General features: G+C 41.1%; 53 protein-coding genes and 1 riboswitch (1 of these 54 running past the window's edge). Of the genes, 31 read left to right on the top strand and 22 right to left on the bottom strand.

Annotated elements, in window-relative coordinates; genetic code table 11:
• From argC to PCIT_RS14760, 6 genes are all read left to right on the top strand, one after another.
• Positions 1-842: the 3' portion of an N-acetyl-gamma-glutamyl-phosphate reductase gene (argC, locus tag PCIT_RS14785; protein WP_010364118.1), read on the top strand. The gene continues 169 nt to the left of window position 1, outside the view; the window shows 842 of its 1011 coding nt (coding positions 170-1011); its start codon lies beyond the left edge, outside the window; its stop codon occupies positions 840-842.
• Entirely contained in the window at positions 836-1615 is a 780-nt protein-coding gene (gene argB, locus PCIT_RS14780) for an acetylglutamate kinase (protein ID WP_157592819.1), read from the top strand. The genes argC and argB overlap by 7 nt, the downstream gene beginning before the upstream one ends.
• Positions 1616-1623: 8 nt before the next feature.
• Entirely contained in the window at positions 1624-2547 is a 924-nt protein-coding gene (locus PCIT_RS14775) for an ornithine carbamoyltransferase (RefSeq protein WP_010364114.1), read from the top strand.
• An 8-nt stretch (positions 2548-2555) separates the two neighbouring features.
• On the top strand, positions 2556-3764 hold the full coding sequence (locus tag PCIT_RS14770; protein WP_010364112.1) for an argininosuccinate synthase: 1209 nt from the start codon (positions 2556-2558) through the stop codon (positions 3762-3764).
• A gap of 33 nt (positions 3765-3797) precedes the next feature.
• Complete coding sequence (gene argH / locus PCIT_RS14765; protein ID WP_010364109.1) at positions 3798-5663, top strand: argininosuccinate lyase; 1866 nt, start codon at positions 3798-3800, stop codon at positions 5661-5663.
• Between the two features lie 180 nt (positions 5664-5843).
• The gene (locus tag PCIT_RS14760) at positions 5844-6005 is read left to right on the top strand and encodes a hypothetical protein (RefSeq protein WP_157592818.1); all 162 of its coding nucleotides are present in this window, start codon (positions 5844-5846) and stop codon (positions 6003-6005) included.
• A 620-nt stretch (positions 6006-6625) separates the two neighbouring features.
• Here PCIT_RS14760 and PCIT_RS14755 read toward each other — a convergent pair.
• Together PCIT_RS14755 and coaD are read right to left on the bottom strand one after the other, a co-directional pair.
• Complete coding sequence (locus tag PCIT_RS14755) at positions 6626-8002, bottom strand: capsule assembly Wzi family protein (protein WP_010364105.1); 1377 nt, start codon at positions 8000-8002, stop codon at positions 6626-6628.
• Positions 7999-8481: a pantetheine-phosphate adenylyltransferase gene (coaD, locus tag PCIT_RS14750; protein WP_010364104.1), complete on the bottom strand. Its 483-nt coding sequence runs from the start codon at positions 8479-8481 to the stop codon at positions 7999-8001. The genes PCIT_RS14755 and coaD overlap by 4 nt, the downstream gene beginning before the upstream one ends.
• Before the next feature lie 190 nt (positions 8482-8671).
• Between coaD and PCIT_RS14745 the strand changes: the two genes are divergently transcribed.
• Both PCIT_RS14745 and thiI read left to right on the top strand, forming a co-directional pair.
• Complete coding sequence (locus PCIT_RS14745; RefSeq protein ID WP_010364103.1) at positions 8672-9328, top strand: TetR/AcrR family transcriptional regulator; 657 nt, start codon at positions 8672-8674, stop codon at positions 9326-9328.
• 106 nt (positions 9329-9434) lie between these two features.
• Positions 9435-10895 (top strand): tRNA uracil 4-sulfurtransferase ThiI, encoded by a 1461-nt coding sequence (thiI, locus tag PCIT_RS14740; protein ID WP_010364101.1) that lies wholly within the window; start codon positions 9435-9437, stop codon positions 10893-10895.
• A gap of 48 nt (positions 10896-10943) precedes the next feature.
• Here the strand turns inward: thiI and PCIT_RS14735 are convergent, their stop codons facing one another.
• Positions 10944-11846, bottom strand: coding sequence for a ketopantoate reductase family protein (locus PCIT_RS14735; RefSeq protein WP_010364099.1), 903 nt, complete (start codon positions 11844-11846; stop codon positions 10944-10946).
• The gene (locus PCIT_RS14730; protein WP_010364097.1) at positions 11839-12189 is read right to left on the bottom strand and encodes a VanZ family protein; all 351 of its coding nucleotides are present in this window, start codon (positions 12187-12189) and stop codon (positions 11839-11841) included. The genes PCIT_RS14735 and PCIT_RS14730 overlap by 8 nt, the downstream gene beginning before the upstream one ends.
• Before the next feature lie 138 nt (positions 12190-12327).
• On the opposite strand from PCIT_RS14730, the gene PCIT_RS14725 reads away from it, so the two are divergent.
• Together PCIT_RS14725 and PCIT_RS14720 are read left to right on the top strand one after the other, a co-directional pair.
• Positions 12328-12810, top strand: a complete 483-nt coding sequence (locus PCIT_RS14725; RefSeq protein ID WP_010364095.1) for a YajQ family cyclic di-GMP-binding protein — start codon at positions 12328-12330, stop codon at positions 12808-12810.
• Between the two features lie 180 nt (positions 12811-12990).
• Positions 12991-13139: riboswitch (cobalamin riboswitch) on the top strand.
• A 38-nt stretch (positions 13140-13177) separates the two neighbouring features.
• Positions 13178-15061 (top strand): TonB-dependent receptor domain-containing protein, encoded by a 1884-nt coding sequence (locus PCIT_RS14720; RefSeq protein WP_010364093.1) that lies wholly within the window; start codon positions 13178-13180, stop codon positions 15059-15061.
• Positions 15062-15168: 107 nt separating this feature from the next.
• On the opposite strand, the gene msrA is transcribed toward PCIT_RS14720, so the two are convergent.
• From msrA to PCIT_RS23350, 4 genes are all read right to left on the bottom strand, one after another.
• Complete coding sequence (gene msrA, locus PCIT_RS14715; protein WP_010364091.1) at positions 15169-15702, bottom strand: peptide-methionine (S)-S-oxide reductase MsrA; 534 nt, start codon at positions 15700-15702, stop codon at positions 15169-15171.
• Positions 15695-18796, bottom strand: coding sequence for an efflux RND transporter permease subunit (locus PCIT_RS14710; protein ID WP_010364089.1), 3102 nt, complete (start codon positions 18794-18796; stop codon positions 15695-15697). Before PCIT_RS14710 ends, msrA begins: the two co-directional genes overlap by 8 nt.
• Before the next feature lie 3 nt (positions 18797-18799).
• A complete protein-coding gene (locus PCIT_RS14705) occupies positions 18800-19855 on the bottom strand; it encodes an efflux RND transporter periplasmic adaptor subunit (RefSeq protein WP_010364087.1) in 1056 nt (351 codons plus the stop codon).
• A gap of 207 nt (positions 19856-20062) precedes the next feature.
• Positions 20063-20218: a hypothetical protein gene (locus PCIT_RS23350; RefSeq protein WP_420492148.1), complete on the bottom strand. Its 156-nt coding sequence runs from the start codon at positions 20216-20218 to the stop codon at positions 20063-20065.
• Here PCIT_RS23350 and PCIT_RS14700 point away from each other — a divergent pair.
• From PCIT_RS14700 to PCIT_RS14680, 5 genes are read left to right on the top strand one after another with little or no spacing between them, the layout of a single operon-like run.
• A complete protein-coding gene (locus PCIT_RS14700; RefSeq protein WP_420492147.1) occupies positions 20160-20822 on the top strand; it encodes a DUF2982 domain-containing protein in 663 nt (220 codons plus the stop codon). The genes PCIT_RS23350 and PCIT_RS14700 overlap by 59 nt on opposite strands.
• A gap of 12 nt (positions 20823-20834) precedes the next feature.
• The gene (locus PCIT_RS14695; RefSeq protein WP_010364082.1) at positions 20835-21167 is read left to right on the top strand and encodes a hypothetical protein; all 333 of its coding nucleotides are present in this window, start codon (positions 20835-20837) and stop codon (positions 21165-21167) included.
• Between the two features lie 20 nt (positions 21168-21187).
• On the top strand, positions 21188-22855 hold the full coding sequence (locus PCIT_RS14690; protein ID WP_010364080.1) for an Lcl C-terminal domain-containing protein: 1668 nt from the start codon (positions 21188-21190) through the stop codon (positions 22853-22855).
• A 9-nt stretch (positions 22856-22864) separates the two neighbouring features.
• The gene (locus PCIT_RS14685) at positions 22865-23374 is read left to right on the top strand and encodes an Lcl C-terminal domain-containing protein (RefSeq protein WP_010364079.1); all 510 of its coding nucleotides are present in this window, start codon (positions 22865-22867) and stop codon (positions 23372-23374) included.
• A 57-nt stretch (positions 23375-23431) separates the two neighbouring features.
• Positions 23432-24205, top strand: coding sequence for a YggN family protein (locus tag PCIT_RS14680; protein ID WP_010364076.1), 774 nt, complete (start codon positions 23432-23434; stop codon positions 24203-24205).
• A gap of 1 nt (position 24206) precedes the next feature.
• Here the strand turns inward: PCIT_RS14680 and PCIT_RS14675 are convergent, their stop codons facing one another.
• The 7 genes from PCIT_RS14675 to zapB form a co-directional block, all read right to left on the bottom strand.
• Positions 24207-25043: an amidohydrolase family protein gene (locus PCIT_RS14675; RefSeq protein ID WP_010364074.1), complete on the bottom strand. Its 837-nt coding sequence runs from the start codon at positions 25041-25043 to the stop codon at positions 24207-24209.
• The gene (locus PCIT_RS14670) at positions 25040-25768 is read right to left on the bottom strand and encodes an SDR family NAD(P)-dependent oxidoreductase (RefSeq protein ID WP_010364071.1); all 729 of its coding nucleotides are present in this window, start codon (positions 25766-25768) and stop codon (positions 25040-25042) included. The genes PCIT_RS14675 and PCIT_RS14670 overlap by 4 nt, the downstream gene beginning before the upstream one ends.
• A 12-nt stretch (positions 25769-25780) precedes the next feature.
• Positions 25781-26269 (bottom strand): FKBP-type peptidyl-prolyl cis-trans isomerase, encoded by a 489-nt coding sequence (locus PCIT_RS14665; protein WP_010364070.1) that lies wholly within the window; start codon positions 26267-26269, stop codon positions 25781-25783.
• 55 nt (positions 26270-26324) lie between these two features.
• Entirely contained in the window at positions 26325-27803 is a 1479-nt protein-coding gene (locus PCIT_RS14660; RefSeq protein ID WP_010364068.1) for a transglycosylase SLT domain-containing protein, read from the bottom strand.
• Positions 27796-28806 (bottom strand): hypothetical protein, encoded by a 1011-nt coding sequence (locus PCIT_RS14655; protein ID WP_157592817.1) that lies wholly within the window; start codon positions 28804-28806, stop codon positions 27796-27798. The genes PCIT_RS14660 and PCIT_RS14655 overlap by 8 nt, the downstream gene beginning before the upstream one ends.
• A 62-nt stretch (positions 28807-28868) precedes the next feature.
• A complete protein-coding gene (gene zapA, locus PCIT_RS14650) occupies positions 28869-29156 on the bottom strand; it encodes a cell division protein ZapA (RefSeq protein ID WP_010364065.1) in 288 nt (95 codons plus the stop codon).
• Entirely contained in the window at positions 29156-29386 is a 231-nt protein-coding gene (gene zapB / locus PCIT_RS14645) for a cell division protein ZapB (RefSeq protein WP_010364064.1), read from the bottom strand. The genes zapA and zapB overlap by 1 nt, the downstream gene beginning before the upstream one ends.
• Positions 29387-29565: 179 nt before the next feature.
• On the opposite strand from zapB, the gene PCIT_RS14640 reads away from it, so the two are divergent.
• On the top strand, positions 29566-30402 hold the full coding sequence (locus tag PCIT_RS14640) for a 23S rRNA (adenine(2030)-N(6))-methyltransferase RlmJ (protein ID WP_010364063.1): 837 nt from the start codon (positions 29566-29568) through the stop codon (positions 30400-30402).
• Between the two features lie 49 nt (positions 30403-30451).
• Here the strand turns inward: PCIT_RS14640 and PCIT_RS14635 are convergent, their stop codons facing one another.
• Positions 30452-31018 carry a PhnA domain-containing protein gene (locus tag PCIT_RS14635; protein WP_010364062.1) on the bottom strand — a complete coding sequence of 189 codons (567 nt, stop codon included), beginning with the start codon at positions 31016-31018 and terminating at the stop codon, positions 30452-30454.
• A gap of 473 nt (positions 31019-31491) precedes the next feature.
• Here PCIT_RS14635 and PCIT_RS14630 point away from each other — a divergent pair, with 473 nt between their 5' ends.
• Positions 31492-32763 (top strand): EAL and HDOD domain-containing protein, encoded by a 1272-nt coding sequence (locus PCIT_RS14630; protein ID WP_010364060.1) that lies wholly within the window; start codon positions 31492-31494, stop codon positions 32761-32763.
• A 24-nt stretch (positions 32764-32787) separates the two neighbouring features.
• Here PCIT_RS14630 and PCIT_RS14625 read toward each other — a convergent pair whose 3' ends face one another.
• The 3 genes from PCIT_RS14625 to PCIT_RS14615 all read right to left on the bottom strand — a co-directional run bounded on the left by PCIT_RS14625 (position 32788) and on the right by PCIT_RS14615 (position 36984).
• Positions 32788-34269, bottom strand: coding sequence for a Ppx/GppA phosphatase family protein (locus tag PCIT_RS14625; RefSeq protein ID WP_010364058.1), 1482 nt, complete (start codon positions 34267-34269; stop codon positions 32788-32790).
• Positions 34266-36350: a polyphosphate kinase 1 gene (gene ppk1 / locus PCIT_RS14620; RefSeq protein ID WP_010364057.1), complete on the bottom strand. Its 2085-nt coding sequence runs from the start codon at positions 36348-36350 to the stop codon at positions 34266-34268. The genes PCIT_RS14625 and ppk1 overlap by 4 nt, the downstream gene beginning before the upstream one ends.
• Before the next feature lie 127 nt (positions 36351-36477).
• On the bottom strand, positions 36478-36984 hold the full coding sequence (locus PCIT_RS14615) for a glycine cleavage system transcriptional repressor (RefSeq protein WP_010364055.1): 507 nt from the start codon (positions 36982-36984) through the stop codon (positions 36478-36480).
• A gap of 334 nt (positions 36985-37318) precedes the next feature.
• On the opposite strand from PCIT_RS14615, the gene PCIT_RS14610 reads away from it, so the two are divergent.
• From PCIT_RS14610 to PCIT_RS14580, 7 genes are all read left to right on the top strand, one after another.
• Entirely contained in the window at positions 37319-39553 is a 2235-nt protein-coding gene (locus PCIT_RS14610) for an ABC transporter permease subunit (RefSeq protein ID WP_010364053.1), read from the top strand.
• 17 nt (positions 39554-39570) lie between these two features.
• Positions 39571-41220 carry a phosphate ABC transporter permease PstA gene (gene pstA / locus PCIT_RS14605; RefSeq protein ID WP_010364051.1) on the top strand — a complete coding sequence of 550 codons (1650 nt, stop codon included), beginning with the start codon at positions 39571-39573 and terminating at the stop codon, positions 41218-41220.
• Positions 41221-41249: 29 nt separating this feature from the next.
• The gene (gene pstB, locus PCIT_RS14600) at positions 41250-42077 is read left to right on the top strand and encodes a phosphate ABC transporter ATP-binding protein PstB (protein ID WP_010364049.1); all 828 of its coding nucleotides are present in this window, start codon (positions 41250-41252) and stop codon (positions 42075-42077) included.
• Positions 42078-42104: 27 nt separating this feature from the next.
• Positions 42105-42806: a phosphate signaling complex protein PhoU gene (gene phoU, locus PCIT_RS14595; RefSeq protein ID WP_010364047.1), complete on the top strand. Its 702-nt coding sequence runs from the start codon at positions 42105-42107 to the stop codon at positions 42804-42806.
• Positions 42807-42947: 141 nt separating this feature from the next.
• The gene (locus tag PCIT_RS14590; protein WP_010364045.1) at positions 42948-43625 is read left to right on the top strand and encodes a TIGR00153 family protein; all 678 of its coding nucleotides are present in this window, start codon (positions 42948-42950) and stop codon (positions 43623-43625) included.
• 37 nt (positions 43626-43662) lie between these two features.
• On the top strand, positions 43663-44931 hold the full coding sequence (locus PCIT_RS14585; RefSeq protein ID WP_010364043.1) for an inorganic phosphate transporter: 1269 nt from the start codon (positions 43663-43665) through the stop codon (positions 44929-44931).
• 263 nt (positions 44932-45194) lie between these two features.
• The gene (locus tag PCIT_RS14580) at positions 45195-46100 is read left to right on the top strand and encodes a hydrogen peroxide-inducible genes activator (protein WP_010364042.1); all 906 of its coding nucleotides are present in this window, start codon (positions 45195-45197) and stop codon (positions 46098-46100) included.
• A gap of 73 nt (positions 46101-46173) precedes the next feature.
• On the opposite strand, the gene PCIT_RS14575 is transcribed toward PCIT_RS14580, so the two are convergent.
• Both PCIT_RS14575 and PCIT_RS14570 read right to left on the bottom strand, forming a co-directional pair.
• A complete protein-coding gene (locus tag PCIT_RS14575; protein WP_010364040.1) occupies positions 46174-46374 on the bottom strand; it encodes a hypothetical protein in 201 nt (66 codons plus the stop codon).
• Positions 46375-46529: 155 nt separating this feature from the next.
• Positions 46530-49037 (bottom strand): two-component system response regulator, encoded by a 2508-nt coding sequence (locus PCIT_RS14570; protein ID WP_040697268.1) that lies wholly within the window; start codon positions 49035-49037, stop codon positions 46530-46532.
• Between the two features lie 253 nt (positions 49038-49290).
• Here PCIT_RS14570 and queA point away from each other — a divergent pair, with 253 nt between their 5' ends.
• The 6 genes from queA (at position 49291) to PCIT_RS14540 (ending at position 55533) form a co-directional block, all read left to right on the top strand.
• Positions 49291-50331: a tRNA preQ1(34) S-adenosylmethionine ribosyltransferase-isomerase QueA gene (queA, locus tag PCIT_RS14565; RefSeq protein WP_010364035.1), complete on the top strand. Its 1041-nt coding sequence runs from the start codon at positions 49291-49293 to the stop codon at positions 50329-50331.
• A 207-nt stretch (positions 50332-50538) separates the two neighbouring features.
• Entirely contained in the window at positions 50539-51666 is a 1128-nt protein-coding gene (tgt, locus tag PCIT_RS14560; protein WP_010364033.1) for a tRNA guanosine(34) transglycosylase Tgt, read from the top strand.
• Positions 51667-51714: 48 nt separating this feature from the next.
• On the top strand, positions 51715-52053 hold the full coding sequence (gene yajC, locus PCIT_RS14555; protein ID WP_010364031.1) for a preprotein translocase subunit YajC: 339 nt from the start codon (positions 51715-51717) through the stop codon (positions 52051-52053).
• Between the two features lie 27 nt (positions 52054-52080).
• Positions 52081-53940, top strand: a complete 1860-nt coding sequence (gene secD, locus PCIT_RS14550; protein WP_010364030.1) for a protein translocase subunit SecD — start codon at positions 52081-52083, stop codon at positions 53938-53940.
• Between the two features lie 9 nt (positions 53941-53949).
• Positions 53950-54894 (top strand): protein translocase subunit SecF, encoded by a 945-nt coding sequence (gene secF / locus PCIT_RS14545; protein WP_010364027.1) that lies wholly within the window; start codon positions 53950-53952, stop codon positions 54892-54894.
• A gap of 111 nt (positions 54895-55005) precedes the next feature.
• Positions 55006-55533, top strand: a complete 528-nt coding sequence (locus PCIT_RS14540; RefSeq protein ID WP_010364026.1) for a hypothetical protein — start codon at positions 55006-55008, stop codon at positions 55531-55533.
• Between the two features lie 57 nt (positions 55534-55590).
• Here PCIT_RS14540 and PCIT_RS14535 read toward each other — a convergent pair whose 3' ends face one another.
• Complete coding sequence (locus tag PCIT_RS14535) at positions 55591-56745, bottom strand: M23 family metallopeptidase (protein WP_010364025.1); 1155 nt, start codon at positions 56743-56745, stop codon at positions 55591-55593.
• Between the two features lie 272 nt (positions 56746-57017).
• Between PCIT_RS14535 and PCIT_RS14530 the strand changes: the two genes are divergently transcribed.
• A complete protein-coding gene (locus PCIT_RS14530; protein WP_169727613.1) occupies positions 57018-57167 on the top strand; it encodes a hypothetical protein in 150 nt (49 codons plus the stop codon).
• Positions 57168-57671: the final 504 nt, after the last annotated feature.

Raw genomic sequence — 57671 nt, 5'->3', positions numbered from 1 at the left:
CCCTTTTATTACCGTTAACTGAAGAGGCTTTTTCAGTTATTGAACAGCAAGCCGATTATGTCTGCTTGTGTACCGACCATAAAGTAAGCGTTGAATTAGCCCCGAAGTTTTTAGCTTTGGGCAAAAAGGTCTTTGATTTGTCAGGTGGATATCGTTTGGCAAAAACCAGTGACTACGATACATATTATGGCTTTGAGCATCCATATGCACAGTGGCTCGAACAGGCGCAGTATGGCTTGGCTGAATGGTATGCTCAAGATATTGCTGATGCACAGTTAATCGCTGTGGCTGGCTGTTATCCTACAGCTGCACTGAATGCACTCAAACCCTTAAAAGATGCCAATTTACTTACCGACGATCAAGTGATCATTAATGCCGTATCGGGTGTTACAGGCGCGGGCAGAAAAGCCAATATTGCGACGCACTTTTGTGAAGTATCGTTGGCCCCCTATGGCTTATTTACACATCGTCATACCCCTGAAATAGCGCAATATTTAGATCACCCTGTTTTATTCACACCTCACTTAGGCAACTTCCCACGCGGGATTTTAGAAACTATTTATCTTACTTTGAAACCAGGCACACGCAGTGAAGATGTAGATAAGGCCTATCAAGTGTTAGCGGATGAGCCGTTAATTCGCTTAAAAGGCAGCACGATCCCGACGATTAAAGGTGTGGTTAAGCAGCCTTATGTTGATATTGGTTGGCAGCAGCAAGGTGAGCAGCTCATTGTGGTTGTTGCGATCGACAATTTACTCAAAGGCGCAGCGGGGCAAGCTTTACAATGTATGAATATTGTCAATAAAAAGCCTAGCTACATTGGCTTAAAAGGAGTGTGTTGATGAAAACCTGGGTTATCAAAGTGGGGGGTGCCGTTTTAAATACCGAGGAAGCTGCAAGCGAGCTATTTTTAAAAATGGCTGAGATCATATCCCATTCGTCAGAAAATCAATTTGTGCTGGTACATGGCGGCGGTGCTTTAGTTGATCGTTGGCTTAGTGATGCCGGTTTTGCGAGTGCAAAACATCAGGGATTACGGATCAGCCCTAAAGAGCAAATGCCTTACATTATTGGTGCACTTGCAGGGTGTGCTAATAAGCAGCTTATGGCGCAAGCGATTGTCGCAAATTTGCAACCTTTCGGTTGTAGTTTGTATGAAGCGGGCATCGTGACCAAGCAAAAACTTAAAGCGTTGGCTCAGGTCGGTGAATGTACTGCAGGTAGTGATGGTGTGCTTCCAGAACTACTGGCAATGGGGAAGTTACCTGTTGTTAGCTCCATTGGTATTGGAAATGACGGGCAGTTGTTTAATGTAAATGCTGATGAAGCAGCAGCAGCCATTGCCAGTGAACTAAACGCTGAACTGATTTTTATGACAGATGTAGAAGCCGTACTAGATGCTGAAAAAAAATCGCTGCATCAATTAGATGAGCATGAAATAGAACAACTTATAGCAACAGGAGTTATCGTGGGCGGAATGGAGGTCAAAGTAAAGACCAGCCTTCGCGCAGCCCAACATTTACGACGAGGGGTGTATATATCAAGTTGGCAAAAACCACAAAACCTAGCAGCCCTAGTTAATGGGGAACATGTTGGAACAAAAATTACACCTTAGGAATAATTATGACGATGACACATTTTTTAACTGGCTTAGAGTTAGATAAACACCAAGCTTTGCAGTTACTTGACTTAGCAATAAATATTAAACAACAACCGCAGGAGTATAGTCATGCTTTGGCTGGTAAGTCGGTTGTGACACTATTTGAAAAACCGAGTTTACGGACCCGATTATCGTTTGATATCGGCATTAATAAACTGGGCGGACATGCTGTTTATTTAGACCAACAAAATGGCGCAATGGGTAATCGTGAGTCGGTGCAAGACTTTGCTTTAAATATATCAACTTGGGCTGATTGCTTGGTTGCACGCGTGAATCAACATAGCACGCTCACTACGTTATCGGCTAACTCTTCAATTCCAATTGTAAATAGCTTATGTGACTTATATCACCCATGCCAGGCGCTGGCTGACTTTTTAACGCTGAAAGAAGTGTATGGTGATGTAAGCCAGCTTAAACTCGCTTTTATTGGTGCAGGTAATAATGTCACACATTCATTGATGTTGTTGGCTGCAACACTTGGAACTGACTTTGTGGTGGTATGTCCTAAAGGCCACTCTCCAGATGCGCAAATTGTAAAACAGGCTGAGCAAATTGCTGCGGTTAATGGCGCATCAGTATTGATCAGTGATCGCGTGGAAGCAGCTGCGGGCTCCAATGTGTTATATGCCGATACGTGGGTGTCTATGGGTGATAGCACACCGCTTGAACAAGTAAAACAGACTTTTATGCCCTATCAAATTAATCAAGCTTTAGTTGAGCAAACTGGCGCGAGCAGTATTTTACATTGCCAACCCGCTCACCGTGAATACGAGATCACGTCTGAAGTGATGGATGGTAAGCATTCAAAAATTATTCAACAAGCTGAAAACCGGATGCATGCACAAAGTGCACTATTGGTATCGCTGTTAAATCCAAATTATGTGTAAGGAAAATCATGAGTAAATTTAAAAAGATCGTATTGGCATATTCTGGCGGGTTAGATACATCGGCTATTGTACCATGGTTGAAAGAAACCTATGGCTGTGAAGTTGTTGCATTTGTTGCTGATGTAGGCCAAGGCGAAGATGAGCTTGCCGGTGTTGAAGAGAAAGCAATCGCATCGGGTGCATCTGAATGTTATGTCGTAGACCTTAAAGACGAAATGGTTAGCGAGTATATTTACCCAACATTAAAAACAGGCGCTATTTATGAAGGGACCTATTTATTAGGTACTTCTATGGCCAGACCTATCATTGCTAAAGCGCAAGTTGAAATTGCGCGTAAAGTGGGTGCCGATGCACTGTCGCATGGCTGTACAGGCAAAGGGAATGATCAAGTTCGTTTTGAAGCTTGCTTTGCCGCTTTAGCACCAGATCTTGAGGTGATTGCGCCATGGCGTGAATGGGATTTGACCAGTCGCGAATCATTACTTGATTACCTTGCTGAGCGTGACATTCCATGTGCTGCATCAGCCACAAAAATTTATAGCCGTGATGCCAATGCATGGCATATCTCTCATGAAGGTGGCGAGCTTGAAGATCCTTGGAATCAACCGAGTGATCAAGTATGGACTATGACAAATTCGCCTGAGGAAGCACCGGATACTCCTGAATTTGTTTCGGTCTCTGTCGAAAAAGGTCAGATAGTAGCTGTAAATGGCGAGCGTTATAGTCCTTATAACTGTTTGGTTCAGCTTAATCATATTGCAGCACCACATGGTGTGGGGCGCGTCGACATTGTAGAAAACCGCTTGGTTGGTATGAAATCCCGTGGTTGTTACGAAACACCGGGCGGCACTGTCATGATGGCTGCACTGCAGGCGATTGATGAACTCATTTTAGATAAATCTAGCCGCAAGTGGAAAGAAACGTTGGGTAGTGAGTTTGCACACTTGGTCTATGACGGTCGTTGGTTTACGCCACTTAAGGCGTCTATTTTGGCTGGTGCTGAAGCGCTTTGCGAATTGGCAACGGGCGAGGTGGTATTGAAGCTTTATAAAGGTCAGGTACAGGCGGTACAAAAGCAATCGATAAATAGTTTATACAGTGAAGATTTTGCCACATTTGGTGATGACGATGTCTATGACCAATCACATGCAGAAGGGTTCATTCGGTTGTTTTCATTATCAAGTAGAATCGCAACCTTAAATAAGACGTCTAAATAGTTGAGTTAATAGTACTGAGTTCGGAGAATAGCAATGGCATTATGGGGTGGCCGGTTTTCAACAGGCCCTGACGCTGCATTTAAACAATTTAATGATTCTCTGCCATTTGATTATCAAATGGCAGAGCAAGATATTATTGGTTCAATTGCATGGGCTGGGGCGCTAAAGCAAGTAAATGTGTTATCAAATACAGAGCATAGTGAGTTAGTGACTGCGTTGCAGCAGCTGCATGTGGAAGTACAGGAAAACCCACAAAGTGTTGCGACTGCGGGGTATGAAGATATTCATTCTTATGTTGAAGCAAAGCTCATTGAAAAAGTAGGAGACTTGGCGAAAAAGTTGCACACGGGGCGTAGCCGTAACGATCAAGTTGCTACTGACTTTAGATTATGGAGCCGTGAAACTGCAGGGCAAATCCTCAGTGCTCTTAGAGAGTTGAAAGCCGAGTTTATTACCACAGCAGAGCGTGAGTTAGGAACCATTTTACCAGGTTACACGCATTTACAGCGAGCTCAACCGGTACTTTTTAGTCATTGGTGCATGGCCTATGTAGAGATGTTGGAGCGTGATGAATCGCGTTTGAGCGATGCAATAAAACGTTTAAATGTTTGCCCTCTCGGAAGCGGTGCATTAGCAGGCACTGCGTACCCCATTAATCGTCATGCGCTTGCGAGTGAGCTTGGCTTTAGTGAAGCATCACGCAATAGCCTGGATGCAGTTTCTGACAGGGATTTTGTGGTTGAGCTGTTAAGCTGCGCCAGTATTTCTATGATCCATTTATCTCGCTTTGCGGAGGATTTAATTTTTTATAATTCCGGTGAAGCTGGGTTCATTGAGCTTGCTGATAATGTTACATCGGGCTCTTCATTAATGCCGCAGAAGAAAAACCCAGATGCCCTTGAATTGATCCGTGGGAAAACAGGGCGTGTGTTTGGTGCATTTAGTGCCATGATGATGACCTTAAAAGCGTTACCTCTTGCTTATAATAAAGATATGCAAGAAGACAAAGAGGGACTGTTTGATGCTATGCCAACGTGGTTAGCATGCATTCATATGGCGCAAGCGTGTTTAAAGGGTTTAAAGGTGAATGCTGATCGCACTTTATCTGCAGCTCAAGGTGGACACGCTAATGCAACCGAGCTTGCTGATTATTTAGTAGCAAAGGGGATCCCTTTTCGAGAAGGGCACCATATTGTAGGGCAGTTAGTACAGGTAGCGATTGAAAAGCAAGTAAATCTAGAGCAACTGGCGCTAGATGAATTTAAAGCTGTATGCAGTGTGATAGAAGAGGATGTGTATCCTGTTTTAGAAATTGACGCCTGTATTGCCGCCCGGCAAGCATTAGGTGGCACATCTTTGCCGCAAGTAAGTGGTGCGATTAAGACAGCGAAAAAAAAACGCCAAATTACGGTAAGGGACGCAACCTTAAATGATGTCGAGGCTATAGCGGGCTTAGTGCAGTATTGGGCCAAAGTGGGTGAGAATTTACCAAGGGCAAAAAGTGATATGGTGCACTCTATAAATGAGTTTGCAGTCACAGAAGTCGACGGCAAAGTCACAGGCTGTGCCTCTTTGTATATTTATGATACTGGATTAGCGGAGATCCGCTCATTAGGGATCAATCCTGAGGTGAGTGCAAAGGGGCAAGGGCAGCAGTTGGTTGATTATTTGTTGAGCAAAGCGAAAAAGTTGGCATTGCATCGGATCATTGTGTTAACCAGAGTGCCTGGCTTTTTTACAAAGCAGGGATTTACTGACTGCACTAAAGAGAGTTTACCTGAAAAGGTAATGAAAGATTGTGAATTGTGTTTAAGAAAAGACAATTGTGATGAAGTGGCAATGGAGTATATGCTAACTTCTAAGGCTACTAATTTTATATCTTGTAAATATGTAGCGTAATTTCCATGGTTGTATTTAATTTATATTATACCAATTAATGGTATTGTTGGCGTATTGTGAGTGCTTTTGTTAATTTATTTAACATTCTGGCTTGATGTTTGCTTAATTTCAATGGTAGAGGTTTTTTGACACTTCGGGCATGGAGTGTCATGAAATAGCCATCGAAACTGAGGGAAAATCATGATAAAAGTAATTAAATCGTTATTAAAAAGTAGAAACTCATCGCAAAAGGCTGGTAATTCAGAAGTACTATCTGATAAGGTTTTGAGTGTTATTTTTTTAGGTACTGTTTCTGGAGGTCGTGGGGGCGGTGCAATTATTCTTCCAAAGAGTAAAATTTAATAGGTACATGCCATTTATACGTTATCGGAACTAGGCTTACATTTTGACACCGTTATTGTTATCGGGATGGTGTTGAGCTTTTTACTTAATTTATTTTTTTATGTATCAGGACTTAGTCAGAAAGCTTCCTTGTTATTAGCTTCCGGAGTTATGGCTACATCATACTTTATAAGTAACCACCTGATTGACTTAACCAATGCAACATCAATATTGTACATAGAGTGGGCTATTTATGATTTGTTGACCATTGCTTTTATTGTAATAATTCATAAGTGTTTTTCATTAACATATAGTTGCGCAGTTAAATATGTATTTGCTGGTTTAACAATCAATATTTTATTATTTTTAAGCCTATATACCGATTTGGTCTTACTCGGAAAGCCTGAGCATTGGTGGTTTTGGGATTTCTTCTCAGTTGGAATCAACACGATCGATATTATAATTGTGTGTGTTTTGATAGTGAATAGAGATTTTTTATGGCTAGTCCGATTGCAACACAAAATATTCAGAACGTCGGCCACACAGTAACTGATAACGCGATGACGAAGAGCAAGTAGGATCTACATTTTAACCTACTTGCTTTATTTATGATCTTAACGATATTGAGTGTTTACTTGAACCTAAAACTGAAACTCCCAGCTGACTTTTACAGCACTTTCTACGTCACTCTCTGTTTGCGTATTATCATCTTGCCAAACCGTCACTCCTAACTTAGCGAGCCCGTTGAATAAGCCTTGTTGATAGCCGCCTTCTAACAATATACGCTTGGTCTGTGTGTGCTCAAAGTCGATATGCTTTAGCTTTGCGTACCCTCCAACACCTGACATTTGATAGTGATCAGCAGCAAGTGTGATGCTTTTAGCTTGAGGGCCCATTGCTGCGCCTAACCAGAGATCTCGTTCAGTATAATCAGAACCGCTATTTATATTGTCAAAATTACATTGAAAGCTGACCTGCTGAGCTTGGCAATTTGTGGTGCTATCACTGTATTCTAGATAGGCTTTAGTGCGGGATTCAACGTCACCAAAAAAAGTCTCTGCACCCAATGTGAAGTTGTTATGCTGTGACGAAATACCATTGTCATTGTTTCCAGCAAGTTCACCATAAACAGAGATGGGTTGGTTTTGCAGGGTGGTTGAATACTTAAAATCGATACTCGTGAGCCGTGTTTTTGTTGTCTGTTCTGGTTTATTAACTGAGTCTAACTGGGTATACACAAAATCACTGTGGGCGCTATTAAATGCCAGCTCTAGGCCTGCAATCGGGGTGCTTGATAAACGGATCCCCCAAAAGTCACCTTCCTCGGTGCGTGTTAGTAATGGTTTTTGTTTAGCGGCTATTGCGGTTACTTGCCAAGGGCCAACAAAAGATAAAAAGTTGGGGCCTTCATAATTGCTATTAGCACGGCTCAAGCGCAGTGCTTTCATTGGGGCCGCATGGTTTGAAAGGAGCAGTGCATTTTCATTGGCAGGCCCCCACCAGTAACTTAATCGCTCAGCACTCAGGGCCCAGTTTCCGTAAAGTATAGCGAGGTGACTGCCATGATGATTCACATGTTTCTTATCTTGTGCGTCATGGGTGTAGTTCACATTCAATTTGGCACTCACATTTGCGCCAGTAATGATACTGTATGTATTTAAACCAGAACGCGCAGCATGGCGCTCTCCAAACCCATTGGGTAAGTCTGACTCACTATTATATTGTGCTTTGACACTTGAATATTGTGCACGTTTTGCTTGTTGTAATGCATGCTTTAAGTGCTGCAATGCAAAGTGGGATTGCGGTGTTAGGCTTGTCTCATCAATAGCGGCAATGTCTTGTACTATACCTTGCCATAGCAAAGGATACTGGTTTACAGGGCGATTTATTATGTTGTGACTTACCAGTAAATCAATAGAGTGCTTTAAAGCCACCTGATCATGGGTTATCCAAGGGCTAGCTTTGACTTGAGTGCTTGCGACTATACAGAATGCAATAGAGAGCGGAGTGTACTTCATCCGTGTAATTTTTCCTTTAAGGCGTTTGATACTATAGGGCTAACAAATTCACTGACATCGCCACCATGTAGTGCGACTTCTTTTACCAACGTAGATGAAATAAACGAGTTCCTTTCAGAAGGGGTCAAGAAAACACTTTCTAAATTGGGGTTTAATCTTCGGTTCATGTTGGCTAATTGAAACTCGTAATCAAAATCAGAGACCGCCCTGATCCCGCGGATCAATACTTCGGCATTTTGCTCTTTAGCTAAATCGACCAGCAATCCTGAGAAACCAATGATTTTCACATTGTTATGCTGAGCAAGTACTTGTGTTGCTAACTCTACGCGTTCATCTAATGTGAAGCATGGCTTTTTATTTGGATTATGCGCAATGGCAAGTATGACTACATCAAACATTTTTGCTGCGCGCTTTATAAGGTCAGCGTGGCCGTTGGTTAATGGATCAAATGTACCAGGATATAAGGCGGTCACTTTCATAAAATCAGTGTGTTCAATGGAATTTTGGTTATGTTAACAGTGTTCCATGAAAATTTCACTGGTCTGCTTAGATGTAATATTGCTTATATCTAAAACTGATTGTGCTATTTTCAGTTATTCTATTTAGCTATACTTAGCGTGTAGTAATTTACCTATATTATAAAAATTTGCGTGTTAGAGAGAACAGGATATGAATACCAAGGAAAAAATTATTCGTACCAGTATTGCTTTGTTTAATTTACATGGGGAACGGGCGATAACAACCAATCACATTGCTTCTAATTTGGGGATAAGCCCAGGAAACTTGTATTATCACTTTAAAAACAAAGAGGACATCATTCGCAATATTTTTACTCTGTATCGTGAACATTTGAGTACGCACTTTAAGCCATTGAATACAGAGTTTGAACCACTAGAACAACTGACTAAATATTTAGATTCTCTATTTGAGTTGATGTGGCGATATCACTTCTTTTACGATAATTTGACTGATATTTTGGCCAAAGATGAGGTGTTGAAAAAAGATTATATTTCATTTCAGGCCGATTTATTTGAACAAGTACGCTCTGTTGTTATTGGTTTACGAACCAGTAAGGTCATTGATATTACAGATGAAGATGCGGTTGAAGTGGCTCACATGTTAAAAATGACGGTCAGCTTTTGGACACCTTATGTTAAAGCGAGGCGATTAACAGGAGTGCTTGAACAACAAGATATCTACAATGGCATTGTTAAAGTGCTCATGTTATTTAAGCCATACTGTACTGATCTGAGTGTGCAGAAAATTAGCGTGTTACAGGCACATTATCAGCAGCTTGCTGATGAGTCGCTGCCAAGCATAGCGTAATAGTCTCGTTTTATTTAAGTGGTTATTTCCTAGTCGGGGAGAAATTTGCTATAATCGCGCGCCAGTTGTCCCGGCGTGCGATCGCCCAGTCTAAAGAGTTGTTTCTATGCTTAAATTTATCGTCAAATTGCATCCTGAAATTGCAATCAAGAGCAAGTCCGTTCGTAAGCGCTTTACACAAGTGCTTGAAAGAAATATCAAAATCATTTTGCGTCGGATTGATGAAAATGTAAAAGTAAAAAATAATTGGGACAATATCTCGGTTGAAAGTCAAAGTGCTAATGCGGATATACGTGAGCAATTTGTTGATAACTTAAAACGAGTGCCGGGTATTGTGCAGTTTATTGAAGTGCAGGAAACAGCATTTGATGGCTTAGATGATATTTATCAGCGCACGCTTGAATTAGCTGGGCATAGTATTGCAAATAAAACGTTTTGTGTACGAGTAAAGCGCAGAGGCGATCACGAATTTACCTCTTCAGATGTTGAGCGTTATGTTGGCGGTGGCTTAAATCAGCATGTTGAAGGCGCGCGCGTTAAGCTAAGTAAGCCTGAAGTGACTGTTAAGATCGAGATAAAAGGCGACTTAGCCTATATTGTGACGCATACACATTATGGTATTGCTGGTTTTCCATTACCAACTCAAGAAGATGTATTATCGCTTATCTCTGGTGGCTTTGACTCTGGTGTTGCTACCTATCAAATGATGAGAAAAGGGGCGCGTACGCATTTCTTATTCTTCAATCTAGGTGGTGCTGCACATGAGATTGGCGTGAAGCAAGTGAGTCATTTTTTATGGAATCGTTTTAGCTCTACCCACAAAGTAAAATTTATTACCGTCGATTTTGAACCTGTGGTTGCTGAGATTTTAGAGAATGTGGAAAACGGCCAAATGGGTGTGGTACTTAAGCGCATGATGATGCGTGCCGGTAGTCAAGTGGCTGAGCGTTTAAACATTCCAGCACTTGTTACAGGTGAGAGCATTGGTCAGGTATCAAGCCAAACATTGGCAAACTTGAACGTGATTGACCGTGTCACTGAGACGCTAATCATTCGTCCTTTGATCCAACATGACAAAGCCGAAATTATCAATATTGCGCGCGAGATAGGCACCATTGAAATGGCTGAAGCAATGCCTGAGTATTGTGGGGTTATTTCGAAAAAACCCACAGTTAAAGCCAAACTTGAAACGATTATCGCCGAAGAGGCTAAATTTGACTTTGATGTGCTAGATACAGTGATTAAAAATGCCACTGTGAAAGACATTAGAGAGATTGAGACAGAAGCAAAAGAAGAAGTAAAAGAGGCTGAGTCAGCCAGTCAATTGCCAGAAAATGGTGTGATCCTTGATATTCGTTCACCTGATGAAGAAGATGCAGACCCATTAGAGGTTGAAGGGGTTGATGTCGAGCATTTACCTTTTTTCCGTTTAAGTACGAAGTTTGCAGATTTACCGCAAGACAAAGAATATTACCTGTACTGTAAAAAGGGTGTGATGAGTCAACTACAAGCGCTTATCCTTCATGAGAATGGCTTTATGAACGTTAAAGTATACAAACCTGAATAAAGCGCAAGTACTTATATAATACTGAGCTGTACGGCTCAGTATTATATGTTAACTATGACTTTTTAATAATTGCTCAAGCATGCTTCGGTTGTACGGAGTGTGAATACCATGATGAACACCTCTGCGTGTGATATAGCCACAAATTGCGTCGATTTCAGTTTCTCTATTATGAAAGACGTCTTGCGCCATAGATGACGAATTATTTTGAGTAAGGGTCATGACTTGATAGGCATTGGCAAGTGCTTCACTAAGTTCTAAATGTACTTTATCTGCACGTGCTACTGCACAGGCTTCATTTAATAACTGTAGAATAGTGCTTGCGTATTTTGGCTGACGAAGTTGACCATTTTTTATCTGATGAATAGCCGATAAAGGATTTATAGCGACGTTCACAAGTAGTTTTTGCCATCTCAGTTGTTCAATATTGTGATGGGTTTTACTGTGTGGTATGTGCGAAGAAAAAAACGTACTGTAATTGTGTGCTAATCGCTCCAGAGCTACTTTATTACAAGCACCAACATAGGTTTCTCCGGCGCCAGTCTCCTGTACGGTTGTATCATTTATTTTTAACCCACCCATTGATGTACTAACGAAGAACAGCCCTTGATCTGCGCCTAAATGCTGCTCAAACTCATTTAGTTCACTCATACCGTTATGACTAATAAAGACATTTGCGTGCGCTGTTAAGTAGGGTAAAACAGACTTAAATGCGCTTTGTAGCTGATATGCTTTTACACAAATAAAACAATTTTGAATGGCAAGTATATCTTTTTGTAACGCATTCATGTTGATGTGTTTGACAGGAATGCTATGGGTTTTTTGACCGTTATAGAATGAAAAAGGTGTGTTATAGCCGCGCCTGACTAGCAAGGTTGTGTGATGGTGATACGCTAAAGCATTGGCAAGCGATAGGCCAATAGCACCGGCGCCCACAATATGCAGATTAGCCATATTTGTTACCACGCCAAGTACGCCATAAAATATAGCTGGCGTAATAGCTAACAGCGCCAAGGACATCAGCGATAAAGTCTGCAAATGAGGCTTGACGGTGTGGCAGCATACCTTGCATTAATTCAATACCCACGCCATAACTTGCGAGCAAGGTTATTTGTAACCACATTGGCCATTTAAAGGCGTGGTGCATAATAAAAGCAAGTATAAAAAATATGCCAAAGTGAGCAATTTTATCAAGGTGTTCTATCCGTATGCCTGAGTGTTGGATTTCTTTCGCAAAAAGCGCAGTACAGATAGCCAAGGTAATAAGCAAAACAAGTTGATAAATACGTCTGGTCACAAAACTTCCTGGGTTGTTCGTGTGTAAAAGAGTGAAGTCAGTATATCACTGAAAACTGGCTGTTGGGTGAATATAAAAAGTTGTCCAAAATTTATTTTAGGTTGATATAATTGCAGCATAAATATTAGGAGATTTACTATGCCATCATTTGACATTGTGTCAGAAATTGAAATTACAGAAGCGCAAAATGCAGTAGATAATGCGAAGCGTGAATTAGAAACTCGTTATGATTTTCGTGGTGTTGATGCCTCTATCGAGCTGACAAATGAAACCATTACTTTGAAAGCAGAAGCTGATCCACAAGTTATGCAATTGTTTGATATTTTAGCAAGTAAAGCATCAAAACGCGGCTTAGACGTAGCTAGCTTAGAGTTAAAAGACATTGAACGTGCTGGTAAGCATGTTTCGCGTAAGGTGGCTTTAAAGCAAGGTATTGAAAAAGAGATGGCGAAAAAAATCGTTAAAGCGATTAAAGATGCCAAAATTAAAGTGCAAGCGGCGATTCAAGGTGAAGAAGTGCGTGTAACAGGTAAAAAGCGCGATGACTTACAAGAAGCGATGCAAGTAGTGCGTACTGCTGATTTAGGGCAGCCTTTCCAGTTTAAAAACTTCCGCGATTAATGACTATTTAGTGGTACCAAGCTGTACCACTTTTATTTACAAAGTTTATGCTTATCCATCAAATTATCGACTCTACGTATGAACTTTTGGTTTTTAGATTTCTAGACGTCCATTGACATTTCCCCTCAAAATTCGCACAATAACGGCTCTTTTCAAGGTGCTTAATAAGTTTCTATGATTTTCATATTACACAGTTAATGTGAATAAACTTGCTAAGATAATCGGGAAGTTGGTGCAAATGCATGTACTGGTTTAAGTCCAACACTGCCCCCGCAACGGTAATGCTTTATAAGCAAAGTCCGGAGACCGGCCTTGATATTCATTTACTAATTATTACTTGTACGGTGGGTATGAGTAAGGGGAAACAATGCTAGCTAAATCCGCACTAAGCGCTGCAATTTTGACTGCGCTCTCTTTTTCTGCGTCAGCACAAAGCTCATCTACCGAAAATATTGAACGTATTACGGTAACAGCAAATAAATTTGAACAATCAATTAATAACACGCTTGCTACGGTCAATGTGATTGAGCGTGCAGAAATAGAAAGCAGCAACATCCGTGATTTGCCTTCTTTATTAAACACGGTAGCTGGCATTGATGTAGTACGTAACGGTGGCTTTGGTCAACAGGCCAGTGTATTTGTTCGAGGCGCAGCGACAAAACATACCTTAGTATTGGTTGATGGGGTACGTATTAGTGACGCGAACTCAGGCAGTGTTTCCTTCTCGAATATACCTGTAAACAGCATCGAGAGAATTGAGGTTGTAAAAGGGGCGCGTGCTGCGATTTATGGTTCTGATGCGATGGCTGGGGTGATCAATATTATTACACGCCAAGCAACTCAGCATGAAATTACGCTAACGAGTGGTAGTCACAACTATGTGAATTATCAGCAAGCGGGTGAATTTAGCCAAGATAATATTACCCTTGGTTATAACTTAGGGTATGAAGATACAAAAGGCTATGACGTCAAAGAAAAAGACCCTGTAGCACCAATTGGTAAAGATCATGATTCAGATGGTTACAATAACCAAAATATTGGTTTTAACTTAACGATAAATACAGATGAATTAGGCCAGTTTAATGCGCTTGTGCAATACAGTGAAGGCGATGCTGAGTATGACAATGCATGGGGTAATGACGCCTATGATTTTGAAAACTATAGCAGCAGAATAGCGTGGCAGAAAAAGTTAGGTCAATTTGAACACTCAGCCTCAGTAGGTGTCTCGCAAGAAGAGAACATTCAAACGGGTACACCTAAGCATGATATTTACAGCACTGAGCGTGCAGAAGCTGAATATCGTACTTTATACAGGCTAAATGAAACAACTCAGTTTAGCGGTGGGTTTAACTATTTGACTGAAGATCTTGGCGGTTCTACAGCCACTTTCAGTGAAACACAGCGAGATAATCAAGCGATATTCTTAGGTGGGTTTTATGATGATAATAAATGGTTAGCAAATGTGGTAGTACGCTCTGATGACTATGATTATCATGGTAGAGCAAATACTTATACTACCGCTTTTGGTGTTAAGCCTCATCGAGATGTGACGTTTAGAGTAAATCATGGCACAGCTTTTAGAGCACCTTCACTGACGAATACCTTTGTAGCGCAAAGCCCATGGTATTTACCGAACGTTAATATTAAACCTGAAGAGGCAACCAATAATGAAATTGGCATGTCATTGTCAACGCGTTGGGGCCGATATGATGTTGCTGTTTTTCAGAACAAAATAGATAACTTGATCAGCAATCAATATGATGCAGATTCTGGGAAATACATTCCTTACAATGTGGATAAAGCCACGATGGAAGGGGTGGAGTTGTCTGCAAACGTGAGTGCTTTCGGTTTTGAACATAGTATCAATGCCACATTTTTAGACGCTAAAGATGGCACAACGGGCGAAAAGCTTGTTCGCCGTCCTTCTGAGTCATTCAATTACACTGTGGCACGTTCATGGGACAAGCTTGATGTGAATCTTGCCATGCAGTATCGCTCATCACGCCCTTCAATTAACTTGTATGATTCGAATTTAGGCCAGTCTAAGGCGACAACCCTTGCAGGGTATACAGTGTTTAACTTAGGCGCTAATTATAAGCTTTTTGATGGGTTAACCTTGAATGCGAGATTAGAAAATATTGCCGGTAAAGATTATATTACTGCAGCCACTGGATATGCGAGTAATGGTAATGTATTGGGGTATACCTCGTTGGGCCGACAAGCTTATGTAGGTGCAACAGTACGTTTTTAACTGGCACAAAACGTACGGGCTTAATATTTTTTAAAAAGGCGAGTAATTACTCGCCTCTTTTATGCACTCAGGTATGTGTGCGTAGCGCTCGAGCACACTTTAATAAATTAGCCGATAATCCAGCTTCTAAATACTTGCTCAAACTTGGCTATTTTGGGTGCAATTAAGATACTGCAATACCCTTGTTGAGGGTTTTCATTGAAGTAGTCTTGATGGTAGTCCTCAGCGGGATAAAACGTTGTTGAGGGGCTCACCTCTGTCACAATCGGTGCGTTATGATGTGTTTGCTGTGCAGAGATCATTGCGTGTGCTTTTAGCTGCTGCGCTTCGTCATGAAAGTAGATGACGCTACGGTACTGCGTACCCACATCATTCCCTTGACGATTTAACTGCGTTGGATCATGCAGCGTAAAAAACATCTCTAGTAATGTTTCGTACTCAATGACTGTTGGATCAAAAGATATTTTGACCACTTCAGCATGACCGCTATCCCCTTGACATATTGCTTGATAAGTTGGCGCATCTAAATGACCACCCGTATAGCCTGAGCTTACTAAGGTTACTCCTTTGACACGGCGAAATGCCGCGTCAATACACCAAAAACAGCCTCCACCGAACGTCGCAATGTGTATATTAGTCATGTTGTATCTCTTTAGTTGTTGAGGCCTGCTGTTCTAGCTTTTGCGCTAAGAACTCAGGCGACTGGGTGTTTTTACAGAATAGATTGTAAGCACACGGGATCACAAATAGCGTTAATAATGTGGCGATACTGACACCTGCAAATACAACCACACCGATCACCATTCGGCTCTCAGAGCCGGGACCGACAGCCATTACTAGCGGGATTGAACTCATTACAGTGGTAAGTGAGGTCATTATAATCGGTCTTAAGCGTTGTACAGATGCATCCACAATTGCTTGTTCGAAGGCAACGCCTTTATCACGTAATTGATTGGCAAATTCAACAATGAGGATGCCATTTTTAGCACTTAAGCCAATTAGCATGACAATCCCGATTTGGCTATAAATATTGAGTGAGCTATCGGTTAGGTACAAGCCGTACATAGCACCCACTAGGCCGAGTGGCACTGTGAGCATGATCACAAGCGGGTGCACAAAGCTTTCAAACTGGGCGGCAAGTACTAAGAACGTGACTGTTAAGGCGAGAATAAACACATAGGTCATTGCTGAAGCGCCTTCATAGAACAGCTGTGACTCGCCCTTATAATCAACGGCTCCATCGATGTCATTTTCTTCTGCTGCGATGGTGTTTAAAAATGCGAGTGCCTCAGCTAGCGTATAGCCATTGGCGAGGTTTGCTGTGATAGTGATAGCACGCATTCTGTTATATCTATTAAGCCTAGACGCGGTCGCCTCTTCTTTAATATTAATAAGACTGTCTAGCGGGATCAGTTGTTCTGTGCGTGATTTAACAAAAATGTTGGCGATATCATTGGGTCCACTAAAATCAGCTTTAGTGCCTTTTAAGATGACGTCATATTCTTCACCACGGTCGATAAAGGTGGTAATGCGGCGTTGTCCTAGCATTGTTTCTAACGTATTCCCTATATCACTTATAGATACACCTAAATCTGCGGCTTTGGTTTTATCTATGTGAATAAGAAACTGTGGAAAGGTTTCTTTGTAATCATGATCAAGGCGCACTAGACCTTTATTTTCTTGCGCGCGTTTTATGATCCGGTCTCTCCATTGGGATAGTTCGGCGTAATCATTGCCCTGAAGTACAAACTCAATAGGACGGGACTGACCACCGCCACCGATACCACGGCGCATTATGGCAAAGGCCCTAATATCCGTGACTTCACGCATTTTTGTACTGATCTCACCCATCACTTCCCAAGTTGAGCGCTTTCGTTCATCCCAGTCAGGCATACCAATGATGGCGACGCCACCTTGACCACCCCAGCCCGGCACACGCACTAATACTCTACTAAGCTCGCCAGCATCAACATAAGGTAACAAGCGCTGCTCAATTTGTGACATGTTTTGTTCGTTATTTTCATAGCTAGCCCCTTCAGGGCCATTCATCATAACAAAGAATGTACCTCGGTCTTCTTTAGGGGTCAGTTCCGAGGGGATCTGTTTATATAGGCTAAAGCTAGTGAAACCTGCCAGTATCAAGACCACAATAAGACTATAGCGACGTTTTAAGTTAGCTAATAAGGTATTGCGATAACCTTGTTCCAAACGCGCAAATTGGCGGTCCATCCATTGACTGAATTTATTATTTGAAGTGCTTGGCTTGAGGACTTTTGAGCATAAAGCGGGCGCAAGCGTTAACGCAGTAATACTAGAAAATAGCACCGCAGCACTGACAGCCATGGCGAACTCTGTAAACAATGCGCCAATTCGACCATCCATAAATACCAATGGCACAAAGACTGAGATGAGTACCAATGTAGTCGCGATAATGGCGAATCCTACCTCTTTTGCGCCACGATAAGCGGCAAGAAGTGGGGGCTCTCCCAGTTCTATGCGTCGATGAATATTCTCTAACATGACGATGGCATCATCAACGACTAATCCTATTGCCAGTACAAGCGCGAGCAGGGTGAGCAAGTTAATGGAATAACCCATCGCCAATAAAAACATAAAGGTGGCAATTAATGCTACAGGCACTGTAATTGCAGGGATTAAAGTGGCGCGAATAGTGCCTAAAAATAAAAATATGACGGCTACAACCAGTGCCATTGCAATTGCCAGTGTACGGTATACTTCCGTAATTGACTCTCTAATAAAAATAGACGAATCGTAGCTGTCTTGTATTGTGGTGCCTTCAGGCAGGTTGCGTTTTATTTTTTCTAATTCTTGGCGTGCGTTATCAACCACATCTAAGGTGTTGGCTTTCGCTTGTTTGACAATACCAAGACCAATCATATTTTTACCATTGCCACGAAAGGTACTTTCATCATCTGCGGCTTCTAAAATGACCTCTGCGACTTCTCCAAGCTTAATTAAGTAGCCCTGTTCACCGCGTTTAATAACGAGGTTTTTAAAATCATTTTGGGTTTTATAGCTACGTGCAATACGCACTGCAAAATCTCTATCAAGTGATTCAATTTCACCAGCAGGTAGTTCTACGTTTTCTCGACGCAATACTTGTTCTATATCGCTAGTGGTAACGCCTCTGGCTGCCATTGCTTGTCGGTTTAGCCATACTTTCATAGCATACTGTCGCTCGCCACCGATCCTAACATTGGAAACGCCGTCTACTACAGCCAGTCTATCGACAATAAAACGCTGAGCGTAGTCAGATAGCTGCAACGTATTCATACTGTCGCTGTTTAGTACAAACCATGCGATTGGACTTTCATCTGAATTTGACTTAGATACCTCTGGTGGTCTTACTTGTTCGGGTAACCTATCTAATGCACGTGATACTCGCTCTCTAACGTCATTTGCCGCCGCATCTATATCCCTATCAATATTAAATTCGATGGTAATATTGGAGCGACCATTTCGACTCGAAGAGTTAATACTTTTAATCCCTTCAATCCCCGAGATTCGATTTTCAAGCACCTGTGTTATTTTTGCTTCAACGACCTCACTTGATGCCCCTGTATAGTCAGTGCTGACACTGACAATGGGAGTTTCGATGTCGGGATACTCGCGCAATGGCAGCATACTGAATGCCACGATACCGAAGGTCAGCAGTAGCAAATTAATAACAATGGCGAAAACGGGTCTTTTAACCGCTGTGTCAGTTATTTTCACCGTCTACCCCTTCTCAGTGACTGCAGAACCAGAGCGTATTTTTGTTGTACCCTCTGTGACAATTTTTTGGCCTGTCGCTAGGCCATTTTTAATGGCGACCCAGCCATTAAATCGAGTATGTAATTCAACCTCTGTCAGCTGTGCTTTTTGTTGCTCATTAATAACAAAGACATAGTGTTGCCCTTTTCTAGGTATAATACTTTTTTCTGGCACCATGATGGCTGTGAGGGAGCGAAGTTCCACAGTAACATGCAGTAACATGCCTGGTTTCAGCTGTGCATTGTTGTTGTCAAAATCAGCGGTCACTTGCACTGTTCTGGTTGTTTCATCAATACGGGGGTCAATGTGAGAGACCATTCCCTGAAATGGTGTTTGTCCGTACGCATCACTCAAGGCTGCTACTGTCATGCCTTTTTTTAGCTGACCTAAATACTTTTCGGGTACTTGAAAGTCGACTTTTATCACGCTGATGTCATCTAAAGTGGTGATCCGAGTATTGTTATCAACAAAGCTACCTACCGAGATAAGTCGTTTTCCGAGTACGCCTTTAAATGGAGCTGTGACAGTCATTTGTGCCAGCTCGACTTTAGCAGTTTGCAGTTGTGTGAATAAGGCGTCAGCCACTGAGCGCTGCTCTTCTAAGGCTGACTGTGCCGCCGATTGTGTCTTAGCCAATTCAGTGAGGCGTGCCAGTTGTCGTTGTTGTTCTTTTAATCGGATAGTTAATTCTTTAACTGCCAGCTTTTCTTCTATATCTTGCAGTTGTATTAATTTATCATTTTGTAAAACCACATCGCCGTCGGTAAAATAGACATCGCTAACATAGTCATTTTGCGAACTCACGATGTCGATAGCTTGGTTTGCTCTGGCGTTGCCTATTGCGGTAATGGTAATGATCCGAGATTGTTCTTGTGCTGCGACTGTTGTAACGGCTGTTGCGCCGCGCTTAGCATTCGTTGCTTTGCCTTGTGATGAGGGGAAATACAAATAGCCTGATATACAAATCAAGACTAAAATAATAAATGGAAAGAGGGCTTTACCCGATTGTTTTGCATACATGTTATTTTACCACTGCGATTGATAACCCTAGTGTACAAAATATGTTGTGAGAAAAGGTGGTTAGATGTCTCGTTAATTTGTGCGTTGACCGAAAAAACGCCTAAATATATTATTTTTGTACCTAAATGTTTGAATTATATAATATGACTAAGCATCAAAAGTGTCACACGTGTAGGAGAATACGGCAATTGCTGGTATGGGCGATCATTATGTTTGTATTTTATTTTGGTTTTTATACGTAAAGGTGGCGTAACAAATGCAGGCAAAATTGAGGGCACAGGCAAATCGGCATAGCATCGAGTTTATGATAGTCGGCGGCATTTCGCTGGCTGTTATTATGATTTTTGTGTCTTTGCGTAGCAGCGCAATTAGCGTCCTTGAAATCGCCCTAGCAAGTAGTGCTATAGTAGCGATACTAATAGGTTTTTTGAAAAGTCAGCAGCCATATTATAGTATATTACTTGACGCACAGCAGGTCATATATGTACATAAGTTTGGCCAATGGCAAATAGGTATACACAATTTGCATTCTAGTGGCATCCCAAAGGCTGGGGAAACGTTGGAATTACTGGAATTAAACGCAGTAGGCATTAAACTTATTAATATCGATGAGTTCTTGCAGGCACTGAGCCCAAGATTAGCGGGGAAATTATTGATTGAACAGCGGCATATATTTTTACAAGCTGTTAAAATGCATTGCAAAAATGGCAACTGCCCATCAGAATGGTTAATTGAACCAGACGAATTTAAATCTGATTCAGGGCAATTATATACAGGCTTAATTGCGATGTTTGCCAACAGAATGCACAACCTGAAAACGCTAACCGGTTACGATTTGTTATTACCAGCAAATGTGTTAGACCGAGATATTTGGCGTTTTTCAACTTTAATAAACCGCTGGAAAATAAGTCCAGAACAGGTGGTTAAAAACTTGCGAGAAGAGCAAGTCACCAATGAACAGATGTAACAGGAATAGTCCATGAGCGATGATAGAGCCTATATTAAAAGCGGTCGTAATACGATCATTCACAAAGAGAAAAAGCTCGATTTGGTTATTGTTAACGGGGAAACTCACCCGAAGATCCAAGTCACAGTGAATGGACTTATACCATTTAAAGATGAGCTTCCTCGTAATCGTAGAGAAGCAAAAGAGCGTTATTTAGAGATTGTGAATATTGGCAGTGCTGATATTTTTGGCGAAGTTAAACGGTTATTGTTTATTCAGTCGCTGGATGGCAGAGAATATAAAGTAGATTACAGTAAAATTGGCACAAAATTATTTGTGAGAATTCATCAAGATAGCTATATGTAATGTAGGCTAGGAGCCGAAGTATGTTGAACCGTTTAGCCTGTATTATCGTTTTGAGTTGTTTTTTATTGGGCTGTGGAGGCGGTTCATCTTCATCTGAACCGACAGAAGTTAACGCCAGTATTAATGTCAGCAATAGTGTTACCGTGGTAGAGAAAGCCAGTGTAACCATAACGGCATCTGCCTCACCAGCCGATGGGACATTTAATTGGCAAGTGATCAGTGGCCCTACACTGGAAGGTTTTCCGCAGCAAACCAACGAAGTCACTATTACTGCACCAGATGTAAAAACGGACAGTGTGATCACCTTACAGGTTGATTACCGAGCACCTAATGATAAAACGGCATCAGATACCGTGATCATCAATGTAACGTCTGAGAATCAATTACCTGTTGCCGTTGTCACGCAAACAGAACCAGCCACATTACCTGCCAAATATCCAGACACGGTTAAACTCAGCGCAAAAGATTCAACTGATCCAGACAGTAATGGTGCTATTGTGTCATATCAATGGCAGCAGCTGTCAGGCCCGACATTAACGCTCAGTGATCTAACGCAAAGTGAAATAAGCTTTACTCATCCACTCCTATTACAAAGTCAAACGGCTCGGTTTAGTTTGACGCTAGTGGACGATGAAGGCGGTGAAGCCGGTACTGAATTTTCAATGACGTTAGAGTCTACCGATACGCCTGTTATTGCTGAAGCGGGAGATGCACAAAGCGTTGTTGAGTTTGATACTGTTACGCTCGATGCATCCAAAAGTGTCAGCGTATCTGGTAACTATACTTGTGTATGGAGCCAAGAAGGCAGTGGTAGCGTAACTCTTTCGATATCTGACCCCACATCCTGTAAAACCACGTTTTTAGCCCCGGATGTCGACAGCAGCATTGAAGCCAAATTTAAAGTGACAGTGAAAGACCCGTTAAATCTGGTGAATGATGATGAGGTGACAATTACCATCAACCCTAAAGCACTCGGTTTGTTAAACGATTCTGGGATGGAAAGCTGTTTTAGTAATACGGCTCTGATCTCTTGTAACGATGATACGTTTGTTGCTCAGGATGGTGATATGGGGCGTGATAGTGTCGCGAGCTACCTAGATAAAACAGGGACTGGCCGTGTTGCTTTTGATTTTACCAAGTTAAATGAATTTGCTGATGAACTACCAGACACTGAAACCACATTTAGTTGTGTACGAGACAATGTTTCTGGGCTGATTTGGGAAGTGAAAGAGGCGAATACGGGCACGCTGCCTAATACGTCCGTACGTGAAGGTAAAAACCATTATACATGGTATCTCACCACCGATGGCACTGCACAGGATGGCTCAATTACGGGATCTGCTAATACAACCTGTCCTAGCAATCTACATTGCGGTATTCAGTCACTTATTGATGACGTAAATGCGAGTAACTTCTGTGGAGGAAGTAATTGGCGTTTACCAACGTATATGGAGCTGCTTAGCATCATTGATTTTGGTCGAAGTGATGGTTCAGCACTGCTCGACCCAGTCTTTTTCCCTAACACCCCCAGTGAATCATTTACAAACCATGTTTATTATTGGACCACTCAAACAAGCGTTGATGGTCGAAGTTTAACTCAGGCGTTTATTTTAGATATGCTAACCGGTAATGATTTAGCGTACCCCAAAAATAATACTGCGTATGTTCGCTTAGTTAGAACACCCTAGGAGCATTAAGTGAAAGCATTAGTGATAGTGTTAAGTTTGGTTTCAACTTCTTTATGGGCTGCACAGACTTGTGTTTCTAGTGTGGTGAGTACAACGCCTACAGCACGTTTTTCGGCGAACGCAGATGACACGGTAACGGATACTGCGACCGGCTTAATGTGGCAGCGCTGTAGTTACGGCCAAACCTTTAGCTCTGCAACCCAAAGCTGCACGGGAACTGCACAACAGCTTAATTGGCAGCAGGCGCTAACAGCTGCAAAAAACGATGAATTCGCTGATTTTAAAGATTGGCATGTGCCGAGTGTAAAAGAGTTGGCAAGTATTATAGAACACCAATGTGTCGAGCCAGCTGCAAACACGAGTGTATTTACAGATGCGCTAGATGAAAACTATTGGAGTAGTACAACCGCGATTAAACAAATCGATCATGCGTGGGCATACCAATTCGCGGATGGAAAAAACAATATTAAGGCAAAGACCTCAGACGTTTTTTTACGGTTGGTAAGGTATAGCAAATAACTTTGGCAATGTATAAAAATTTGCTACTCTTGGCTGATGTACTTTGAGGGGTAGGTTATGTCATTTGTTGCGCGTTGTGGTGTGTCGTTGTTGCTTGTTACCTTGCCTTGGGTAAGTGTGGCCCAAAGCAAATGTGATGTTGAATTAGGACATGGTTTAATTATTACTGATTCGGTGATCCGAATCGTTGATAATGGCCAAACTCGCGTACAAATTAACAACGATAATCAGTTGCTTATTCAAGGTTACTGGATCACCCTATCTGAACAAGAGACACAAGTTTTACATGATTACTCAAAAGGCATAAGAGACACCGTGCCTGAACTGGTGAGCTTGGCGACAGACGGTGTGAATCTAGGCTTGAGTGCCATAGAGCAAGTTGTTGAAGGGATGTCGGACAAAAAACCTGAAGTTTTACAGACTCAATTACAGTATGTTGAACGCGCTCTGATGGATAAGTTTAAACGGGGTGATGACTTCTTTTTTATTGCACCGCAATCGTTATCAAAAATTGATGATTTTTTTACTAAAGAGATCAGTCAAAAAATTCACTCCGCTGTTCATGGCTCTTTAGGGGCTATTTTAATGTCTTTGGGTGATGCCTTTAAATCTAGAGAAGGAAATATTGAAGACCGTATTACTGACATGGGGCAGCGTATGGACATCATTACTAAAGAAATTGACAAATCATTACAGAAAAAAGCGCAACAATTAGAAAGTAAGGCTGATGAATATTGCGAGTGTTTAAATACGCTAGATGAGACCGAGGCACGTCTTCAGGCTATAGTGCCCCGCTTAGCAGCATATGACCTAGTACAAATTCGCTCTTAGTTTATTTTAGTCGATATAATCGCTTTGCATTGTGGTAGCTGAGCTTTTGCCATAACGCGTTATCCTCTACGAGTGCATGATAGCTTAGCCATAAAGCTTCATACTGTTGACGTATCAAACAAACAGGATAGTTTGATGCAAACATAACTCTTTCTTCACCAAAATATGATAATAATAAAGTTAAGCACTCTTTTGGTTCTAGGGGGCTTGCTACATGTTCGCGTCCGGAAAACTTAATAGCAATGTTATGGCACTGTGACAGGGCGCTTAATCCGCTATGATAAGGCGTATCCGTATCGAGTAAACCTGCATGGTTCAGAATTATCTGCAAACTCGGTAATTGGAGGCAGTATTGTGCAACTTGATACGCAATATTGTGCAGATGTAGTTCAAATTGCGCTTCAAAATGTAGTTGATATTGGCTCAGTGTTGCGAGGTTCTTCTGAACATGTTTATGGAGTAATCGTTCTGCATCGTTACCCTCTGTAATATCACGGATCCCACGTAAACATCTACTTTGCGCTAATGCTTTAAGCTGCTGAGAAAATAAGCATGGCTTGAGTGTAATGTCGAGATAGGCGATAGCACCATATTGCAGTGGAGGTACAGTTTGCTCAAGCCATTCAAGCTCTTGATAAGGTTGGTCGTTATTGAATCCAGCTTCAATATGAACAATTGCTTTGACTAAAAAAGTTGGATTATTAAGCTGTGCTTTATGGTGGTTTGCTTTTATCAAGGATAGGTTTGGCCAAGGGGGCGGATTAGTGCCGGTTAGCCAATGGTATTGACCCTTTTCTAGGTCGAAAAAGTGAATGTGCGGGTCAATTATTGGGATCATTGTGCAGTATACCCACCATCAATTGACTGTAAGCTACCCGTTATAAAGCTTGCATCTTCACTGGCTAAAAAAGCCACTAATGCTGCAACTTCTTCGGCTTTACCTAATCGGCCTAGTGGTTGTAAAGCTGCTTCTTCAGCCACTATATCCGCTTTATTTGCTCCACTCTTTTCACAGTATTGGTCGATTGCTGTATGAAAGAGGGGCGTCTCGATTGTGCCTGGGCATACGGCATTTGCTCGGATGTTATCTGCTGCGTAGTCGAGCGCGGTAGTTTTAGCCATGGATGCAAGTGCTGACTTTGTTAAGTTATAAGCAAATGAATTTGGCTTTGCTATCAATGCTTGATCAGATGAAATAAAGATGATTGCCCCGTGTTGTTGTGCTTTCATACACGGTAACACCGCTTTAGTGGCGGCATACGCGCCTTTCACATTAAGTGCGAAGAGCTGATCTAATGTTTCTTCATCCGTTGCCTCAATCGTCGCGCTGAGGTGCTTGCCTGCATTTGATACCAGTACGTCAACACGCCCTGTACGCTGGGTAATAGCTTCAATAGCGTGTGTAACATCAGCCACGTTACTTACATCACATTCTACAAAATGGCCTGTTTCACTGTGTTTTATATCTAAATTAAATACTTGATAACCTTGTGATAGCAGCTTTTCGACAATGGCTAGGCCAATGCCAAAGCTGCCACCTGTTACAATGGCAACTTTTGTCATAATATCTCTCTCTTACTGACCACAGCCACCGGCACCATGGACATGCCCATGGCTAAGTTCTTCTGCGGTTGCTTCGCGCACAGAAACCACTTCTACGTCAAAAGTCAGTGTTTTACCGGCAAATGGGTGGTTAAGGTCGCAATCTACATTAAAACGGCCAACTTTTACCACGGTCACTTGATGTCGACCTTGATTCGACTCAACAATGGCAGACATCCCTTTTTTCCATACTTTGTTATCGCCTAAGCCTTGTAAATGCTTAATAGGGATACGTTGTATGAGGCCTTCTTTAAATTCACCGTATGAGTCTTCAGGGGCAAGCGTTACACTGAATTTGTCACCAGCGGCTTTGTTGTCTAATGCTTTTTCTAGGCCAGGCAACATACTATCATTGCCATGGATATAGCTTAGAGGCTCGTCTGTTTTACTGGTTTCAATGTGTTGCTCGCCTTCACTCAAGGTGTAGTGAAACTCAACAGCGGTGTCTTTAATGATTTGCATAACAGTCTCTTTAATTTAATTACGTGGGTATTTTACGTTAGCAAGTAAGAGTAAGCTAGGGCTTCGGGCCGTTTTCTGGCTTTACCAACAGCTCTAACTCTGACAAGTACTGTTTGGTTTTTTGTGGCTTTGTAGCCTGTTGTGGTTTGGGCAAGTGTAAAACCAGTGTTTTACCTGGGTTGAGTATGCTGTGTGTTTTCAAGCTATTCCAAGTGAGCAAATCTTTAAGTGCCACATCATACAATTGACTGATATCCCATAATGAATCCCCCGTTTTGACAATATGATAGTGTTCAATCGTGGCGGGCTTAGGCCGCTTTTTTTCTACCAAGTATGGGCTTATTTCATAGTTAACTAACAGGCTATCTGTTTTTTGTGCTTTGTTTAAAATTAATGTTTCATTGATGCTTAGTAATGATGATGATTTATTATTGAGGATTTTGATAGTCTTTATTGTGGTGTTAAAACGTTTCGCAATACCGTATAAAGTATCGCCTTTTTTTACAGTATAGGTTTGACTAAAGTGACGTTTGAAAAAGCGACTTTGTAGCAGCTGTTTTTCTGTCATTGGCAACAACACCTTGTGTGGTCCTTGCGGTGAACTTTGGTGACGTAGGTACCCAGGGTTTAGTTGGTGGATCTGCTTTTTTGGAATATTGACTAAGGCAGATAGCACGCCAAAATCAAATTGTTGCCCAACATCTAGCTGAGTGGTGTATGCGTAATTTACTACAGTTGGTAGCGTAAACTCAGGGTGTTTTTTTTGTAGTAAATAACTTAAAGCTAGTAGCTTTGGTACGTATTCAGAGGTTTCTTTTGGCAGTGTTAAATGCCAAAAATGGGTGCTTATTCCAAGTTTTTTATTTCGCTTTATAGCTTTTTTTACGCGGCCTTCACCACTGTTATAAGCCGCAATCGCATGTAGCCAGTTACCATTAAATCGTTTATGTAAATAGCTTAAATAACTCAGCGCTGCATCTGTTGCTGCCAATACATCTTTTCGTCCGTCATACCAAGGGTCGGACGTTACACCAAAATGATAAGCGGTGGCATCAACTAATTGCCAAGCTCCAACAGCCTGTTGCGCAGAGACAACGGTAGGCCTAAAGTCACTTTCAACAAAAGGTAATAGCGCGAGTTCCATAGGCATATTGCGCTGCGATATGCGCTGTATTATATGAAATAAGTACGGTGCCGCACGTTTATTTACCTGAACCAAGTAAGTCGGTTGCGCTAAATACCAATCAATGCGTTTGTGTAATCTGGGTGTGGGTATAACATCAAAAGTTAAGTTGTTAGCAATAACTTGCCATAAGTTTGTCTCAGGAGGGGAAGGAATAGCAACGCTAGGTACTTCTATACGGGGTTGTATTACTAGCATGGAGGAAGCATTAGACGGTTCTTTTTCATGGTCAACGATTAATGCGTTGAGCACGGCACTCGTGTCATTGTCGTTGGGTTGTGTTAGCTGACACCCGACCAATATATGCGAACTGATAACGAGTAAGCATACTTTGTAAATCAGACTATTCATGTTTAGCAAGCGTGTCTCTATCGTCGTGTATATAGGCTGAAATGACATCCTCACTTATTGATTGCATATGTTTTAACGCTAGATTAAAGAGCAGTTGCAGTTTTTGTTGCTCTGCAACATCTTTTTTATACAGTATGCGTAATGATGCTGGCACCGTGGGGGACGGTTTATTATTCAGCGACATAACGACGTGTAAAAAAGAGATAGGCTTATTCAGCTCTCGGAGTTTGTACGGTTTGCCATGACTGGGTAGCAACCATGTAACATCGTTGCGGCGTTTTAGTTGTAAAAGGGTGTTATACCATTGAGGCAAATGTTGATGCGTTACATAAGGAATTGGGTCTAGGCTCGCTCCGCCAAACAGCCCACCGTTACGCCGATTGAATATTAATAAGTCACCCGCACTGGCACCTACTGCAGGCGTTATATCAAGTATATTTTTACCTAATTGCAATGAAGTAAGCATATTTTGGGGAAAGGGGAGGCTTAGAGATTGCCAATACTTGATCCGCTGCTGGGCGGCGTGTAGCTTTTTTTGCCAATGAGCTTGCTCTTCATTGCTTAAGTTTTTTATTCGCTGAGCACTGACCGAATAGCTGCGTGAATAGTCTTTGATTTTATTTACATAAGCATCTTGATATATTTGAATGTTGTCTTTGACATAGTTAGGCGCTACCCATTTAGCTGCAGGGAAAGCATGTTGTAACAGTGCACTACCGAGTACTTCTTCATGTGAACTACCGGTACTTATGAGGTAGCACACGGGCACAGAGAGACGTTTTTTAATTTGATTGATCGTTTGTTCTAATACCGTGAAGTCACCATGTGAATTAATAATAGCTGCGCAGGTCGTTCCCGTAACTATTGCTTGATTTGCTTGTAACTGAGATGCCGTTTTATTGGGGGCTATAATAAATGTGTGTGTGTCGACTTGATGCCATTGTTGCGCAAAACAATAATTTGGTAAAAAGGTTAAAACTAATAAAATTAAAAAACGCATCATCTGAAAAATCATGAAATATTCATGATGATAATTTAACCGAAAATACGTTTTTTATAAAGGGCTCAATCAACTTCCAAATAAAGAGAAAGTTTTTCTACAAGCGTTTGTTGCGCTTGTTGTTGCGAACTTTGCTGGTGCTCCAATGCCTGTAGATCGTGGCATAAATGTAACGCAGCTAGTAACAAAGCATTTTGTTCATTGCGCACTGTTGAGCGTTGTTTCATTTTATCAACACGTTCATTGAGCAAGTTCGCAGCATCAAGGAGCAAATTTTCTTGCCCCTCGGTGCAGGCAAATTGATGAGTTTTGCCTAGTAAAGTTACTTCTACTTGATTGGTCTTTTCAGGCATTAGCTCGCCTGAGTTGCGCTTTGTAATTTATCAAGTAAGCCAGTTAAAGTACTACTTGTTTCTTTTTGCTTTTCTTCACTTTCAAGCACTTCAAGTTGTAAAGTTTCATTTTCATCAATTAGCTTGTTATTTTGCTCTTTAAGGCCTGAAATTTCATTATTTAGTCGTTCATTTTGAGCAATTAATTGATCAATCAGTTGTTCGAGTTGGGGAAGTGTCTCGTTATTCATAAATGCGCTCTTATCACTGTATTTTGTCATGCAAATGTAAAACAAAGTGACTTAGGATGCTAGTAAATACGTGGCTTTATGCTGATTTTTCTCGCGTATTGCGCGATAATAGACATTAAACCCGATTTTATTCACAAGCGGTTCAGCAAAATTGCTCAATTGCCCAGCAAGGCTACCTTATGCTCAGTTACAGACATTCATTCCATGCAGGAAACCCTGCGGATATTATAAAACACCTCGTGCTTGCCAATGTACTTGAGTACATGACGCGAAAGGATAAGCCACTAGATTATATTGATACCCACTCCGGGGCTGGTTTTTTTGAATTGAGCAGCAGTGATGCGCAAAAAACGCAAGAGTACTTAGATGGTATCGCAAAGCTTTGGCAGTACGATGGTGATAATGATGCGATTAAAGCGTTTGTTGATTTGGTTAAGTCTTTCAATGAGGATACATTGGCGTTTTACCCAGGTTCACCTAAAGTGGCCGAACAGTTTCTGAGAAGGCAAGATAAAGGCTGGTTTTTTGAATTGCACCCGAAAGACGCTGTATTATTAGCTGATAATTTAGCGCACAAAAAATCACTTAGAGTGCGCAGTGAAGATGGTTTCAAAGGGTTATTAGGGTTAGTTCCGCCATCATCAAGACGTGCTTGTGTGTTAATGGATCCGCCATATGAGATCAAAACAGATTATCAGCAAGCAGCAAAAATGATTATTAAAGCGCACAAGAAATTTAACTCGGGTACTTATATGATCTGGTATCCAGTTGTCGATAGAGAGCGTATTGACTTGCTTGAGCAAACTTTGATTGAGTCTGGTGTGAGTAATGTTCAACTATTTGAATTAGCAACCAGTGCTGATACGCCAGAACATGGTATGACGGCATCGGGCATGATTGTTATTAATGCACCATGGACATTGAAATCCACAATGGACACGGTATTACCTGAGTTAGTCAAAATAGTGAGTGATGAAAGTGGTTTTTATCGCAGCGAACAGTTAGTAGAAGAGTAACTAAAACGGTGTTTGATATGCCCCGTTAAGGTACGGGGCGTATATAAGATTATTTTTTGACAAATTTAGTCAAAATAACAATACGTTGTCCATCAACTCGACCTTCGATATGTTCAGGGTTTGAGGTAAGGCCAATATTTCGAACCGCTGTGCCACGTTTTGCAACAAGGCTACTACCCTTTACGTCTAAATCTTTTATAAGTACAACTGTATCACCGGCGCTAAGCCTCACTCCATTGCTATCGACATGAATAATATCATCATCTTCAGCAAGCGCTTGTTCTGCCCATGCACGTGTATCATCTTCTAAATACAGCATATCGAGCGCGTCTTGTGCCCACCCATGATCTGTCGCCAGTTGGGTTAATAATCTAAAGGCAACGACTTGTACCACTGGTGTTTGGCTCCACATGCTGTCATTTAAGCAATGCCAGTGGTTTGCCTGTAGTGTTTCTTCGCCTTCAACTTGGCCCTTACAGGTTGAACATAAATAGATGCATTTATCTGAGTGAGCTTCATTGACCGGCGGTACTTCAAATACACTGAGACCTACCTGACTACTACATAATTCACATTGTCCATTACTGCGCTCAGCTAAAGTGGCGGCGATACTCATGATTTTTCCTAAAAGATATGGCTGAAGGTGCGATTATACTTTATCAATTAAGGATATCGCTAGAGGCGCAAAGCAATTAACCATATTTTTTGTGCGGCTAATAGGACCTAGTTGGTTGATTTGGCCCTTGATGTTTTTCTCATGCTAAGTACTATAATTTGGAACGGTACAAGAAAAGTGTCAAAGTATGCATCGAATGATGCCATACTTCATTGCATGTAGAGGGTTTTTCCGTCGCAATTTTGTTGATAGGTGTCATAACCTAATTTCCCCAACGAACCGATGGTTATTTACAGCGTAAAAGTAACTCATGTGTCATTAAGTGAGCTTAGCGTACTTTACTATATGTAAGCTTATGCAATATTTAATAAGAATGATGAACAAGGTCAGGTTTTAATTGCTCAGCATACAGGCATATCGTATTCTGGTTGGCAAACTCGGCTAAGTTTAATTGAGTAAAATAAAGGGTATGAATGTTGATGAGTGGGACAGCTGCGAATGTAAAAAATTCTTCAGTACAATATATTGCACGCCAAGTCATCCTTGATAAAGCGCAGAATATGTATGCGTATGAGTTATTGTATCGAGATTCAGATCATAATGCTTTTCCTTGTGGTGTGACTGATGGACAGGCAACAGGAAGGATGTTTTTTAACTCTTTGATGTTTGTTGGTATAGAGCGCTTAGCAGCTGGACATCGTGCGTTTATTAACTTATCAGATGAATCCTTGCTACAAGAGCTACCCAAGTTACTAAATCCTGAGAACCTGGTTATTGAAATCGTTGAGCGCTCTCAGAATATTCCAGAGTTATTGCAGACCGTGGTGCGTTTGAAACAGCAAGGTTATCATTTTGCACTTGATGATTATGATGGTGATGCACGTTGGCAGCCTTTGCTTGAGCATATGCACTATATTAAGTTAGAAGTTGAACAGCCAATCATTAAAACAACCATGATGCTGAAAAAGCTAAAACGCACATATCCAGATGTAAAAATTGTTGTTGAGCGTATTGAGACTCAAGAAGAATATCACTTCATTCTTGCTGCAGGGGCTGACTACTTTCAAGGATACTTTTTTGCGCGTCCTGAGATGTTGAATCATGGCAATATTGAACCGTCAAAATTTGCTGTGTTTGATTTACTTAGGTGTACGGCTAAGAAAAACTTATGCTTCAAAGAAGTACAGCAGCGAGTTGCAAAAGATTTGAGTTTGACCGCTCGGGTATTAAAGTTGGCAAATGCGAAAGCGGGTGAAAATAAAGTAGAAATGAAGTCGATAGCGCAAGCGGTCGTATACTTGGGAGAAGATGCGATTCGACAGTTTGTCAGAGTGCTAGCCTTAAGTGAATTAGGCTTAGACAAACCTGCTGAATTAACCAAAATGGGCTTAATGCGAGCTCGATTTATTGAGCTTTTTTTGAATCCTGGCGGAAATGAAATGGCCGAACAGGGCTATTTAATTGGCTTGATGTCTATTTTAGATGCGGTATTAGAAATCGAACTTGCGATGGTTATTTCTGAGTTTTCGCTAGATACTTCTTTAAGTAGTGCTTTACTCGATTATCAAGGTCTGTTGGGGGGGGCACTACGTTTAGCACTAGAAGTAGAGCACAATAATTGGATAGAAGCTGAGGCAATTTTAAATGCCATTCGACCAGCGACTAGCAAAGAGCATTTATTTGACTTAGCAATGAAAAGCCGTGCTTATGCTGATGAGATTTTTGCGGTGGTTCATACCGGATAAACTTGCGCCATTGATACTTCGCTTCTAGCGTATCAATAGAATGATGTTCAACGGCTTTAAATAGTGTTGCTCTTGCTGCAAATCGGCCAATAAAATAGTATGTTTATTAAGCCAGGTTTTATTTATCATAAGGCGTAGTTGTTCACCTTGTGCTTGAATCACAATGCTAGGCACCTGCTGATGTTGGCGTTTTTGATTAAACATAATGGCTAAGCGAAGCAAAGGTAATAGCTTATTTAACTTCTGTGGTTGTTCATGATTGAATAGGTCTAGGTCAGCAAGCTTAATTTTCTTACGTGAAAATCGGATCAAACCACTTAACATTAATTGCTGTTCTTGGGTAAACCCTGGCAGTTGGCTATGCATGACAATATAAGCACTATGCTTATGTAACCCTGATGAATTAATCGTTAAGCCCACTTCATGCAACTGCGCGGCCCAACGTAACATTTGCAGGTCAAAAGGTGAAAGTTGCCATGCATCTTGTACGGATGAAAAAAGGTGTTCTAACGTTTTGCATATGTTGTCGCTATGCACAGTATCAACAGTATAGTGCTCAGTTAAAGTTTGAATAGTTCTGGTACGGATATCCAATACTTCATTTCGCTGCATTTCATTAAGCAGCCCTTCACGTAAAGAGTAATCACAATAATTAAGCGACGTGATATGAAGCTGTTTAAAAACGGCAATAAGAATGATTAAACCACCAACAATATTTGCGTGGCGCTCTTCTGGTAGTCCCTTGATATCTAATTTATCAATATGACCTTGCGCTAAAATGTAGGCTTTGATCTTTTCTAAAGATGACAGTGTTAATGCGCATTGATCAAAGTAGGCCTGATTGATGGCAACCAATGTTTTAATTGTCCCAGATGTACCTAAACATGTTTTCCAACCTTCATTTAGATAATTAGCTGTTATGGGCTCGAGATCTTGCTCTGCTTTTGTTTGCGCATTGTTAAAGCGCTGCTCATTGAGTTGACCATCAGGGAAAAACTGTTTTGAAATCGTGACGCAGCCCATATTACGACTGGCTAAGTGCTTATGTTCAAAATGCTGGCCAATAATGAGCTCAGTACTTCCCCCGCCAATATCGATGATTAAGCGATTGTGGTCACTGTGCATATAATTGGCGACCCCTTGATAGATAAGCCGTGCCTCTTCTTGACCTGAAATAACGTTAATTTTGAAGGGGAAGTTGCGCTGTGCCAAGCGTAGGAAATCCTGAATATTTTTACTATTACGCAGCGTATAGGTTGCGACGACTTGAACATGACTATGGGGAAAGCTTTCTAGTGTGGTCGCAAATTGTTGCAATGCGTGTAATGCACGTGCAATGGCTTCTTGAGAGAGGTTAAAGTCCTCATCTAACCCAGCAGCTAAATAGACACGCTGTTTTTCTTTGTGTAACACCTGAAAGCGTCCATCTACGTGCCGGGCAACCAGTAAGTGAAAACTATTTGAGCCTAAATCAACGGCGGCAATTGAAGGGTGATCTGTTTTCATACTGTCTTGTTATTTTCATATTTTTTTAGGTAATCGTATATGGCTATTTGCGAGCGAATTTTTTTCCTATTCCCTCTTCGCACATATAGATTTTTTTGCTCCGCATCAATCAGTCGAGCTTTACTTCGATCACGAAACTGCAGCTCTAGAATATCTAAAATTACGCGTTTGAGCGATTCATCATAGATAGGTACTGCCACTTCAACACGATCATCTAGGTTACGTGTCATCCAATCTGCAGAAGAGATGAAAACTTGTGGGTCACCGCTGTTTTCAAAGACCATAACTCTTGGGTGTTCTAAAAACCGGTCAACAATGCTGATCACCTTTATATTGTCACTAAAGCGCGGTAAGCCCGGGACCAATGCACACATACCCCGAAGTATGATCCGGATCTTTACACCATGACGCGCTGCAAAGTAGAGTTTATCAATTAATTGCTTATCAACTAGGTTGTTGACCTTAATGGTGATTCTAGCAATTTTTCCTTGTTCTGCATTGCGTACTTCTTTATCAATGAGGTCTAAAATACGATCTCGTGCGTTAACAGGAGAGATCATTAGGTGTTCAAAATGAAAAGGTCGATAACTACTTTCTATGAATTTGAATACACTGTCACATTCATTACAGATGTCATTATGTTTTGTGAACAGGCTAAAATCCGTATAGATCCGAGCTGTTTTTTCGTGAAAGTTACCGGTACCGATATGTACATATTTGACGATTTTGCCTTTTTCTTTTCGGTGGATCACACACAGCTTACTATGCACTTTTAACGCAGGGATCCCAACCATTACTTTAATGCCGGCCTCTGAAAGTAATTTAGCCCATTCGATGTTATTTTGTTCGTCAAAGCGGGCTTTTAATTCAACCATGACGGTAATTTTTTTCCCGTTCTTTGCTGCACTTAATAACGAAGAAATGAGTCGAGACCGATTGGCCACTCGGTATATATTAATTTTGATCTGTGTAACTTTCGGATCAAAGGCGGCTTGGCGAACATACTCCAGCATGTGGTTGAAAGTGTGGTAAGGGTAGTAAAGCAGGATATCCTTCTCAGTTATGGCTTTGAATACGCTTGCATGAGTATTAAACGCGCTGCTTTGTAGTGGCTGCAATGGTGGGTTTTCTAAGTTTTTTCTACCGACATTAGGGAATGAAATAAAATCTCTAAAGTTACGATAGCGCCCTCCAGGGATCAATGCATCTTGATGCGTTACTCCAAGGCGCTTTTTCATCACTTTTAACATTTCTTCTGGCATGGTTTCATCGTAAACGAGCCGCACGGGTTCAGCATAGAGCCGTTGTTTTAAGCCTTTAGACATTTTATCGAGTAAGCCTTCTTCGATTTCATTGTCTAGATTGTACTCGGCATCTCGAGTCAGTTTGATCGCGTAACCTTCAATAGTGTCAAATTTGAAAAAGCTCTTAAATACATCCGCTAAGAAGTATTGAACTACATCATCAAGCATGACGATGGTTTTATGCCGTTTGGTTTTTTCCGGGGGCATTTGGACAAAACGTTCAACACGATCCGTTGGGATCTCAAGGAGAGCATGATACTGCTTTTCACCAAGCATCTGCACAAAGAAATAGGTCATCGTGTCATTGATATTGTCTGAGTAATCTTTGTTTTCAGTTAATAATATAGGTGACATCTGAGGGAGCACTTGATCTTGGAAAAACTGTTGCAGCCAGGTTAAGTGGAAATCGGATAACTCACTTGGTTGTGCGACATAAATATTATGCTGTGCGAGATCTTTTAAGATATGTTGATGTACAGCATTAAACTTTTTGCCCAGCTCTAGTACTTTTTTGTTAATGTTAGCTAATAGCACCTCATCGGCATCAAAGTTGGTGTCAGATAGGTTATTCAGTAATACTCGTCTTTTTACATCGGCGACTCTGACACGAAAGAATTCATCAAGGTTATTAGAGAAAATCCCGAGAAAACGCATGCGTTCAATAATTGGGTTATTTTTGTCTTTCGCTTCTTGTAGCACACGATCATTGAATGATAGCCAACTAAGCTCTTTAGAAAAGTAACTTATGGTTTCTGGGGGGTTAGATATAGCCTGCATTGTTTCATTCTTTTGAGAAGACGCTAACTACAATATAGGTCCAACTTATGACACTTTCATGACAAGCTTGTATGTGCTTGTCATGTATGAAAGTTATTCAATATAAACTGTTTTTTCCAGTGTTTATTTATTCTGGTTCAATATCGACAATGAGATCACTGGTGATAGATTCTAGTGCCTCAATGACATTGTCTTTATGCATACCCGTAGGGAGAGTGACAGTGGCAAAAGCACTGAATATAGGAACGCCCCAATTAGGTGCACTTTGCTGCCTTGAGTTTAAATGCGTGATGTTTGCTCCTTTATGGCGAATAACGGCAGCTAATTCTTGTACTATTCCGGGTCTATCATTACCTGTAATTACGAGGTTTAATGTTTCCGGAGTTTGTGGGGCAAGCTCTAATTCACCCAGTTCAAGCTTCACTTCTAAGCCCGGTAGAGCCTGAAGTGCATCTTGGATCTCTTGTAAGTGCTCCTCGGCAATTTCGACTTGAACGATGCCAGCAAATTGACCCGCTAGGTGGCTTAAATTACTGGTAAGCCAGTTTCCGTGATGTTTTAATAAAGTAGAAGAAATTTCCTCAACTAAACCTGGTCGGTCTTTTCCGATAATGGTTAATACTAACTGCTTCATAATGCGAATCTCTTATTATTGTAGCCTTGTTAATTGTGACAAGGCATTGAAAAAAACGGCTACAACAAAGTGGGTATGATCCTTATACATAGCCTACTAAGGTAGATAGTGCTTTTAAAGATTAGTTCAGTGTTTTGGCTTGTCCAATAAAATCAGCAGAGTAATGTAAACAAATGCAAACTGTTTTATGCAATATCAATGTCGATGTTCAGGTTTAAACGTTGTACCTAAAATAATGATGTTCGTCATTGCTTCATGTAACATGCCGTATGTAACATAACTGTCATCTTGATGAAATATAATGCGCGCAACTTTAAGATAAAAGGGTGTTTTGATGTCTTCAAATCCGCAGCAACCGTCTTTTAAAACGGATAGAAGCCGTCTATTTAAAGATCGGTTTGCACAATATGGCATTACCGCAGGTGGGGTAATGGTTTTGATCGCTTTATTGATGATCTTCTTTTACCTGCTATATGTTGTTCAACCAATTTTAGAGTCGGCTAAAGTTGAGAAGCGTGTTGATATTACGCTGCAAAATGCTCAACAATATGTGGGAATAGGCGTAGAAGAACAAACCGAGATTGCTTATTTACTTAATAGCACTGGTACAGTGGACTTCTTCCAACTCAAAGGAGCAGACACGGGTAAAAAATTAAAGAGCTTAGTTACAGACCTAGACGGTCAAGTAACTAGTTTTGCAAAAAGTGCCCCATTTTTAGGCCAATACGCCTATGGCTTAGATAATGGTCAAGTTCAATTAGTTCGCCCTTCGTTCTTAGTCACTTTTCCCGGTAACCAACGGGTAATAACACCACGGCTGAGTTATCCACTAGATGGGCAACAACTCTTAGTTGACGATCAAGGTGCTGCCATTGAGCGTTTGGCATTTAGTCATTTCGAAGAGAAAACAGCAGTCGTTGCTTTAACTGCAGATAAACGCGTCATTTTTGCGTCTTTTACGGCTGAAGAAAATATGTTCAGCGGTGAAGTCGAGTGGGTAGTAGAAAGAAGTGAGCTGGCAGTCGATAGTCGAATTGATGAGCTACTGATGTCGCCAGATACCACGCGTACTTTTATCCGCTCAGCAAATCAGATCTATATTTTTGATACTAGAGATGCGAGCGAAGTTACACAAATTCAAATTTTGGCTGCCAATGAAGAAAATGCCAATTTAGTGGGTACGACGTTATTGGCCGGCGCGAACTCTTTGATGCTTGCCAATGATAACGGTGAAGTATCGCAGTGGTTTGAAGTAAACACAGACCATGGCCGCAAGTTTAATAAAATTCGTGCTTTTGAAACCAGTAAAAACAGCAATGTTGATATTTATAGTGAGTTTTACCGTCGTACTTTTTTCACCACAACCAATACTGGTGATTTAGGATTATATTACACCACTAGCCAAGCTCATTTATGGCAAGGGAAAGTAAGTGATGGACCGATCGAAGCTTTTGCCGTTTCACCACGCTCTAATGCGGCATTGATCATCGCGGATGGTAAAGTTTCAGTGTTTGATATTCACAACGAGCATCCAGAAGTGACATGGTCTGCACTATGGCAAGAAGTATGGTACGAAGGTTATCCAGAGCCAGCTTACACTTGGCAGTCTACATCTGCATCAGATGATTTTGAATCTAAATTCTCATTAGTGCCTATTTCATTCGGTACCATTAAAGCTGCCATGTATGCGATGTTATTCGCAGTTCCTATCGCGCTTTCTGCGGCAATTTATACCGCATACTTTATGTCGAGTGAATTACGCCGAGTGGTTAAACCAACGGTTGAAATTATGGAAGCACTACCGACGGTGATCTTAGGGTTTTTAGCTGGGCTATGGCTGGCACCATTAATTGAAACCCATTTACCTGCAATTGTCGCATTGTTGATATTGCTGCCGCTTTCCATGATAGGTACGGCATTTTTATGGACCAAACTTCCAGAGCGTATTCGTCATTTATTACCTGATGGCTGGCATTCGATAGTGCTTATTCCGGTAGTGCTGTTGGTCGGGTGGATATCATTCGCAATTAGCGGCGGTGTTGAAGAGTTTGTATTTGATGGCAATGTTAGACAATACCTAACCAATGAATTGGGGATGACGTTTGACCAACGTAACTCTCTTGTAGTGGGTATTGCAATGGGGTTCGCGGTAATACCAACGATTTTCTCGATTGCTGAAGATGCTGTATTTAGTGTACCAAAGCATTTATCCAATGGCTCTTTAGCATTAGGGGCTACACAGTGGCAAACTTTAGTAAGAGTGGTATTGCTAACGGCAAGTCCAGGTATCTTTTCAGCGGTTATGATGGGTCTAGGTCGTGCCGTAGGCGAAACTATGATTGTATTAATGGCGACGGGTAATACCCCAATTATGGATTGGAGTATTTTCCAAGGTATGCGTACGCTTGCTGCCAATATTGCAGTTGAAATGCCAGAGTCAGAAGTAGGGAGTTCGCATTATCGAATTCTTTTCCTCGCAGCATTTGTACTGTTTATTTTTACTTTTGTATTTAACACCATTGCTGAGTTTGTACGTCAGCAACTGCGTGAAAAATACAGTTCAATGTAATTACTGGAGTTCATGACATGGTAAAGCAGTGGTTTAAGTCAGGTTCTCCGTGGATCTGGATGACAGGTGGTGCCGTTAGTATTAGCTTGATATCGGTACTTGGTTTATTAGCAATGATCGCATGGAAGGGCTTGAGCTTTTTCTGGCCATCAGAGGTTGTTGAGCTAGAGCTTAATGGCTCTGTAGCAAAACAAACCGTTATTGGGGAAATCTACGACCGTGAGATGGTGCCAAAAACCCGATTAGAAGCTGCAGGGTATGATTTATCCGCTTTTGATGCAGAGTTTATAGAACGTATTTTGGTTAAAACAGGTAACCGTGAATACGTAGAGTTAGATTTTAGGTGGGTACTGTCGACTGATATTCAAAAGCAGTCTACACCTGCTGCGATGGCTGTTTTTGAACGCAGTAAAAATGGTAACTTTTATGGTTACGTTGATCATGTGGTTGAAGATGGCAAAGTAATTAAAGAACGCTCGGTCGAGCGTTTATATGAGCTGGTAGAACGTGCCGTTGATTTAAATGAAGAAGCGCTTGATTTACAAAATGGTGAAATTGGCCATATAAATTATGAACTCGAACGGTTACGTCTTAAAGAAAAAGGCTATGTGCTTGACAATGCGTTAACCGAAGAGCGTGTAGCTGACTTACAAGCACAGCGTTTAGCATTACGCGAAGAGTATAAGGTATTTGAAAAACGTTTATTTAAGCTACGTAAACAAGCAAAAAGAGACCAAGTTGTTGTACGTGATATGCGTGGTGAGTTAGTAACTCTACCCATTTATCAGGTTCTAGATGTCTGGTTTCCAAATGATATGGGCACTTTTTCAAAAGTAGGCCATTATTTATCGCAAATTGGTAAGTTTGTCAGTGATGACCCGCGTGAAGCGAATACCGAAGGGGGCGTATTCCCTGCTATTTTTGGTACTGTCTTTATGGTTATGTTGATGGCTGTGATAGTGACACCATTTGGCGTCATTGCTGCAATATATTTACACGAATATGCAGCGAAAAATGCAGTGACTAAAATGATCCGTATCGCCGTTATTAACCTAGCAGGTGTTCCTTCTATAGTTTACGGTGTGTTTGGCTTAGGTTTCTTTGTTTACATGTTAGGTGGATCGTTGGACCAACTCTTTTACCCTGAAGCAGCGCCAAGTCCTGTTTTTGGTACTCCTGGGGTAATGTGGTCAGCATTGACACTGGCAATTCTTACTCTACCTGTCGTTATTGTTTCAACGGAAGAAGGGCTATCTCGTATTCCAAGTTCAGTGCGACATGGTTCGTTGGCATTAGGGGCGACGCAAGCAGAAACGTTGTGGCGTATTATTGTACCAATGGCAAGCCCTGCTATTATGACTGGATTAATTTTGGCTGTAGCTCGAGCGGCTGGTGAAGTTGCACCATTGATGCTGGTGGGCGTTGTGAAAATGGCGCCTACCTTACCACTGGATGGGAATTTCCCGTATATCCATTTAGATCGTAAGTTTATGCACTTAGGTTTCCATATTTATGATGTTGGTTTCCAGAGTCCGAATGTTGAAGCCGCAAGACCATTGGTATATGCAACTGCATTTTTGTTGGTGTCGGTGATCATCGCACTGAATATTACTGCGATTGGTATTCGTAACCATTTACGTGAAAAGTTCAGATCACTTGAGCATTAATAGTAAAGATTTTAAGTAGGTAAAAAATAATGATTACAGTAGCTCCAGAAGTTAATCAGGCCAATGGCCAAAACAAGTTAGATTTAGCAAATTTGTCGCCAGAGCAAACAGCGCTCGAGATAAAAAACCTCGATCTTTACTATGCAGAAAAGCAAGCGCTGAGTAAGGTAAACATGCTCATTCCAAAAGGGCAGGTGACTGCATTTATCGGCCCTTCTGGTTGCGGTAAGTCAACGTTATTGCGTTGTATTAACCGTATGAACGACTTGGTTGATATATGCCGAATTGAAGGCGAGATCATTTTACATGGGCAAAATATTTACGATAAACGTGTTGATGTTGCCGCATTGCGCAGAAATGTTGGTATGGTATTTCAACGACCAAACCCATTCCCTAAATCGATTTATGAAAATGTGGTTTATGGGCTACGTTTACAAGGGATCAAAGATAAGCGTAAATTAGACGAAGTGGTTGAGAAGTCGCTACGTGGTGCCGCACTGTGGGATGAAGTCAAAGATAGACTTCATGATAGCGCATTTGGTTTATCGGGTGGTCAGCAGCAACGTTTGGTGATTGCGCGTTCTATTGCGATTGAACCTGAGGTATTACTGCTAGATGAACCTACATCAGCACTAGACCCTATTTCGACGTTAGTTATCGAAGAACTTATTAATGACTTAAAGAACAAATATACCGTTGTTATCGTAACGCATAACATGCAGCAAGCTGCGCGTGTATCTGATCAGACCGCCTTTATGTATATGGGTGAGCTAATTGAATATGCAGATACGAATACCCTGTTCACGACACCGTTAAAGAAGAAGACCGAAGATTATATTACGGGCCGCTACGGTTAAGCGCTTTGAGTTTGTAGGAGAGTAATTATGGAACACAATTTAAATAAGCACATTTCAGGCAGATTTAATGAAGAGCTTGAAAACGTGCGTAACCATGTTTTGAGCATGGGCGGATTAGTTGAGCAGCAGCTTAACTTAGCACTTGATGCCGTAAATAGCGCTGATGCAGATAAAGCCCGTAAAGTCAGTGAGAATGATTATAAAGTCAATGCAATGGAAGTTAACATTGATGAAGAATGCACGCGTATTATTGCCAAGCGCCAGCCTGCAGCAAGTGATTTACGTTTAGTGGTTGCCATTGCGAAAACCATTGCCGATTTAGAACGTATTGGTGATGAGGCTGAGCGTATAGCAAGAGTCGCGTTAGATTCATTCACCAAAGATCAGCAAGATTTATTATTAAACATTGATAATATGGGACGCCAAGTGTCTCGTATGCTGCATGACGTACTTGATGCATTTGCACGTATGGATGTACAAAAAGCCTTTGAAGTGCACAAAGAAGATGCAAAAGTAGATCGTGAGTATGAAGCATTAACGCGTCAAATAATGACGTATATGATGGAAGATCCGCGTTCAATCCCAAAAATAATGGATTTAATTTGGTCAGTTCGCTCTTTAGAGCGAATTGGAGATCGCTGTCAAAATATCGCTGAATACGTCATTTATTTTGTTAATGGCAAAGATATTCGTCATACATCTCAAGAAGATATAGAGAAATCATTGTAAGCAGTACGAGCTTAAGTAGTTACGGAAAAATGAGCTTTCGTAGCTACTTAATCATCTTAGTGATAAAAATCCGTTCACAATGGCGCTTAATGCTGTAAAATTCGCCCTGCAAAGCATATAAATATGATTTAAGGGTCAATTATGCCTACAAACGCGTTTTTAGGAGTATTTGCAAAATCTCCTATTAAGCCAGTAGAAGAACACATCAAAATTGTGCATAAAGCGAGCAAAGCTTTAATCCCATTTTTTGAGCATGTCTTCAAAGGGGAATGGACAGAAGCGGAAGCGCTGCGTGTTCAGATCCGTAATTTAGAGCGCGAAGCAGATGTATTGAAACGTGAAGTGCGTTTACAGCTACCTCGTGGCCTATTTATGCCAGTAGAAAGAACTGATTTACTGGAATTAATTACCCACCAAGACAAAATCGCCAATAAAGCGAAAGACATCGCAGGTCGCGTTGTTGGTCGTGAAATGGAGATCCCAGAGTCTATCCAAGTCTACTTCCTTACCTATTTGCAACGTTGTGTGGATGCCACAAAACAAGCATCGAAGGCAATCAATGAACTTGACGAACTATTGGAAACCGGATTTAGAGGTCGAGAAGTGACCTTGGTTGAAGAAATGTTGGTTGAATTGGATGCAATCGAGCAAGACACGGATGATATGCAAATTAAAATTCGCCAAGAGCTAAGAGCAATCGAAGGTGAGCTTAATCCAATAGATGTGATGTTTTTATACAAAATCATCGAATGGGTTGGCGGACTTGCCGATATTGCCGAGCGTGTTGGCTCAAGATTAGAAGTAATGCTTGCGCGTTAATCTAAAGACAATTGTTTTAAAAAAGTAAGGTTTTACAATGGATATCATTGAATCCTACGGGACCATGCTGGTGCTTTTAGCAGCCGCAGTGGGTTTTTTCATGGCTTATGGTATTGGTGCGAACGACGTTGCCAATGCGATGGGTACATCAGTTGGTTCTAAAGCACTAACTATTAAACAAGCAATTATTATTGCTATGATCTTCGAATTTGCCGGCGCATATCTTGCCGGCGGAGAAGTAACGTCAACAATTCGTAAAGGGATCATTGACGCAACCCCATTTGCAGATATTCCTGAACTAATGGTATTAGGTATGATCTCAGCGCTATTTGCTGCGGGTACTTGGTTACTGTTAGCGTCAATGTTAGGTTGGCCGGTCTCTACAACGCACTCAATCATTGGTGCCATCATTGGTTTTGCTTTAGTTGCTGTTGGTAGCGAAGCAATCCAGTGGGGCAAAGTAGCTGGTATTGTCGGTAGCTGGATTGTTACCCCTGCTATATCAGGCTTTATCGCCTACCTCATCTTCATGAGTGCGCAAAAACTTATTTTTGATACTGATCAGCCATTGAAGAATGCGAAGCGTTATGTGCCTATTTATATGGGTCTAGCAGGCTTTGTAATGTCCCTAGTGACCATTAAAAAAGGCTTGAAGCACATTGGTATTAACTTTGGGACAGTTGAAGGCTATGCGTTAGCGATTGGCTTTGCGGTTATCATTGGTGTGATCGGTAAGTTTGTGATTGACCGTATGAAGATGGACCCGCAAGCTGATAAGCAAATGCAGTTCAATAATGTTGAGAAAGTATTTGCTATCTTAATGGTATTAACAGCATGTTGTATGGCATTCGCACACGGTTCAAATGATGTTGCAAATGCAATTGGTCCACTTGCTGCGGTAGTAAATATTGTTGAAAATAATGGCGAAATCGCTAAGAAAGCAGCGATCGCGTGGTGGATATTACCACTTGGTGGTTTTGGTATTGTTGCGGGTCTTGCTATTTTAGGTAAGAAAGTGATCAAAACCATTGGTGAAGGTATCACACACTTAACACCTAGCCGTGGTTTTGCTGCTGAGCTTGCTGCTGCTTCTACAGTAGTTATCGCATCAGGTACTGGTTTACCAATCTCTACTACACAAACATTAGTTGGTGCGGTGTTGGGTGTTGGTATGGCACGTGGTATTGCCGCATTAAACATGGGTGTGATAAGAAACATTGTAGTTTCTTGGGTGATCACATTGCCAGTTGGCGCAGCCCTTGCTATTGTTATATTCTATGTATTAAGAACCGCATTTGGCGTGTAATTAATCAAACAGACTTTTAGCTTGAAAAGATCTCAATACCCTAGGTATTGGGGTCTTTTTATTTTTGGCGAATATACATTACATAACATTCACTAAATTTCACCAATCACCTCCCTAGTTTTACTCTTCTTTAAAAACAAGTCGTATGTCTCTTAAGCGCTATGGGACTAGTTTAATTGGTATCAGCAAATAGTTTTCCTCATAATATATCAAGGTTATACTGAACACATTGATATCCCAAGCTTACAGCGAAGTTTTATATAGTGAATAACTTACCCAGTATTAAACAGCTTCAATATTTAATTGCAGTACATCAACATCAACATTTTGGTAGGGCCGCAGAAGCCTGCTTTATTGGACAATCGACTTTAAGCAGTGCAATTCAAACGTTAGAAGAAACCCTCGGGTGCCAGCTTATCGAGCGAGAAAATCGCAGTCTGATGTTCACTGACATTGGAGAAGAGGTTGTTGTGCGAGCGAAAAAAATTATCGCCGACACAATGAGCGTGAAAGAGCTTACCAAGAGCTATAAACACCCCCTATCGGGTAAGTTGACCCTTGGCGTAATACCAACTATTGCCAGCTTTATCGCTGCGCCGTTGTATCAATTTTGTAAGCAGCACTTTCCTCATCTTCAATTGGTTTTAGTTGAAGATACCAGCGATAGGTTACTTGATAAGCTAGAGCATGGGCACATTGATATGGCGATGTTAGCTTTGCCGTATAGCACTGAAAAGTTCCATACACAGGTGTTGGCTCAGGATCATTTTTCGTTAGTACATCACACAGATTACACTGTAGCTGAGGGAGTCGAAGATTTTAATTTGCTCCCAGAGCAGAGTGTTTTTCTCCTTGAAAAGGAGCACTGTATGACGGGTCATGCATTAAGTGCGTGTCACTTAAACCGTAGTGCGTGTATTAACCCGTTTGAAGCTGCGAACTTGCATACGTTACTCAGCATGGTTGAGTATCAAAATGGGGTCACTTTTTTACCAAAAATGGCCATTAATGCAGGGATTTTAGATGGCAAAAGCATGACGACCAAAGCGTCTCAAGCAGATGCTTATCGTGAAATAGGACTTTTGTGGCGTAAAACAACAGGGCGGATCAGGGACTTTAGGTTATTTAGTGAAAAAGTGGGTGTTTTTGTAAGTGAGCAATGTCAGTAACGCTTGGTAACTAAAAATATGGGTGCGTAATGCACCCATTGTAAAATGAAGCCATCTATATTGTTGCTTTGCATTAAAGAGGGTGCTCAAATTTATGTGCGTTATTTAAGTCTGGTAAAAATAACAAATAGACCCACACGACTAAATTAAAATAAGGTATTAGACCCAAGATAGTAAAAAGCTTACTCGGATAACCTTTATTTAGCGATAATCGGTAGCATTGCTGTGCAATAGCAAAGTGGACCGCTAGTAAGAACGAAATCAACAGTAGCATAGTAGTACTCCTCAACATCTATAACGTGATGTAACTCAATCCATTGAATGTCCACTAGAAAAGAATAAATCAACAGCTTAGGTGGACATCTTCACTTTAGGTAATTATAGGTGATTTTTTGACAAGCAAAAGTATGCAGGGGCAATTATTTTTCATCAGTTTGTTTTACTGGCTAAAATAGTTATTAAATTCTTTTTTAAGAGCGCGATAGGCATTGGCTTCGCTATAAAAAAACCTTGCCCATAATCTACGCCAATCTCTTTTAGTGCATTGAAAATATCAACATTTTCAACATACTCCGCTACTGAACGTTTGTCTAAAGAGTGGCTTATATCGTGCACAGCTTTCACTAATGCAAGGTCAATGGGATCATTGAGCATATCTCTTACAAAAGAGCCATCGATCTTAACGTGCTGTGCTGGAAGCTGTTTTAAGTAACTAAACGTACTGAATCCCGTACCAAAATCATCAATAGAAAAATGGCAGCCAAGTTGATTTAATTTTGCGATCATGGATTGAGTTGCGCTTAAATTGTTAATACTAGCAGACTCAGTGATCTCAAAAATGATGTGCTCAGCTGGCACTTGATGTTCGATTAAACAGGCTTGAATATGTGGTAAAAGACGTTCATCTAAAAAAGAGTGTGCTGATAAGTTAATGGCAACCTGGTTTAGTTCTGGGTGCTGTGCAACATCTTGAATGGCATGTTGGATCACACATTTATCCATTAAGAAAGTATCATTGAGTAATTCTAAAGCGGGAATAAAATGATTTGGGTACACTAATTCATCATTTATCTTTAAGCGTAATAAGGTTTCATAATAAGCAACGGTGTCTTTTTTAAAATCCCAAATGGCTTGGTAGTGCAGTTCAATATGGTTATTTTGCAATGCTTGTCTGACACTATGGCCCCATTCAAGTCCGGTTTGTAGTGTATTATTTTGCGCATCTTCTTTGTTATAGCAATGGACTAAATTACGGCCTAAACTTTTGGCAATGTATAGCGCAATATCAGCCTGTTTAAGGCACTCATTGGCGTCATGGTTCTCACCAGTTATTTGAGTTAAGCCAATGGAGCAGCTAATCGAGTAACTATGCTCTTCTGAGTGAAAGGTATGGTTTTCTATAGCAACACAAATACTTTCTGCAACAAGGTGGGCATCCAGCAAATTTACGTCTTTTAAAATCACGGCGAATTCATCTCCACCGATCCGAAAGATCAAATGTTCATCATCAATGTTATGGCCAAAAAGCTGAGATACTTCTTTGAGCACAATATCGCCTTGTTGATGCCCTTTACTGTCGTTGATAATTTTAAAGTGATCTAAGTCTATATACAGTAAAGCATGTTCGGTAGATGAGTTAGGCTGAACTTTACTGCATAGCGCTTGCAGTTGTTGATCAAAGTAATAGCGGTTATGCAGCCCAGTTAAGGTATCATGTAATGCAAGGTGACGTAATTGTAGCTCAGCTTGTTTTCGCTCATGTATATTATCCACCGTGGCCGTAATCGTAGCGGTATTGGTACTATTTTTGATCATCTGAAAACGGCATTCAGTCCAGATGTTATGGTTTTGTTGATGAGCAAGCTTTAATTCGAGTTTGGCATGTTGCTGCTTGCCGGCTAAAATATCATCGAGCGTTGTTTGTAATGAAATACGGCACTGAGTATCAAAATAACCGCTGAGGCTTTTACCCAGGCTGGCTTTAATACCAAAACCCGTTAACGATTCCCAAGCCGGGTTGATGAAGCGGATTTGGCCTTGCGTATCCAACTCGATTACAACGGTATTGAGATTTAATAAAATACGTTGGTGCGCTGAAAAAAGCTCTTTGTAACGGTGTTCACTGCGGCTTAATAATGACACTTTTTCAGCAAATTCAGCATAACTTACCATAAAATCTTCGCGCCGAGCTGCATGGTCACATACTTTTCCGAGCATTGATATATCGTAAGGCGCACGAACAAAGTCAGTAACCCCTAACAGCAGCAATTGCTCAGCGTAATCAGCGTCTTTATTATCAATAATGGTGACAATTGCTTGGTTGGGGTTATGATCTAAAATACTATCGACCAGCTCTTTGGCTGCTTCTGCACGTGTGGCTGTGGCATCTAGCAATACAATGGCGTATTGATGTTGTAAAAATTGCGAAAGTGCAGCGTTGGCAGTGGTGACATGCGTACATGCAAAGTTTAGTGCTAAATGCTGGCAAATTTCATTCGCGCGCTGGCTGTCTGTTTCAAGTAATAATAAATCTAAGCGACTACTTTTTTCTAGGTGCGTAGACAGTACATTAGCGAGCACTTGTGGCAGCATCTCTTGTCGTTCAAAAGGCAGCACTGCATCTATGCTGTAACTGCGTGCCGTAGTCTCAGCGATACGTTCACAATAAATAGGGGGGATCAGAACAATCGGGGTATTTTTTGGGGTTTTCAGTAACCCTGAACGTACCATTCTTGCAAAGCGCCAGCCATCTATTTTACCGACATCTAAGCCAGTTATGATCAAGTCCACAGCATGTTGTTTTAGAACTTGCAGGGCCTCTTGACTATCGGAACGTTCAATAAAGTTGAATACGTCTAAATTAGCCAAAGTTTGCTTTATAGCACTGCGTTCTTCATTGCTCGCATTGACGATTAACAATTTAAGTTGTCTTGCCATGGTTACAGCTTTAATCCCATGTCGGTCTTTAGTAACAATTTGTACCCCGAGTAATAATAATGTCACAAGTAATTGTTTCTAATTGGCTATCTAGTATAACTCGCAGACCCAATTCCCTTGGTGCATTGCGCTTTTTTATCAGCAGCCAGCAATCAGGCTAGGTTAATGCTATTTTTGCAAGGTTACAAGCACTTGATTTAGGCTTTTATGATCTCTAGACTTGGCGCCAATTTAGATATTTAGAGAAGTTGTTATGCGCGTTGCTGATTTTAGCTTTGAATTACCCGATGAATTAATTGCTCGTCACCCAAAAAAAGAGCGTACAAGTAGTCGCTTACTGACCTTAGACGGGGATAGTGGTCAGCTGGGCCATAAAACTTTTACAGATATTATTGATATGTTAGAGCCAAATGACTTGATGGTATTTAACAACACCAAAGTGATCCCAGCTCGGATGTTTGGCCAAAAAGCGTCGGGCGGTAAAGTGGAAGTATTGGTTGAGCGCGTATTAGATGAACACAGTGTACTGGCACATGTACGTGCCAGTAAATCACCAAAGCCAGGGGCTGAGCTTATTTTGGAAGGTAAAGCCAGTGCAACAATGGTTGCGCGTCATGGTGAGCTATTTGAATTAAAGTTTGCAGGTGAGCAGACCGTCTTGAGCATTCTTGATGACATTGGTCATATGCCATTACCGCCATACATAAATAGGCCTGACGAAGAAGAAGATAAAGAGCGTTATCAAACGGTTTATAACGAAAAGCCGGGGGCGGTTGCTGCACCAACAGCTGGATTGCATTTTGATGAAGCACTATTAGCACAAATTCAGAGTAAAGGGATTGAAACCGCTTTTATTACCTTGCATGTAGGTGCGGGGACTTTTCAGCCAGTACGTGTTGATGAAATTGATGATCACGTGATGCACTCGGAATATATAGAAGTCCCTGCAGAGGTCGTTGATGCGATTGCTCGTACGAAAGCTAAAGGCGGTAGAATCGTAGCTGTTGGCACAACATCGGTTCGGTCGTTAGAGTCAGCTGCCAAAGCGAGCCCTGAGGACTTAAAAGCATTTTACGGTGATACGGATATTTTTATCTACCCGGGTTATGAGTTTCAAGTTGTCGATGCGATGGTAACAAACTTTCATTTACCTGAGTCGACATTGATCATGCTAGTGAGTGCCTTTTCTGGGCAAGATCATATTATGAATGCTTATCATACTGCAGTAGAAGAGCAGTATCGCTTTTTTAGCTATGGTGATGCGATGTTTTTAACAAAACAAAGCCAAAAGTAGTACTACTTTGAGCCCAGAACACGCTGGGCTTATTCATAAACCCTTCAGTTTTCTTCCTCTGCTCGCTTTAAAAGCCAATTTTCGGCCCAATAATTAGAATTGCACTGGCAAACAAGGTAGAATTGAGCAGATTTTTTAACCTGATTATTAACTGTGTCATGTTAATAACAGTTTATGTTGGACTGTTTTTCCGACTTTGAGGTAATGATGAAATTTGAATTAGATCGTACAGACGGCAAAGCGCGTCGTGGACGCTTGATTTTTGACCGTGGTGTTGTAGAAACTCCTGCATTTATGCCAGTAGGCACGTACGGTACTGTAAAAGGTATGACTCCAGATGAATTAAAGGGCACTGGGGCAGAAATTTGTTTAGGTAATACCTTTCACTTGATGCTTCGCCCTGGTACTGAAATCATCAAACAGCATGGTGATTTGCATGACTTTATGAATTGGGATAAACCAATTTTAACTGATTCAGGCGGTTTCCAAGTATTTAGTTTAGGTGCAATGCGCAAAATCTCTGAAGAAGGCGTGTTGTTTCAATCACCTGTAAACGGTGAAAAAATCATGTTGTCTCCTGAAAAAGCCATGCAAGTGCAGTGTGATTTAGGCTCTGACATTGTTATGATTTTTGATGAGTGTACGCCATACCCTGCGACTGAAAAAGAAGCGCGTGATTCTATGGAGTTATCGCTTCGTTGGGCGAAACGCTCTAAAGAAGGGCACGGTGATAACCCATCTGCATTATTTGGTATTATCCAAGGTGGTATGTACCCAGAACTACGCGCTGTGTCGCAAAAAGGGTTAGAAGAAATTGGTTTTGATGGCTATGCGTTAGGTGGTTTATCAGTTGGTGAGCCAAAAGAAGATATGATCCGCATTTTAGACCATTGTGCGTATAAAATGCCTGAAGACAAACCAAGATACTTAATGGGCGTCGGTAAACCAGAAGATTTAGTTGAAGCGGTTCGCCGTGGTATTGATATGTTCGACTGCGTAATGCCAACACGAAATGCACGAAATGGGCATTTGTTTATTACCGGTGGCGTGGTTAAAATTCGCAATGCAGTACATAAAACTGATACAGGTCCACTAGACCCAGAGTGTGATTGCCATACGTGTACAGGCTACTCTCGTGCGTATTTGCATCATTTAGATAAATGTAATGAGATTTTAGGTGCGCGTCTAAATACGATCCATAACTTGCGTTATTATCAGCGTGTGATGGAAGGGCTACGTAACGCAATCGGCGAAGGTAAATTAGATGAGTTTGTCGCTGATTTTTATGCGCGCCGTGATTTACCCGTACCGCCATTGGCTGATACAACAAGCTAATACCGCAACAAATTAAATAGAAAGTTTTAAAATTAAAGAGGAAGTATTATGAGTTTATTTATGTCAAGCGCGCATGCAAGCACTGCAGGTGCTGCGCCTGCAGGCGGTGGTATGGAAATGTTGATCATGTTGGCTGTATTTGGCCTCGTGTTTTATTTCTTAATTTATCGTCCTCAAGCTAAGCGTGTTAAAGAGCATAAAAGTTTAATGGGTGCTTTAGGTAAAGGGGATGAAGTGTTAACGCAAGGTGGTTTAGTGGGCAAAATTTCTAAAGTCTCTGATGACAAAGACTTTGTTGTTGTTGCTTTAAACGATCAAGCCGAAGTAACCGTTCAAAAATCAGCAATTTCAGCCGTATTGCCAAAAGGTACGATGAAGTCGCTATAACACATAACAATAAAAAGGGATAATCCAGTGTTAAACAAGTATCCAATGTGGAAATACTTACTTGTGCTCGCTGTGTTAGCGGTAGGTATTTTATATGCCTCACCGAATCTGTATGGCCGAGATCCGGCTATACAGATCTCTGGTACCAAAGGTGCCAGTGCTGACTTAAGCGTACTTGATCAGGTAAATAGAACACTAAAAAGCAATAATATTACTGTTAAATCAACAGTTTTAGAAAATGATCAAGTATTAGTACGTTTTAAAAATGTTGAAGAGCAGTTAAAAGCACAAGATATTTTGCGTGATACATTAAGCGAAGATTATATCTCTGCGATTAATATGAGCCCGGCACAGCCTGAGTGGTTAAAAAGCTTAGGCGGTAATCCAATGAAGTTAGGATTGGATTTAAGTGGTGGTGTTCACTTTACAATGGAAGTTGACATGGTAACGGCATTAGATAATGCATTAGAAACCATGGAACAAGATTTTAAGAGTGACTTACGCGGTGAAAAGTTACGTTACCGCAGTATTCGTCGAGTTGCCGGAAGTGAGCGAATTCAAGTTGTTATGCGTAATGATGCTGACAGAGATGCCGCTGAACGCTTTTTTAAGACACGTTACCCACTTTATACATTTATTAATGATAGTAGTAATGGTTTAGCGTTCTTTGCTAGCCTTTCACCACAAAAATTTAAAGAAATTCGTGAATATGCTATCAAACAAAACGAAACTATCATTCGTAACCGTATCAACCAATTAGGTGTTGCAGAGCCCAATGTACAGCGTCAAGGCGCAGAGCGTATTATTGTGCAGCTACCAGGTGTTCAAGATACCGCGCGTGCCAAAGAAATTTTAGGTGCTACCGCAACACTTGAATTTCGTGAAGTAGACGAAAATGCGGATGTTCGTTCAGCTGCTCAAGGTAGAGTACCGCCAGGTACTGAAGTGATAAACCACAAAGATGGCTACCCAGTGGTGATGAAAAAGCGTGTGATCTTGGGTGGTACACATATTACAGGTGCACAATCTGGTGTTGATGAATATCAGCGTCCTCAAGTAAGCATTAGCCTTGATAGTAAAGGTGGTGCAAAAATGAGTGCATTTACCAAACGCGCAGTGGGCAAACGTATGGCAACGGTTTTTATTGAATATAAGCCATCTGGCAAAAAAGATGAAAATGGTAAAGCATTGCCACCGATTAAAGTGGAAGAAGTTATTAACGTTGCAACGATTCAATCTCGTTTAAATAACTCATTTCGTATTACGGGGATCGACAGCCCAGCGGAAGCACATAACTTAAGTTTGCTATTACGTGCAGGTGCTTTGGTTGCGCCGATTCAAATTGTTGAAGAGCGTACAGTTGGCCCAAGCCTCGGACAAGAAAACATTGAAGCGGGTATGACTGCGGTTGTGCTCGGTTTTGCATTTGTATTGGCATTTATGCTGGCTTACTACAAAGGCTTTGGTTTGGTAGCGAATTTAGCGTTGGCTGCAAACTTAGTGTTAATCATTGGCGTTATGTCGATGATACCTGGCGCTACACTGACTTTACCGGGTATTGCCGGTATTGTATTAACGGTCGGTATGGCGGTAGATGCGAACGTATTAATATTTGAACGTATACGTGAAGAGTTAGCTGATGGGCGTAGTCCTCAGCAAGCTGTACATCAAGGCTATGACAGTGCATTCAGTACCATTTTTGATGCAAACATCACCACCTTAATCGCAGCTGTTATTTTGTTCTCTGTGGGCACCGGTCCTATTGCAGGTTTTGCGGTGACATTAGCGATTGGTATTATTACATCTATGTTTACAGCCATTGTTGGCACACGTGCGGTGATTAACTTCTTCATCGGTGGTAAACGTATCGATAAGCTTTCAATTTAGGAGAACATTATGCAGTTATTAAAATTGAAAGATACTATCCGTTTTATGTCAGCGCGCAAACTAACGATGGCATTTTCGGCGTTGCTGATCATTGCGTCAATTGCGTCTATGACAATACGCGGGCTAAACTTCGGTTTGGACTTTACGGGTGGAACTGCGGTTGAAGTTGGTTTTTCACAGCCAGCTGATCTGAAAAAAATTCGCTCAGTATTAGCTGAGAATGGCTTTGCAGATGCATCGGTACAACTGTTTGGTACCAGTCAAGAGGTGCTTGTTCGCTTAGCCCCTCGTGGTGATGATGTGAAAGCTGAAGAAATTGGTAATCAACTTATTGCAGCTTTAAAAGCCGCCGATAGCAGTGTAGAAATGCGCCGTATTGAATTCGTTGGCCCGAGTGTAGGCGAAGACCTTAAAGAGCAAGGTGGTTTGGCTATGCTGACTGCGTTGATCTGTATTCTATTGTATGTTGCTTTTCGTTTTGAATGGCGTTTTGCGATTGGTGCAGTTGCAGCCTTATTTCATGATGTGATTTTGACCATGGGATTGTTCTCTTTGCTCGGTTTAGAGTTTGATCTAACAATTTTAGCGGCAATACTCGCAGTAATAGGGTACTCCTTGAATGACACGATTGTTGTATCTGATCGTATTCGAGAGAACTTCCGTAAAGTACGCATTGATGACACCATTGAAATTATAAATATTTCATTAACGCAAACACTTAACCGTACATTGGTGACGTCAATTACAACCATCCTTGTACTTGTTGCTTTATTTGTGTGGGGCGGTCAAACAATTCATGGTTTTGCGACGGCGTTGTTATTCGGTGTGTTCATTGGTACATACTCTTCAGTTTATGTCGCCAGTTCTGTTGCGGTTGCTATGGGAGTAAGTAAAGAAGACCTTATTCCTGTGGAAGTCGAGAAAGAAGGTGCTGATTTAGACGCTATGCCATAATAGTTAATATTGCTATATTGAAAAAGCCACACTCAGTGTGGCTTTTTTTGTTTCATTAAAATGACACTCGAGTATAATGAGAATCGTTTTCAATCATACTTTGAGGTTCTTATGTATAAACAGTTGGTAATTTTGCTAGCTGCAGCCAGTTTGACTGCATGTTCAGAAAAGGAAGAAGTAGCACAGGTACAATCAGCACCTGTTGAAAAGGCTGAAACTACGCTTCAGGCATATAAGAGTCAGGCTAAATCTTTATTGGCAGATATTCGTACTCAAAACCCAGCTGAAGAGTTAGAGAAAAGCTCTGCAAATTTAGTTAAAACATCGCGTAAGCTGTTATCAGAGTTTACTGTTAAGTACCCTCAATGCCAAACGTATTTAGGGGCGCTTGATGCAGCAGCAGATCTTATCCCTACTTTACCTCTGGAAGAAATTGAAACCGGTTATCACGCTGATGGTAAGTTACCAAAGTTTGATGATCCGGTGTGCTACCATGCTAAAGATTTATTAGTGCACCCAGCAACAGTACAAGCAATTGCTAAGCAAGGCTTTAAATCTGAAAGCGCATATCAAGATGCTGAACTAGAAATTGTTGAAGTGATCGCGCACTTTGATCAAGTTGAGCGCGCTTTAAATTAAGCTGTGCTATACAGTAAGGGCTGAGAGAGTTCAGCCCTAGTTACAAAAAATAACATACTACTTATATAACGCTCTCCAGGCACACGTTCTGTAGCCATTTCTTTCAAAATAAAAATTCCGGCAGTTATCATCGTAATTACTATTACCAACATCTATTCTATAGTTACTGATATACCAATTATGTAGTGACGTGAAACGGCCATTATTAAGCAAAGAAAAATGGACATGGGGTCCACTGGATTGACCGCCTTGGCAAAGGGCTTGGCTTTTACTATTAGTATAACGACCTAGCCACGCACCAGAATTAATTACATCCCCTGTTTGATAGCGTAAATTACTCATATGATAATATTGTGTCGCGTAACCACTAGCGTGGGTGACGCGAATATTACATGAAGAGTATCGGGTAACGGTCCCACCGTGTGCAGCCTGTACCCAGGGCGTATTACTTCCCCAGCCACCAGAACCATTGTTAAAGTCTAATGATGAGTATGGGTATCCCGAACCTGTATTTGAATGAGCACCGCCACTATACCATGCGTAGCCCGATGGCCATGGAAAGCTCATGTAAAAGTTATTGCTTGGTTGCTCAGTGCTTATTGCTGTCTGGTTTTTTGAAAGTAATAGAGAGGTATTACTGAGAGTGTCATATATATCAATTAATTGATGTAAAGTATCATTTGGTTCGGATTGTGTGTTTATGAATACGCTGATCAAACTCGTTGTGGCTGCGTTAATGGGACCTTGTAGCGTTTTTTCCTCTATTTTTTGTGCAAATTGATAAAAACGTTGATTCAGTATGATTGCCAAATCTTGGACTTGCTCAGCAAATCCTTGCTTGTCACTTAAAGTACCAAAAGGCGACACTATATTTAACTTCGTAGGTTCACTTAATACGTTGCTTTGTAACTCCATTAATGCCAGTAAAAGTTTAGGGTTAATACTGGAGTGCCCAGCCCAGTGGAGTATGGTTTCTCTAAATTCTAGTAGGTGGGGTGCATTACGATAAAAAAAAGCATCCCAATCTTCGTTTTGTAATGTGTTATTAAACACAAATTCATTCTCATCAATTGCTATGACTGCGTTAATGGTAGCTTTAACTAACGTGGTCTGGTCTGAACTAAGCGCTTCAATTGAGTGGTGTTGTCCTTGAGCTTGAACAAAACTGGTCACGGGCAATGCGAGTAATGAAAGGTATAGTATTGATTTCATGTTGTATCCTTATCTTATTTTCTCTGACGTATTCCTTATATGTATATAAAGATGGAAACAAAATGTAAAATAAATGATCAAAAAACAACCGCTCTGCTGTATTGTATGATTTACGAACAGATTCTTTAAGTGCAGTTATTAGGATTAGCTATCTATCTAAGCTTATATATTGCAATGTTTTGTTGTTTGAAAGATGAAAAGTTTGTTGTGTATATTGCAAAAATTGTTAGCTGAGCTATTTTTATCTCTACAGAACTTTGTAGGGTGCGCTTATGAAACCGATTATTTTTATAGAGCAACTTGAAGCATTACTTGAAGAGCGGAAATTCAAAGAGCGTCGTAAGTTCAAGCAGATTGTACACCCTTTGTTTGAGCGCAGAATATGTCATAGGCGAACCTCCCATCCCCCAGCGATTAAATAAAGTAGTTAAAGCGTAGTAGGGGAATTGAAATACCCTGCTTAGGTTACTTGTTAGGGTACTGGTTATTACGCTATTAGTAGTGGCTCTTATACTTCTATTTGTAGTAAACGTATATTCCAAATAGATGAGTAAAGGTAGAACTAATCGAATTACCTTTGTATGTGGTTAGGTTCGTACGTTTAATAGACATATTAACTGTGTTTTGTTCTAACAATAGGCGCTTCGAGTGAAAATTGCTCGAACGCGCTGTTTTTATCACTTTTCTTCAAATAAACGCTTGCGCTTTTTCTGCATCCCCCTATAATGCGACCCCACTGACACGGAGCAACACGCTGAAAAGCAAATTGAAACGAGTTGGCGTCAAGTAAAACTTAAATTTAAAAACTTTTAACTTTAAATGTTGACAAAAAAATAGGAAAGCGTAACATGCGTAGCCCTGGCGAGATAAAGCAAAGCGCTTAATCATCGCAACGTTCTTTAAAAATATGAAGCAATCATCTGTGT

The sequence above is a fragment of the Pseudoalteromonas citrea genome, assembly GCF_000238375.3.
Lineage (GTDB): Bacteria > Pseudomonadota > Gammaproteobacteria > Enterobacterales > Alteromonadaceae > Pseudoalteromonas > Pseudoalteromonas citrea.
Note: the sequence above shows the minus strand (reverse complement) of the source record. Positions and strands in the feature narration are given on the sequence as shown.

Excerpts from the sequence above, each read along its gene's own strand:
- PCIT_RS14775 (WP_010364114.1), top strand. The coding sequence starts at position 1,624 with ATGACGATGACACATTTTTTAACTGGCTTAGAGTTAGATAAACACCAA.
- PCIT_RS14770 (WP_010364112.1), top strand. The coding sequence starts at position 2,556 with ATGAGTAAATTTAAAAAGATCGTATTGGCATATTCTGGCGGGTTAGAT.
- argH (WP_010364109.1), top strand. The coding sequence starts at position 3,798 with ATGGCATTATGGGGTGGCCGGTTTTCAACAGGCCCTGACGCTGCATTT.
- PCIT_RS14760 (WP_157592818.1), top strand. The coding sequence starts at position 5,844 with ATGATAAAAGTAATTAAATCGTTATTAAAAAGTAGAAACTCATCGCAA.
- PCIT_RS14755 (WP_010364105.1), bottom strand. The coding sequence starts at position 8,002 with ATGAAGTACACTCCGCTCTCTATTGCATTCTGTATAGTCGCAAGCACT.
- coaD (WP_010364104.1), bottom strand. The coding sequence starts at position 8,481 with ATGAAAGTGACCGCCTTATATCCTGGTACATTTGATCCATTAACCAAC.
- PCIT_RS14745 (WP_010364103.1), top strand. The coding sequence starts at position 8,672 with ATGAATACCAAGGAAAAAATTATTCGTACCAGTATTGCTTTGTTTAAT.
- thiI (WP_010364101.1), top strand. The coding sequence starts at position 9,435 with ATGCTTAAATTTATCGTCAAATTGCATCCTGAAATTGCAATCAAGAGC.
- PCIT_RS14735 (WP_010364099.1), bottom strand. The coding sequence starts at position 11,846 with ATGGCTAATCTGCATATTGTGGGCGCCGGTGCTATTGGCCTATCGCTT.
- PCIT_RS14725 (WP_010364095.1), top strand. The coding sequence starts at position 12,328 with ATGCCATCATTTGACATTGTGTCAGAAATTGAAATTACAGAAGCGCAA.
- PCIT_RS14720 (WP_010364093.1), top strand. The coding sequence starts at position 13,178 with ATGCTAGCTAAATCCGCACTAAGCGCTGCAATTTTGACTGCGCTCTCT.
- msrA (WP_010364091.1), bottom strand. The coding sequence starts at position 15,702 with ATGACTAATATACACATTGCGACGTTCGGTGGAGGCTGTTTTTGGTGT.
- PCIT_RS14705 (WP_010364087.1), bottom strand. The coding sequence starts at position 19,855 with ATGTATGCAAAACAATCGGGTAAAGCCCTCTTTCCATTTATTATTTTA.
- PCIT_RS14700 (WP_420492147.1), top strand. The coding sequence starts at position 20,160 with ATGATAGTCGGCGGCATTTCGCTGGCTGTTATTATGATTTTTGTGTCT.
- PCIT_RS14695 (WP_010364082.1), top strand. The coding sequence starts at position 20,835 with ATGAGCGATGATAGAGCCTATATTAAAAGCGGTCGTAATACGATCATT.
- PCIT_RS14690 (WP_010364080.1), top strand. The coding sequence starts at position 21,188 with ATGTTGAACCGTTTAGCCTGTATTATCGTTTTGAGTTGTTTTTTATTG.
- PCIT_RS14680 (WP_010364076.1), top strand. The coding sequence starts at position 23,432 with ATGTCATTTGTTGCGCGTTGTGGTGTGTCGTTGTTGCTTGTTACCTTG.
- PCIT_RS14675 (WP_010364074.1), bottom strand. The coding sequence starts at position 25,043 with ATGATCCCAATAATTGACCCGCACATTCACTTTTTCGACCTAGAAAAG.
- PCIT_RS14670 (WP_010364071.1), bottom strand. The coding sequence starts at position 25,768 with ATGACAAAAGTTGCCATTGTAACAGGTGGCAGCTTTGGCATTGGCCTA.
- PCIT_RS14665 (WP_010364070.1), bottom strand. The coding sequence starts at position 26,269 with ATGCAAATCATTAAAGACACCGCTGTTGAGTTTCACTACACCTTGAGT.
- PCIT_RS14660 (WP_010364068.1), bottom strand. The coding sequence starts at position 27,803 with ATGAATAGTCTGATTTACAAAGTATGCTTACTCGTTATCAGTTCGCAT.
- PCIT_RS14655 (WP_157592817.1), bottom strand. The coding sequence starts at position 28,806 with ATGATGCGTTTTTTAATTTTATTAGTTTTAACCTTTTTACCAAATTAT.
- zapA (WP_010364065.1), bottom strand. The coding sequence starts at position 29,156 with ATGCCTGAAAAGACCAATCAAGTAGAAGTAACTTTACTAGGCAAAACT.
- zapB (WP_010364064.1), bottom strand. The coding sequence starts at position 29,386 with ATGAATAACGAGACACTTCCCCAACTCGAACAACTGATTGATCAATTA.
- PCIT_RS14640 (WP_010364063.1), top strand. The coding sequence starts at position 29,566 with ATGCTCAGTTACAGACATTCATTCCATGCAGGAAACCCTGCGGATATT.
- PCIT_RS14635 (WP_010364062.1), bottom strand. The coding sequence starts at position 31,018 with ATGAGTATCGCCGCCACTTTAGCTGAGCGCAGTAATGGACAATGTGAA.
- PCIT_RS14630 (WP_010364060.1), top strand. The coding sequence starts at position 31,492 with ATGTTGATGAGTGGGACAGCTGCGAATGTAAAAAATTCTTCAGTACAA.
- PCIT_RS14625 (WP_010364058.1), bottom strand. The coding sequence starts at position 34,269 with ATGAAAACAGATCACCCTTCAATTGCCGCCGTTGATTTAGGCTCAAAT.
- ppk1 (WP_010364057.1), bottom strand. The coding sequence starts at position 36,350 with ATGCAGGCTATATCTAACCCCCCAGAAACCATAAGTTACTTTTCTAAA.
- PCIT_RS14615 (WP_010364055.1), bottom strand. The coding sequence starts at position 36,984 with ATGAAGCAGTTAGTATTAACCATTATCGGAAAAGACCGACCAGGTTTA.
- PCIT_RS14610 (WP_010364053.1), top strand. The coding sequence starts at position 37,319 with ATGTCTTCAAATCCGCAGCAACCGTCTTTTAAAACGGATAGAAGCCGT.
- pstA (WP_010364051.1), top strand. The coding sequence starts at position 39,571 with ATGGTAAAGCAGTGGTTTAAGTCAGGTTCTCCGTGGATCTGGATGACA.
- pstB (WP_010364049.1), top strand. The coding sequence starts at position 41,250 with ATGATTACAGTAGCTCCAGAAGTTAATCAGGCCAATGGCCAAAACAAG.
- phoU (WP_010364047.1), top strand. The coding sequence starts at position 42,105 with ATGGAACACAATTTAAATAAGCACATTTCAGGCAGATTTAATGAAGAG.
- PCIT_RS14590 (WP_010364045.1), top strand. The coding sequence starts at position 42,948 with ATGCCTACAAACGCGTTTTTAGGAGTATTTGCAAAATCTCCTATTAAG.
- PCIT_RS14585 (WP_010364043.1), top strand. The coding sequence starts at position 43,663 with ATGGATATCATTGAATCCTACGGGACCATGCTGGTGCTTTTAGCAGCC.
- PCIT_RS14575 (WP_010364040.1), bottom strand. The coding sequence starts at position 46,374 with ATGCTACTGTTGATTTCGTTCTTACTAGCGGTCCACTTTGCTATTGCA.
- PCIT_RS14570 (WP_040697268.1), bottom strand. The coding sequence starts at position 49,037 with ATGGCAAGACAACTTAAATTGTTAATCGTCAATGCGAGCAATGAAGAA.
- queA (WP_010364035.1), top strand. The coding sequence starts at position 49,291 with ATGCGCGTTGCTGATTTTAGCTTTGAATTACCCGATGAATTAATTGCT.
- tgt (WP_010364033.1), top strand. The coding sequence starts at position 50,539 with ATGAAATTTGAATTAGATCGTACAGACGGCAAAGCGCGTCGTGGACGC.
- yajC (WP_010364031.1), top strand. The coding sequence starts at position 51,715 with ATGAGTTTATTTATGTCAAGCGCGCATGCAAGCACTGCAGGTGCTGCG.
- secF (WP_010364027.1), top strand. The coding sequence starts at position 53,950 with ATGCAGTTATTAAAATTGAAAGATACTATCCGTTTTATGTCAGCGCGC.
- PCIT_RS14540 (WP_010364026.1), top strand. The coding sequence starts at position 55,006 with ATGTATAAACAGTTGGTAATTTTGCTAGCTGCAGCCAGTTTGACTGCA.
- PCIT_RS14535 (WP_010364025.1), bottom strand. The coding sequence starts at position 56,745 with ATGAAATCAATACTATACCTTTCATTACTCGCATTGCCCGTGACCAGT.
- PCIT_RS14530 (WP_169727613.1), top strand. The coding sequence starts at position 57,018 with ATGAAACCGATTATTTTTATAGAGCAACTTGAAGCATTACTTGAAGAG.